69 protein-coding genes, 2 tRNA genes and 1 riboswitch (2 of these 72 cut by a window edge) are annotated in these 55,931 nt (G+C 29.1%); of the genes, 47 read left to right on the top strand and 24 right to left on the bottom strand.

Features of this window, described 5'->3' with window-relative positions; genetic code table 11:
- The 4 genes in view from plsY to ruvX are tightly spaced (at most 42 nt apart) and all read right to left on the bottom strand, a layout consistent with a single transcriptional unit that may run on beyond the window.
- A protein-coding gene (gene plsY / locus AC5SML_RS03650) for a glycerol-3-phosphate 1-O-acyltransferase PlsY (protein WP_006996845.1) crosses the window boundary here: on the bottom strand, positions 1-512 show its 5' portion. It extends 64 nt beyond the left edge of the window; only the first 512 of its 576 coding nucleotides appear in the window; it begins with the start codon at positions 510-512; its stop codon lies beyond the left edge, outside the window.
- Positions 513-514: 2 nt separating this feature from the next.
- Positions 515-1,801, bottom strand: a complete 1,287-nt coding sequence (gene pyrC, locus AC5SML_RS03645) for a dihydroorotase (RefSeq protein ID WP_006996846.1) — start codon at positions 1,799-1,801, stop codon at positions 515-517.
- Positions 1,802-2,743 carry an aspartate carbamoyltransferase catalytic subunit gene (locus AC5SML_RS03640; RefSeq protein WP_027306988.1) on the bottom strand — a complete coding sequence of 314 codons (942 nt, stop codon included), beginning with the start codon at positions 2,741-2,743 and terminating at the stop codon, positions 1,802-1,804. It lies immediately after the preceding gene.
- Positions 2,744-2,785: 42 nt separating this feature from the next.
- Positions 2,786-3,241, bottom strand: coding sequence for a Holliday junction resolvase RuvX (ruvX, locus tag AC5SML_RS03635; protein WP_006996848.1), 456 nt, complete (start codon positions 3,239-3,241; stop codon positions 2,786-2,788).
- Positions 3,242-3,292: 51 nt separating this feature from the next.
- On the opposite strand from ruvX, the gene gatC reads away from it, so the two are divergent.
- The 10 genes from gatC to AC5SML_RS03585 all read left to right on the top strand — a co-directional run bounded on the left by gatC (position 3,293) and on the right by AC5SML_RS03585 (position 11,479).
- Positions 3,293-3,580 carry an Asp-tRNA(Asn)/Glu-tRNA(Gln) amidotransferase subunit GatC gene (gene gatC / locus AC5SML_RS03630; protein WP_006996849.1) on the top strand — a complete coding sequence of 96 codons (288 nt, stop codon included), beginning with the start codon at positions 3,293-3,295 and terminating at the stop codon, positions 3,578-3,580.
- Entirely contained in the window at positions 3,580-5,037 is a 1,458-nt protein-coding gene (gene gatA, locus AC5SML_RS03625; protein WP_011282145.1) for an Asp-tRNA(Asn)/Glu-tRNA(Gln) amidotransferase subunit GatA, read from the top strand. The genes gatC and gatA overlap by 1 nt, the downstream gene beginning before the upstream one ends.
- Positions 5,038-6,516 carry an Asp-tRNA(Asn)/Glu-tRNA(Gln) amidotransferase subunit GatB gene (gene gatB / locus AC5SML_RS03620; protein WP_011282144.1) on the top strand — a complete coding sequence of 493 codons (1,479 nt, stop codon included), beginning with the start codon at positions 5,038-5,040 and terminating at the stop codon, positions 6,514-6,516.
- A gap of 36 nt (positions 6,517-6,552) precedes the next feature.
- On the top strand, positions 6,553-7,203 hold the full coding sequence (locus AC5SML_RS03615; protein WP_020169471.1) for an O-methyltransferase: 651 nt from the start codon (positions 6,553-6,555) through the stop codon (positions 7,201-7,203).
- Entirely contained in the window at positions 7,203-8,108 is a 906-nt protein-coding gene (trhO, locus tag AC5SML_RS03610) for an oxygen-dependent tRNA uridine(34) hydroxylase TrhO (protein WP_020169470.1), read from the top strand. The genes AC5SML_RS03615 and trhO overlap by 1 nt, the downstream gene beginning before the upstream one ends.
- Positions 8,109-8,117: 9 nt before the next feature.
- Positions 8,118-9,488: an MATE family efflux transporter gene (locus AC5SML_RS03605; RefSeq protein WP_494616865.1), complete on the top strand. Its 1,371-nt coding sequence runs from the start codon at positions 8,118-8,120 to the stop codon at positions 9,486-9,488.
- On the top strand, positions 9,451-9,936 hold the full coding sequence (locus AC5SML_RS03600) for a thermonuclease family protein (protein WP_494575788.1): 486 nt from the start codon (positions 9,451-9,453) through the stop codon (positions 9,934-9,936). The genes AC5SML_RS03605 and AC5SML_RS03600 overlap by 38 nt, the downstream gene beginning before the upstream one ends.
- A 146-nt stretch (positions 9,937-10,082) precedes the next feature.
- Positions 10,083-10,997: an endonuclease NucS domain-containing protein gene (locus tag AC5SML_RS03595; RefSeq protein WP_494616864.1), complete on the top strand. Its 915-nt coding sequence runs from the start codon at positions 10,083-10,085 to the stop codon at positions 10,995-10,997.
- Between the two features lie 31 nt (positions 10,998-11,028).
- Entirely contained in the window at positions 11,029-11,202 is a 174-nt protein-coding gene (locus tag AC5SML_RS03590; protein WP_494616863.1) for a hypothetical protein, read from the top strand.
- Positions 11,203-11,206: 4 nt separating this feature from the next.
- A complete protein-coding gene (locus tag AC5SML_RS03585) occupies positions 11,207-11,479 on the top strand; it encodes a hypothetical protein (RefSeq protein WP_494616861.1) in 273 nt (90 codons plus the stop codon).
- 112 nt (positions 11,480-11,591) lie between these two features.
- Here AC5SML_RS03585 and AC5SML_RS03580 read toward each other — a convergent pair whose 3' ends face one another.
- Genes AC5SML_RS03580 through AC5SML_RS03550 form a run of 7 tightly spaced genes read right to left on the bottom strand, consistent with a single transcriptional unit; the run spans position 11,592 to position 18,537 of the window.
- The gene (locus tag AC5SML_RS03580) at positions 11,592-11,855 is read right to left on the bottom strand and encodes a GNAT family N-acetyltransferase (protein WP_006996856.1); all 264 of its coding nucleotides are present in this window, start codon (positions 11,853-11,855) and stop codon (positions 11,592-11,594) included.
- Positions 11,855-12,595, bottom strand: a complete 741-nt coding sequence (locus tag AC5SML_RS03575) for an amino acid ABC transporter permease (protein WP_006996857.1) — start codon at positions 12,593-12,595, stop codon at positions 11,855-11,857. Before AC5SML_RS03575 ends, AC5SML_RS03580 begins: the two co-directional genes overlap by 1 nt.
- A gap of 40 nt (positions 12,596-12,635) precedes the next feature.
- On the bottom strand, positions 12,636-13,403 hold the full coding sequence (locus AC5SML_RS03570) for a transporter substrate-binding domain-containing protein (protein ID WP_018414158.1): 768 nt from the start codon (positions 13,401-13,403) through the stop codon (positions 12,636-12,638).
- 36 nt (positions 13,404-13,439) lie between these two features.
- Positions 13,440-14,003 (bottom strand): sarcosine oxidase subunit gamma, encoded by a 564-nt coding sequence (locus tag AC5SML_RS03565; RefSeq protein ID WP_006996859.1) that lies wholly within the window; start codon positions 14,001-14,003, stop codon positions 13,440-13,442.
- Positions 13,996-17,004: a sarcosine oxidase subunit alpha family protein gene (locus tag AC5SML_RS03560; RefSeq protein ID WP_494617638.1), complete on the bottom strand. Its 3,009-nt coding sequence runs from the start codon at positions 17,002-17,004 to the stop codon at positions 13,996-13,998. Before AC5SML_RS03560 ends, AC5SML_RS03565 begins: the two co-directional genes overlap by 8 nt.
- Positions 17,005-17,008: 4 nt before the next feature.
- Positions 17,009-17,284: a sarcosine oxidase subunit delta gene (locus tag AC5SML_RS03555; RefSeq protein ID WP_006996861.1), complete on the bottom strand. Its 276-nt coding sequence runs from the start codon at positions 17,282-17,284 to the stop codon at positions 17,009-17,011.
- Positions 17,284-18,537: a sarcosine oxidase subunit beta family protein gene (locus AC5SML_RS03550; protein WP_006996862.1), complete on the bottom strand. Its 1,254-nt coding sequence runs from the start codon at positions 18,535-18,537 to the stop codon at positions 17,284-17,286. The genes AC5SML_RS03555 and AC5SML_RS03550 overlap by 1 nt, the downstream gene beginning before the upstream one ends.
- A gap of 68 nt (positions 18,538-18,605) precedes the next feature.
- On the opposite strand from AC5SML_RS03550, the gene AC5SML_RS03545 reads away from it, so the two are divergent.
- Positions 18,606-18,697 (top strand) — tRNA-Ser (locus AC5SML_RS03545).
- Here AC5SML_RS03545 and AC5SML_RS03540 read toward each other — a convergent pair.
- Positions 18,698-20,911: a lytic transglycosylase domain-containing protein gene (locus AC5SML_RS03540; RefSeq protein ID WP_494617636.1), complete on the bottom strand. Its 2,214-nt coding sequence runs from the start codon at positions 20,909-20,911 to the stop codon at positions 18,698-18,700.
- A gap of 41 nt (positions 20,912-20,952) precedes the next feature.
- Here AC5SML_RS03540 and dapA point away from each other — a divergent pair, with 41 nt between their 5' ends.
- Genes dapA through recO form a run of 10 tightly spaced genes read left to right on the top strand, consistent with a single transcriptional unit; the run spans position 20,953 to position 28,281 of the window.
- Positions 20,953-21,834 carry a 4-hydroxy-tetrahydrodipicolinate synthase gene (gene dapA / locus AC5SML_RS03535; RefSeq protein ID WP_494617635.1) on the top strand — a complete coding sequence of 294 codons (882 nt, stop codon included), beginning with the start codon at positions 20,953-20,955 and terminating at the stop codon, positions 21,832-21,834.
- A complete protein-coding gene (gene smpB / locus AC5SML_RS03530; RefSeq protein WP_006996865.1) occupies positions 21,834-22,304 on the top strand; it encodes an SsrA-binding protein SmpB in 471 nt (156 codons plus the stop codon). Before dapA ends, smpB begins: the two co-directional genes overlap by 1 nt.
- Positions 22,270-22,791 (top strand): 2-amino-4-hydroxy-6-hydroxymethyldihydropteridine diphosphokinase, encoded by a 522-nt coding sequence (gene folK, locus AC5SML_RS03525; RefSeq protein WP_006996866.1) that lies wholly within the window; start codon positions 22,270-22,272, stop codon positions 22,789-22,791. The genes smpB and folK overlap by 35 nt, the downstream gene beginning before the upstream one ends.
- A 19-nt stretch (positions 22,792-22,810) precedes the next feature.
- Positions 22,811-24,556, top strand: coding sequence for a bifunctional (p)ppGpp synthetase/guanosine-3',5'-bis(diphosphate) 3'-pyrophosphohydrolase (locus AC5SML_RS03520; protein WP_020169460.1), 1,746 nt, complete (start codon positions 22,811-22,813; stop codon positions 24,554-24,556).
- Positions 24,513-25,100: an orotate phosphoribosyltransferase gene (gene pyrE, locus AC5SML_RS03515; RefSeq protein ID WP_018414157.1), complete on the top strand. Its 588-nt coding sequence runs from the start codon at positions 24,513-24,515 to the stop codon at positions 25,098-25,100. Before AC5SML_RS03520 ends, pyrE begins: the two co-directional genes overlap by 44 nt.
- A complete protein-coding gene (locus AC5SML_RS03510; protein ID WP_494575778.1) occupies positions 25,097-25,816 on the top strand; it encodes a pyridoxine 5'-phosphate synthase in 720 nt (239 codons plus the stop codon). The genes pyrE and AC5SML_RS03510 overlap by 4 nt, the downstream gene beginning before the upstream one ends.
- A gap of 2 nt (positions 25,817-25,818) precedes the next feature.
- Positions 25,819-26,205, top strand: a complete 387-nt coding sequence (gene acpS / locus AC5SML_RS03505; RefSeq protein ID WP_271626341.1) for a holo-ACP synthase — start codon at positions 25,819-25,821, stop codon at positions 26,203-26,205.
- Positions 26,202-26,936, top strand: coding sequence for a signal peptidase I (gene lepB, locus AC5SML_RS03500; protein ID WP_006996871.1), 735 nt, complete (start codon positions 26,202-26,204; stop codon positions 26,934-26,936). The genes acpS and lepB overlap by 4 nt, the downstream gene beginning before the upstream one ends.
- Complete coding sequence (gene rnc / locus AC5SML_RS03495) at positions 26,936-27,604, top strand: ribonuclease III (protein WP_006996872.1); 669 nt, start codon at positions 26,936-26,938, stop codon at positions 27,602-27,604. The genes lepB and rnc overlap by 1 nt, the downstream gene beginning before the upstream one ends.
- Entirely contained in the window at positions 27,601-28,281 is a 681-nt protein-coding gene (gene recO, locus AC5SML_RS03490) for a DNA repair protein RecO (RefSeq protein ID WP_494617634.1), read from the top strand. The genes rnc and recO overlap by 4 nt, the downstream gene beginning before the upstream one ends.
- Here the strand turns inward: recO and hemB are convergent, their stop codons facing one another.
- On the bottom strand, positions 28,282-29,271 hold the full coding sequence (gene hemB, locus AC5SML_RS03485) for a porphobilinogen synthase (protein ID WP_020169453.1): 990 nt from the start codon (positions 29,269-29,271) through the stop codon (positions 28,282-28,284).
- Positions 29,272-29,343: 72 nt separating this feature from the next.
- Between hemB and AC5SML_RS03480 the strand changes: the two genes are divergently transcribed.
- From AC5SML_RS03480 to AC5SML_RS03430, 11 genes are all read left to right on the top strand, one after another.
- A complete protein-coding gene (locus tag AC5SML_RS03480) occupies positions 29,344-29,985 on the top strand; it encodes an aspartyl/asparaginyl beta-hydroxylase domain-containing protein (protein WP_494617632.1) in 642 nt (213 codons plus the stop codon).
- Position 29,986: 1 nt separating this feature from the next.
- Positions 29,987-30,412 (top strand): ribose 5-phosphate isomerase B, encoded by a 426-nt coding sequence (rpiB, locus tag AC5SML_RS03475; protein WP_020169452.1) that lies wholly within the window; start codon positions 29,987-29,989, stop codon positions 30,410-30,412.
- A gap of 2 nt (positions 30,413-30,414) precedes the next feature.
- Positions 30,415-31,725: a serine hydroxymethyltransferase gene (glyA, locus tag AC5SML_RS03470; RefSeq protein WP_494617630.1), complete on the top strand. Its 1,311-nt coding sequence runs from the start codon at positions 30,415-30,417 to the stop codon at positions 31,723-31,725.
- Positions 31,725-32,183, top strand: a complete 459-nt coding sequence (gene nrdR, locus AC5SML_RS03465) for a transcriptional regulator NrdR (RefSeq protein ID WP_006996878.1) — start codon at positions 31,725-31,727, stop codon at positions 32,181-32,183. The genes glyA and nrdR overlap by 1 nt, the downstream gene beginning before the upstream one ends.
- Positions 32,164-33,264, top strand: a complete 1,101-nt coding sequence (ribD, locus tag AC5SML_RS03460; protein ID WP_271622893.1) for a bifunctional diaminohydroxyphosphoribosylaminopyrimidine deaminase/5-amino-6-(5-phosphoribosylamino)uracil reductase RibD — start codon at positions 32,164-32,166, stop codon at positions 33,262-33,264. Before nrdR ends, ribD begins: the two co-directional genes overlap by 20 nt.
- A 4-nt stretch (positions 33,265-33,268) precedes the next feature.
- Entirely contained in the window at positions 33,269-33,862 is a 594-nt protein-coding gene (locus AC5SML_RS03455; RefSeq protein WP_494617629.1) for a riboflavin synthase, read from the top strand.
- Positions 33,849-34,949: a 3,4-dihydroxy-2-butanone-4-phosphate synthase gene (ribB, locus tag AC5SML_RS03450; protein ID WP_006996881.1), complete on the top strand. Its 1,101-nt coding sequence runs from the start codon at positions 33,849-33,851 to the stop codon at positions 34,947-34,949. Before AC5SML_RS03455 ends, ribB begins: the two co-directional genes overlap by 14 nt.
- Entirely contained in the window at positions 34,949-35,335 is a 387-nt protein-coding gene (ribH, locus tag AC5SML_RS03445) for a 6,7-dimethyl-8-ribityllumazine synthase (RefSeq protein WP_006996882.1), read from the top strand. The genes ribB and ribH overlap by 1 nt, the downstream gene beginning before the upstream one ends.
- 2 nt (positions 35,336-35,337) lie before the next feature.
- Positions 35,338-35,742, top strand: coding sequence for a transcription antitermination factor NusB (locus AC5SML_RS03440; protein WP_011282132.1), 405 nt, complete (start codon positions 35,338-35,340; stop codon positions 35,740-35,742).
- A complete protein-coding gene (gene thiL / locus AC5SML_RS03435; RefSeq protein ID WP_278386584.1) occupies positions 35,735-36,694 on the top strand; it encodes a thiamine-phosphate kinase in 960 nt (319 codons plus the stop codon). The genes AC5SML_RS03440 and thiL overlap by 8 nt, the downstream gene beginning before the upstream one ends.
- Positions 36,695-36,780: 86 nt before the next feature.
- Entirely contained in the window at positions 36,781-38,886 is a 2,106-nt protein-coding gene (locus tag AC5SML_RS03430; protein ID WP_271564669.1) for a sodium-translocating pyrophosphatase, read from the top strand.
- Positions 38,887-38,893: 7 nt separating this feature from the next.
- Here the strand turns inward: AC5SML_RS03430 and bamE are convergent, their stop codons facing one another.
- A complete protein-coding gene (bamE, locus tag AC5SML_RS03425; protein ID WP_494617627.1) occupies positions 38,894-39,358 on the bottom strand; it encodes an outer membrane protein assembly factor BamE domain-containing protein in 465 nt (154 codons plus the stop codon).
- Here bamE and AC5SML_RS03420 point away from each other — a divergent pair.
- Genes AC5SML_RS03420 through AC5SML_RS03395 form a run of 6 tightly spaced genes read left to right on the top strand, consistent with a single transcriptional unit; the run spans position 39,357 to position 41,892 of the window.
- Positions 39,357-39,824 (top strand): ubiquinol-cytochrome C chaperone family protein, encoded by a 468-nt coding sequence (locus AC5SML_RS03420; RefSeq protein WP_006996887.1) that lies wholly within the window; start codon positions 39,357-39,359, stop codon positions 39,822-39,824. The genes bamE and AC5SML_RS03420 overlap by 2 nt on opposite strands.
- 7 nt (positions 39,825-39,831) lie before the next feature.
- Positions 39,832-40,014 carry a 50S ribosomal protein L32 gene (rpmF, locus tag AC5SML_RS03415; protein WP_011282128.1) on the top strand — a complete coding sequence of 61 codons (183 nt, stop codon included), beginning with the start codon at positions 39,832-39,834 and terminating at the stop codon, positions 40,012-40,014.
- Positions 40,015-40,028: 14 nt separating this feature from the next.
- The gene (plsX, locus tag AC5SML_RS03410; RefSeq protein WP_494617626.1) at positions 40,029-41,030 is read left to right on the top strand and encodes a phosphate acyltransferase PlsX; all 1,002 of its coding nucleotides are present in this window, start codon (positions 40,029-40,031) and stop codon (positions 41,028-41,030) included.
- Positions 41,030-41,332 (top strand): integration host factor subunit alpha, encoded by a 303-nt coding sequence (locus AC5SML_RS03405; RefSeq protein WP_494617625.1) that lies wholly within the window; start codon positions 41,030-41,032, stop codon positions 41,330-41,332. Before plsX ends, AC5SML_RS03405 begins: the two co-directional genes overlap by 1 nt.
- Positions 41,322-41,699: a MerR family transcriptional regulator gene (locus AC5SML_RS03400; protein WP_271563510.1), complete on the top strand. Its 378-nt coding sequence runs from the start codon at positions 41,322-41,324 to the stop codon at positions 41,697-41,699. Before AC5SML_RS03405 ends, AC5SML_RS03400 begins: the two co-directional genes overlap by 11 nt.
- A gap of 1 nt (position 41,700) precedes the next feature.
- A complete protein-coding gene (locus AC5SML_RS03395) occupies positions 41,701-41,892 on the top strand; it encodes a 50S ribosomal protein L33 (protein WP_006996892.1) in 192 nt (63 codons plus the stop codon).
- A gap of 2 nt (positions 41,893-41,894) precedes the next feature.
- Here the strand turns inward: AC5SML_RS03395 and AC5SML_RS03390 are convergent, their stop codons facing one another.
- Positions 41,895-42,185 (bottom strand): chorismate mutase, encoded by a 291-nt coding sequence (locus tag AC5SML_RS03390; RefSeq protein ID WP_006996893.1) that lies wholly within the window; start codon positions 42,183-42,185, stop codon positions 41,895-41,897.
- A gap of 42 nt (positions 42,186-42,227) precedes the next feature.
- Between AC5SML_RS03390 and AC5SML_RS03385 the strand changes: the two genes are divergently transcribed.
- A complete protein-coding gene (locus tag AC5SML_RS03385; RefSeq protein ID WP_011282124.1) occupies positions 42,228-43,238 on the top strand; it encodes a COX15/CtaA family protein in 1,011 nt (336 codons plus the stop codon).
- On the opposite strand, the gene AC5SML_RS03380 is transcribed toward AC5SML_RS03385, so the two are convergent.
- Entirely contained in the window at positions 43,231-44,559 is a 1,329-nt protein-coding gene (locus AC5SML_RS03380) for an O-acetylhomoserine aminocarboxypropyltransferase/cysteine synthase family protein (protein WP_006996895.1), read from the bottom strand. The two genes, AC5SML_RS03385 and AC5SML_RS03380, sit on opposite strands and share 8 nt — an antisense overlap.
- 4 nt (positions 44,560-44,563) lie before the next feature.
- A riboswitch (SAM riboswitch) is annotated at positions 44,564-44,632 on the bottom strand.
- Between the two features lie 139 nt (positions 44,633-44,771).
- On the opposite strand from AC5SML_RS03380, the gene rplM reads away from it, so the two are divergent.
- The 7 genes from rplM to AC5SML_RS03345 are packed head-to-tail and all read left to right on the top strand — an operon-like array spanning position 44,772 to position 50,023.
- Positions 44,772-45,233: a 50S ribosomal protein L13 gene (rplM, locus tag AC5SML_RS03375; RefSeq protein ID WP_006996896.1), complete on the top strand. Its 462-nt coding sequence runs from the start codon at positions 44,772-44,774 to the stop codon at positions 45,231-45,233.
- A gap of 1 nt (position 45,234) precedes the next feature.
- On the top strand, positions 45,235-45,684 hold the full coding sequence (gene rpsI / locus AC5SML_RS03370) for a 30S ribosomal protein S9 (protein WP_271626358.1): 450 nt from the start codon (positions 45,235-45,237) through the stop codon (positions 45,682-45,684).
- Positions 45,685-45,718: 34 nt separating this feature from the next.
- The gene (gene argC, locus AC5SML_RS03365; RefSeq protein ID WP_494617623.1) at positions 45,719-46,741 is read left to right on the top strand and encodes an N-acetyl-gamma-glutamyl-phosphate reductase; all 1,023 of its coding nucleotides are present in this window, start codon (positions 45,719-45,721) and stop codon (positions 46,739-46,741) included.
- On the top strand, positions 46,738-46,962 hold the full coding sequence (locus tag AC5SML_RS03360) for a hypothetical protein (protein ID WP_271741978.1): 225 nt from the start codon (positions 46,738-46,740) through the stop codon (positions 46,960-46,962). The genes argC and AC5SML_RS03360 overlap by 4 nt, the downstream gene beginning before the upstream one ends.
- Complete coding sequence (locus tag AC5SML_RS03355) at positions 46,963-48,255, top strand: homoserine dehydrogenase (RefSeq protein ID WP_494617622.1); 1,293 nt, start codon at positions 46,963-46,965, stop codon at positions 48,253-48,255. It abuts the gene before it with no gap.
- A complete protein-coding gene (locus AC5SML_RS03350) occupies positions 48,255-49,157 on the top strand; it encodes an AEC family transporter (RefSeq protein WP_020169438.1) in 903 nt (300 codons plus the stop codon). The genes AC5SML_RS03355 and AC5SML_RS03350 overlap by 1 nt, the downstream gene beginning before the upstream one ends.
- A 17-nt stretch (positions 49,158-49,174) precedes the next feature.
- Positions 49,175-50,023 (top strand): DMT family transporter, encoded by an 849-nt coding sequence (locus AC5SML_RS03345; protein ID WP_041185791.1) that lies wholly within the window; start codon positions 49,175-49,177, stop codon positions 50,021-50,023.
- 597 nt (positions 50,024-50,620) lie between these two features.
- Here the strand turns inward: AC5SML_RS03345 and AC5SML_RS03340 are convergent.
- Positions 50,621-50,899, bottom strand: coding sequence for a methylated-DNA--[protein]-cysteine S-methyltransferase (locus AC5SML_RS03340; RefSeq protein ID WP_006996903.1), 279 nt, complete (start codon positions 50,897-50,899; stop codon positions 50,621-50,623).
- On the bottom strand, positions 50,880-51,317 hold the full coding sequence (locus tag AC5SML_RS03335; protein WP_494617621.1) for a GNAT family N-acetyltransferase: 438 nt from the start codon (positions 51,315-51,317) through the stop codon (positions 50,880-50,882). The genes AC5SML_RS03340 and AC5SML_RS03335 overlap by 20 nt, the downstream gene beginning before the upstream one ends.
- Before the next feature lie 305 nt (positions 51,318-51,622).
- On the opposite strand from AC5SML_RS03335, the gene AC5SML_RS03330 reads away from it, so the two are divergent.
- Positions 51,623-52,579, top strand: a complete 957-nt coding sequence (locus AC5SML_RS03330) for a site-specific integrase (RefSeq protein WP_494617620.1) — start codon at positions 51,623-51,625, stop codon at positions 52,577-52,579.
- A 6-nt stretch (positions 52,580-52,585) separates the two neighbouring features.
- Here AC5SML_RS03330 and AC5SML_RS03325 read toward each other — a convergent pair whose 3' ends face one another.
- From AC5SML_RS03325 to recJ, 6 genes are all read right to left on the bottom strand, one after another.
- Positions 52,586-53,353 carry an FkbM family methyltransferase gene (locus tag AC5SML_RS03325; protein ID WP_494617619.1) on the bottom strand — a complete coding sequence of 256 codons (768 nt, stop codon included), beginning with the start codon at positions 53,351-53,353 and terminating at the stop codon, positions 52,586-52,588.
- Positions 53,354-53,359: 6 nt separating this feature from the next.
- Entirely contained in the window at positions 53,360-55,105 is a 1,746-nt protein-coding gene (locus AC5SML_RS03320; protein WP_494617617.1) for a glycosyltransferase, read from the bottom strand.
- Positions 55,106-55,197: 92 nt separating this feature from the next.
- Positions 55,198-55,479, bottom strand: a complete 282-nt coding sequence (locus AC5SML_RS03315; protein WP_494617616.1) for a hypothetical protein — start codon at positions 55,477-55,479, stop codon at positions 55,198-55,200.
- Entirely contained in the window at positions 55,457-55,699 is a 243-nt protein-coding gene (locus tag AC5SML_RS03310) for a GIY-YIG nuclease family protein (RefSeq protein WP_494617615.1), read from the bottom strand. The genes AC5SML_RS03315 and AC5SML_RS03310 overlap by 23 nt, the downstream gene beginning before the upstream one ends.
- A 31-nt stretch (positions 55,700-55,730) precedes the next feature.
- Positions 55,731-55,805: transfer RNA gene (locus tag AC5SML_RS03305), tRNA-Glu, on the bottom strand.
- Positions 55,806-55,854: 49 nt separating this feature from the next.
- Positions 55,855-55,931, bottom strand: partial view of a single-stranded-DNA-specific exonuclease RecJ gene (recJ, locus tag AC5SML_RS03300; protein ID WP_494617614.1) — the 3' end only. The gene runs 1,618 nt beyond the window's last position; 77 of the gene's 1,695 nt are visible here — the last part of the coding sequence; its start codon lies off the right edge, out of view; its stop codon occupies positions 55,855-55,857.

Genomic DNA, 55,931 nt, shown 5'->3' with positions numbered 1-55,931 from the left:
TAGAATATAAGCACAAACATTATTATGAAAAATATTGAATTATAATTTTCAAAAACTATTAAATACATTGGCACCATTAAACTACCAACTAGTGATGAAAGTGATGAGTATTTTGAAATAAGAAATGTAACAGCCCAACTAATAATAAATACCAAACCCAAAAAAATGTTTATCGAAAATAATATTCCAACATATGTTGCAACACCCTTACCCCCTTTAAACTTAAGCCATATTGGAAAAACATGACCTAAAAATGCACTTAATGATGCAATGAAGATGTAATCAGGATAATTAAATTTTACATATAAAACAGGCAATACAGCTTTTGTTATATCCAGTAGTAAAGTTGCGTAGCCTAATGTTTTATTGCCTGTTCTAAGAGCGTTTGTTGCCCCAATGTTTCCTGAGCCAATATCTCTAATATCTTTTTTTAAAAATATTTTTGTAAGTATAAAACCAAAAGGTATTGATCCTAATAAATATGAACTTAATGCAACAATTAAATATTCCATTATTATAACTTAAATAATTCTTCACCTTTTACAAATGTATTGGTGACTTTTCCTTGAAGTTTTTTGTCTTCAATAGAGGTATTTTTTGATTTGGAGACAAGCTTATCTTTTTTGACAACCCATGGCTTGTCAATATCAACAATGCAAAAATCTGCTTCATTGCCCACTGAAAGATTACCCTTATCAATTTTTAAAATTTTTGCAGGGTTTGATGTTAAAGCTTTAATGATAGTTTCTAATTTAACAGAGCCATTGTGATATAATTCTAGACTTAATGATAAAAGCGTTTCTATTCCAGAGGCCCCTGTAGATGCTTGTGCAAACGTTAATCTTTTTTGCTCTTCATCTTCTGGTTTGTGATCAGATACAATAACGTCTATCGTTTCATCTTTTAATCCTTGTACTAGAGCAATTCTATCTTCTTCAGTTCTTAATGGCGGTGATAATTTTAAAAAAGTTCTAAAATCTCCTATATCATTTTCATTTAATGAAAGATTATTTATGGAGACACCTGTTGTAAATTTAACTTTATTTTTTCTTTCCTCAATAATTTCTACTGATTTAGCAGCTGAAATCTGTGATATGTGATATCTGCATTTAATGTTTTCAAGTAACGTTAAATCTCTTTCAATAATTATTCTTTCAGCAACAGCAGGTATTCCAGATAATCCAAGTTTAGTTGCAATAATTCCAGAATTAATCATTCCATTTTTGGATAAATCATAATCTTCAGCGTGTTGCATGATCAGTGTGCCTAAGTCTTTAGCTGAATTCATTATGCGTGACATTAATCTAGTATTTTGAATTGTTTTAACTCCATCAGTAAATCCAATTATTCCTCTACTTTGAAGTAGACCAAATTCAGTCATGCTAGTTCCTTCAATATTTTTGGTAAGAGCAGCACTTGGAAAAACATTTATTTTAGATTTATCTCTTCCACGTCTTTTTAAAAAATCTACTATTGAAACGTTATCTATAATTGGGTCAGTATTAGGCATAGTAACAACTGAAGTAACACCTCCTGCAAGAGCTGCGTTACTTAGCGTTCTAAAATTTTCTTTATATTCATAACCAGGTTCACCTGCAAAGACACGCATATCAACTAGACCTGGGAATATATATTTGCCATTTAAATCTATTACTTTTTCTCTTGAAGGAATGTTATTAGTATTTACTTTTTTACCAACAGCTTCAATAAAGCCATCTTCTCCAATAATTAATCCACCTTTCTCATTGATAGAGTTATAAGGGTCAATTATATTTGCATTTATAAAGTATTGTTTTTTCATTTATTCACAAAATATTTTTAAACAAGCCATTCTTACTGCAACACCTAGTTCAACCTGTTCCTTAATTACGCTTCTGTTAATGTCATCTGCTAATTTAGTGTCAATTTCGATCCCTCTATTCATAGGGCCTGGATGCATAATTAAAGCATCATCTTTTGCATGAGCAAGTTTATCTGGAGTTAGTCCATAATATTCATAGTACTCTCTATTAGAAGACAAGAAAGAACTAGTCATCCTTTCATTTTGTAACCTTAACATCATTACAATATCACAATCTTTCAAACCTTTTTTCATATCTGTAAAAGTATTAACCCCAAACTTTTCTATTTCTTTTGGCATTAAATTTGATGGTGCAATAATGTTAACTTCTGCACCTAACATATTTAAAAGATAAATATTTGATCTTGCAACACGTGAATGAGTTATGTCACCACAAATCGCAACTCTTAAACCTTCAATTTTTTTTTTTCGATTTATAATTGTTAAAGCATCTAGTAAAGCTTGAGTAGGGTGTTCACGGCTTCCATCTCCAGCATTAAGTACTGCGCAATTTACTTTTTGAGATAAAAGATTACACGCACCTGAATCTTGGTGTCTAATTACAATTATATCAGGATGCATTGCATTTAAAGTCATTGCAGTATCTATGAGTGTTTCACCTTTCTTAATAGCTGAATTTGCCATATTCATTGACATAACATCTGCACCTAATCTTTTTCCAGCTAATTCAAATGAACTCTGTGTTCTAGTGGAAGGTTCAAAAAACAAATTAATTTGAGTTTTACCACTTAAGACATTTAATCTTTTGTTTTTACTTTGATTTAATTTGATGAAACTTTTAGCTTCTTCTAAAATAAGATTAACATCATTAATTGATAGATCTTGAATACCTAGGAGGTGTTTTTGAGAGATTTTAATAGCTTTATTTGTTTTGGTTGCCATTAAAATTAACTCTATAACTATTAACCATCACTATGGCAAGTATTAATTATTTAAAAAGTCTATTGCCCCTTGTAAAATAAAGGCTGCAGCATTTTGATCAATTGTTTTAACTCTTTTTGAAACGTTAACGTCTAATAAACTCGATAGATTAAATGCTCCAACTGTTGAAAGTCTCTCATCCCATAAAATTACTGGTAGGTCTATAGATTTTGATATATTTGATGCAACATCATTAACTGATTGAGCTGATCTACCTAGACTACCATCCATATTAACTGGGTTCCCGACAATTATTCCACCAATATTATTATCCTTAATTATTATCTTAAGTTCATCAATTAGTTCGTTTGTGTTGGTTTTGTTTATGGTTTTAAAGGGTGTGGCTATGGATTGTCTTTCATCACAAATTGAGACTCCAATTCTTTTAGACCCTAAATCTAAACCAATAAATCTCACTTTATTAGTGTGTTTTATTTTAAAATCTTCAATTGTGATCATATTGTATATTTTATACTTAAGTGATAGTTTGCCGACATATTTAATTACCACATGACAATTGATCTTAAAACAATAAAGCATATATCTAAATTATCAAGAATCTCAGTTGATGATGCAAAAGCTAATAAATTAGCTGGAGATCTCAACTCTATATTTGATTTCATTGAAAAATTAAATGAACTCAATACTGATAATATTGAGCCTTTAACTTCTGTTGCAGAGACCACATTAAAATTAAGAGCCGACGAGGTTAAAAGTGAAAATATAAGAGATCAAATATTAAAAAATTCACCAGAGGAAAATGAAGATTTTTTTGTAGTACCAAGGGTTGTTGAATAATGTCTGATATCACATCACTCACTTTAACTGAATTAGTTAAAAATATTAAAGATAAAAAGATTTCTTCTGAAGAAACTACCAAAGCTTTTATTGATAGAGGAGAAAAATCTAGAGATTTAAATACATACATAACAGAAGATTTTTCTAACGCACTTTTGAAAGCTAAAAGTTTTGATCAAAAACCAAATTTTGATTTAAAACTTCCAGGTGTTCCAATAGCAGTTAAAGATTTGTTTTGTACCAAAGATGTAAAAACTACAGCAGGTAGTAAAATTTTAAATAATTTTATTCCACCATACGAGTCTACCGTTACTCAAAATATTTGGAATGAAGGTGCGATATTACTTGGTAAGTTAAATTGTGATGAATTTGCAATGGGCTCATCTAATGAAACTAGTTTTTTTGGAAATGTACAAAGTCCAATAGACAAAGGTTTAGTACCAGGTGGCTCTTCAGGAGGCTCTGCATCAGCTCTAGCAGCTAATTTAACGCCTATTACAATTGGAACTGATACAGGTGGCTCTATTAGACAACCTGCTTCATTTACAGGTACTGTTGGATTAAAGCCTACTTATGGAAGTTGTTCACGATATGGAATTGTTGCTTTTGCATCTTCATTAGATCAAGCAGGACCAATGTCTAAAGATGTAAAAGATTGCGCATTGCTTCAAGAAATAATTAGTACTTATGATGAAAAAGACTCAACATCGATTGATTTTAAAAGAAATGAATACAGTAAAGAATTAACAAATAATATTAAAGGTAAGAAAATTGGAATTCCTAAAGAATATAGAGTTGATGGAATGCCAAAAGAAATAGAGGATTTATGGACGAAGGGCATTGAGTATGCAAAAGATTGTGGTGCTGAAATTGTAGAAATTTCATTACCTCATACAAACTATGCTCTACCTACTTATTATATAGTGGCCCCTGCGGAAGCTTCTTCAAACTTAGCAAGATATGATGGTGTTAAGTATGGTTTTAGATCTAAAGGTGAAAACCTTATTGATATGTATGAAAAGACAAGATCTGAAGGTTTTGGTAGCGAAGTTCAAAGAAGAATAATGATTGGAACTTATGTTTTATCCTCTGGTTATTATGATGCTTATTATCTAAAGGCTCAAAAAGTTAGAAAATTAATAAAAAACGATTTTGATGAAGCTTACAAAAAAGTTGATGCAATTTTAACTCCATCAACACCAAGTGCTGCTTTTAAAATTGGTGAAAAAACTAATGACCCCGTTTCAATGTATTTAAATGATATATTTACAGTTCCAGTGAATTTAGCTGGATTACCAGCAATTTCAATTCCAGCTGGAATAGATGTTAAAGGTTATCCATTGGGACTACAAATTATTGGTAAAGCTTTTGATGAACAAAATATTTTAAACATTGCTTATGCTATGGAAGAGAAAATCCAGTTTAAAAACAAAATTACTGACTGGTGGATTAAATAAATGACTAAAGATAATTCAGAATACTTAATCGAAAGACGAGACAATGTTTACGAAGTGGTAATTGGTCTTGAAGTTCATGCTCAGGTTACATCAAATTCAAAATTATTTTCATCTTCATCAACTACCTTTGGTGCTGAACCTAATACACAAGTAAGTTTAGTAGATGCAGCATTTCCAGGAATGCTTCCGGTTATTAATGAGTACTGTGTAAAACAAGCAATTAAAACGGGAATAGGCTTAAGAGCTCAAATTAATAAAAGATCAGTTTTCGATAGAAAAAATTATTTTTATGCAGATCTTCCACAAGGTTATCAGATCTCACAGTTTAAGTATCCAATAGTAGGAGAGGGAACAGTTATTCTTGATATGGCACATGGCCAAAAAGAAGTAGGGATTGAAAGATTACACCTAGAACAAGATGCTGGAAAAAGTATTCATGATATGGACCCACAAAATACATTGGTTGACTTAAATAGATCTGGTGTAGCTTTGATGGAAATTGTTAGCAAACCAGACATGAGAACTCCAGATGAAGTTAGTGCTTATATTAAAAAATTAAGATCTATTATGAGATACCTTGGTACGTGTGATGGAAATATGCAGGAAGGCTCTTTAAGAGCTGATGTCAATATTTCTGTTAGAATTAAAGGTTCTGATAAACTTGGAACTCGTTGTGAGATTAAAAATGTTAACTCAATTAAATTTATGCAAATGGCTATTGATTATGAAGCTAATAGACAAGTTGATTTAATTGAAGATGGTAAAACAATTGATCAAGAAACAAGATTATTTGATACTAAAAAAAATGAAACAAGATCTATGAGATCTAAAGAAGATGCTCATGATTATCGATATTTTCCAGATCCAGACCTATTACCATTAGAAGTAACAGATGAATTTATTGAAAAACTTAAAGCAGATATCCCAGAATTACCAGACGATAAGAAAAAAAGATTTATTGATGAGTTTAAAGTCTCTGCTTACGAAGCAACAATTTTAGTATCAGATATTGAAACAGCTAAATATTTTGAAGAGGTAGTTGCTAAAATGGGCAAAAACAAAGATATGAAGTTAGCAGTTAACTGGATTACAGGTGAATTATTTGCTGTTTTAAATAATAAAAATTTAGAAATATCTGAAAGCCCAGTAAGTGCCAAAAATTTAGCAAAGTTAATTAATCTAATTAAGAATGGAACAATTTCTGGAAAAATAGCTAAAACAATATTTGAATTGATGATTGATGGAGACATAGATCCTCAAATAATTGTTGAAGAAAAAGGTTTAAAACAGGAAAGTGACCCTAAAGCTTTAGAGGCGTTAATAGATAAAATAATTGATACTAATAGAGAAAAAGCTATTGAATATAAGAATGGTAAAGAAAAGCTATTTGGTTTCTTTGTAGGTCAAGCAATGAAAGTTTCAGGTGGTAAAGCTAATCCACAACTAATAAATGAAATATTAAAGAAAAAACTTCAATAGTCTTAAAATAGGTAGATAAAAAGGACTTAAAATACCATGGGTAAAGCAATTAGAATTACTGAAAAGCTTGAAAAATATATAAATAATTTTAGTTTAAAGTTAAATCCCATCCAGCAAGAAATAATCGAATACAATAATACACTTGGAGACGTTAAGAGAATGCAAGTAGCAACATCTCAATGTCATTTTCTTCATTTAATTATAAAAACTTCTAACATTAAAAATGTACTTGAAATTGGTACTTTTACTGGGTTAAGTGCACTTTCAATAGCTTTAGCATTACCAGATGATGGGAAACTTATAGCGCTAGATAAAGACAAAGAAACCAACAAGATTGCAGTAAGTTTTTTTAAAAAAGCTAATCTTACTAATAAAATTCAAACAATTGTTAAGCCTGCATTAGATAGTTTAGATGAATTAAAGAATAGTAAATTTGATATGGTTTTTATTGATGCCGATAAAATGAATTATAAAGAATATTATGAAAAATCACTGAAGTTATTAGATAAAGGAGGATTGATTATTGTAGACAATGTTTTATGGCATGGTGAGGTCGCTGATGAAGATAATTTAGATAAATTCACTGTAAATATTAGAGATTTTAATACTTATGTTGCAAACGATAAAAGAGTGGAGCAAATCATTGTCCCTTTAGGTGACGGTATGACTGTTTGTAGAGTGATATAATGTTTGATGTTTTTGGTTTTTACAAATTTAAAAAACTCACTTCTCTAAAAAAAAATAAGATTTTACTACAGGATTATTTGATTAAAAAAAATATTCGAGGAACAATAATTATAGCTAATGAAGGAGTAAATGCAACAATCTCAGGAAAAGCTAACGATCTAAAGTCAACTATCAACAAGATTAAAAAGATATTGAATTTTAAAAAGTTTGATAGTGAAAATATTTCAAAAAGTAAATTTCAACCATTTCATAAGCCAAAAGTAAAAATTAAAAAAGAAGTAGTTCCCATGGGTCTTTCTTTGTCATCAAAAAATAAGAAAAATAATCATATAGATCCTAAAAAATGGAATAAGTTAATTAATGATAAAGACACATTAGTTCTAGATTCTAGAAAACCATTTGAATATAATGTGGGCACCTTTAAAAGATCAGTTAATCCTGATGTTGCTAATTTTAGAGAATTTCCAAAATACCTAAATAAACTAAAAAAAACGAAACCAATTGCAATGTTTTGTACTGGTGGAATAAGATGTGAGAAAGCTTCGGTATTTTTAGAAAAAAAAGGTTTTAAAAATGTTTATCAGCTAAAAGGTGGAATTTTAAATTATTTAAAAAATATTAAAAAAAAAGAAAGTTTATGGAATGGGGAATGTTTTGTCTTTGATAACAGAATCAGTGTTAAACATGGATTAGTAACTGGTACATACTCAATGTGTAGTGGATGTAGAAAACCAGTTTCACCAAAAGATAAGAAGTCTAAAAAATATGAGGAGGGTGTTTCATGCGTAAATTGTCATGATAATTTAACTCAAACTCAAAAAGAGAGATTTCGAATGAGACAAAAGCAAATAAACCTTGCTAAAAAGAGTGGATCGAAGCATATATTTCAAAAAGAATTTAAATAGGAAAAATAATTGTCCAAAGCCATTAAATTAACTAAAGATCCAATTTGGGAGTTACTTAGAAAAGTAACCATCCCAGCAAGTGTTGGTTCATTATTTCAAACATTTTATAATTTAGTTGATACCTGGTTTGCGGGTAGAATTTCTGCAGAAGCTATAGGTGCTATTGCTAAGTCATTTCCCATATACTTTGTCATCATTGCTGTTGGTGTTGGTATTGGTGCTGCAACGAACTCATGTATTGGCAATTTATTAGGTGCTAAAAAAATTAATAAAGCTTCACTATTTATTGCCCAATCAGTAATTTTTTCATTGGTCACTTCTATTGTTGTTACTTCATTTGGATTAAACGCTTCTGATTTTCTCTTGAGCGTTATGGGCTCTGATGCTGCTGGTATCGCTTTAACTAGAGAGTATTTAGATATAATTTTTTATGGAACATTTATAGTTATGATCCAAATCTCTTTAAATGGAGCTTTAAATGCACAGGGAGATACTAAAAGTTATAGAAATGTTCTTATCTTTAGCTTCTTTTTAAATATTTTTTTAAACCCATTATTTATCTGGGGATACGGAATTGTTCCAGCTTATGGTATAGGTGGCCTTGCAATAGCAACTGTTATCGCTCAATCTATTGGTACTATTTATTTAGCCTATAAAATTAACTCATGTAAATTAAGAAAATATTTATCTATTAAATGCTTTATTCCTAAGTTTATTCTTCTTAAAGAATTGTTCACACAAGCAATGCCAATTATGATTAGTATGTTGTTTATTGGAGTAGGTATTTTTAACATATTATATTTTATTGGACAATTTGGTGATCTTGCAACAGCAGGTTATGGTGCAGCTTTAAGAGTTGAACAAGTCTTCTTACTTCCAGTAATTGGTTTAAATACAGCAGTACTTTCTATCGGTGGACAAAACTTTGGTGCTAAAAATTATAACCGTATTAGAGAGCTTTATACTAAGGCATTATTTTTTGGATCATCGTTTATGGCCGTAGCAGGTGTGGTTTTATTCTTCGGTGCAGAGTTTTTTGTATCTCAGTTTACAGATAATGTAGAAGCTATTTATCATGGTGCTATATATTTAAAAGTTGCTGCATTAATAGCTCCTATTTACCCAGTATTCTTTATTACAACAGCAGTCTTTCAGGCACTTAAAAAACCAATTTATAGTCTTTACTTAAGCGTTCTAAGGTTAACTGCATTTCCGTTCTTATCATTATGGTATGTAATTAATATTAGAGGAGGAGATTATGTGGATATTTTTTATACCATCATGGCAACCAATTGGTTTATGGGTATTGCAGTAATCATCTTTATTGGATATTTTTTAAATAATGTTTTTAAACAAAAAAAAAGCCATTTTTCTTATTAGTGTTTCCGCACTAATATTTATTTTAACTATTAACCAAGTCAAATCTCAAACAATTAAAATTGTAGATGGAGACACAATTCATCTTAATGGAGAAAAAATTAGATTTATAGGGATAGATACACCTGAATTAAAACAAACTTGCCTTAACAAAGGAGCTAAGGATCCTTGTGGAATTACAGCAAAACAAATCCTTATTGATAAAATTTCAAACAATAATGTTGAATGTATTAGTGAAGGAAAAGATCAATACAAAAGAACACTGGCCGAATGTTTTGTTAATAATGAAAGCTTATCAAGTTATTTAGTTAGAAGTGGCTATGCATTTGCCTATAGAAGGTATTCAAAAAAATTTGTATCTGATGAAGATTATGCAAGAATTAATAAAATAGGTATGTGGTCTATGGAATTTGATTATCCTTGGGATTACAGAAAATCTAAGAAAAATTAAAGCTAATAGGGTAGTTCTGTTACCCGGTGCCCCAGACCGTGCTTCTATAATCCTTATTTTGCAACAAAGTTGAAATGGCAAATAGCAGAAGTTTGAACGGTATTTCGACTCTAGTTCGACTCTTATTGTTGTGTTAGCTTAATGGTATGAATAATATTAAAGAGATACTAGACTCATTCATAAAGCAGTCCAAAACAGATAATCTTAAATGGTCAGCTTATCCCAAAGAATATTTAGACTTAAATATGAAGGTATCTTTTGGGCAGGGAGTGCCTGCTAGAGTTAGTTGGATATCTTTTTTGGCACCTGAAATGCAAACAAGCAATGGGTTTTATCCTGTTTATCTATTTTATAAAAAAGAAAATAAGTTAATTTTAGCTTATGGAATAAGCGAAACTTCAGAGTATCCGCAAACATGGCCAGATGAAGTTATTAGCAATCATAAAAAAATAAGCGAACATATTGATAATCCTGCAAGATATGGAGATTCTTTTTTGTTTAAATCTTATGTACCAAATATTAATTCTGATAACGTTGAATTTGCTAACGAAGATAATCAAAAAACTTCTATAGAAGTTATTGAAAAAGATTTGCAACAAATAATTAATTCATACAAAAAATTTGTATCAATGGAGATTAAAAATGAAGAGTCACCCATTAGTCAGGGTCTTTTCTATATGGAGAAACAATTAGAAGAATTTATAATAGCTAACTGGGAGAATACTGAATTTGGGAGAAAATACGATTTGATATATGAAGAAGGAGTTTTAAAGAGTCAACAATACCCAACTTCTATTGGTAGAATAGACATACTTGCTACAGACAAAAAAACTAAAAACTATGTTGTTATTGAGCTTAAAAAAAATCAAACGAGTGATGATACCATAGGTCAACTTTCAAGATATATGGGGTGGATTAAAGAACATAAAAAAGACGATGGAGTTAAAGGTATTATTGTTGCTGGCAAATTTGATGAAAAATTAAAATATGCAAAAACAATGGTACCAAATTCAGAAGCATTTTTATATGAGGTGGATTTTAAAATAAAAGAATATAAATGAAAAAACTTTTAGGGATTGTGGTTTTGGGTTGATGAAAACTTTTGTGAAAACTTTTAGAGGCAAAATGTCTTATACAAAAATAGACAAATATGTTGATTTAGTTCGTAGAACTTTAGATCCAGATGATTATTTTAATATAGAAATTCAATATGATGAAGGCTGGCAGTTTATAAAAATTGAAGTTTGGGATAGGGTGCTGCACTAGAGTTATGTTATTTATACAAATCTTTGTTAAACTATTATTATTATTTGGTTGGATTAATAATTTATATTTTGGTTATAGAGCTTTAAAATATGATTATAATTTTGATCAAATAATTAATGATATAAATAAATTTTATTTCAGTGGTGACTACCACGGAATTTGGTATGGCTTTGTAGATGTATTTTTAGGAATAATGATCATTCTAATTATGGGCTGGTCATTAATTGGTTTACTTTGGCTTATATGGATTTTTTTTAAAACTGATTTGCCTCAATAAAAATTTCGACTCTGGTTCGACTCTTGATGTTATCAAACGTTAATTATCATTATAAATAAAGAGAAGTAGATGTGTTGTGTAGGGGCGTTCTGTTAACAGGTGCTCCAAAATTCTAGTTAATCTCTTGTTTATTAATTTTAAAGAGCTTTTCACCTAAAGGACTGATTGGGTCTTGAGGTGTGGGTTTGATTTTAGTTTTTTCCTCAACGATACTTAATAGTTTTTTAGCAAGTCCTTGACGTCTAAACATGGGGTTAACAAAAATATACTCCACTTCGGCTGTCTCATTATACCGAACAAAACCAAGTGTAGTATTAATGTTTTTAAAAGTAATAACACCATCATTTAGTTCAACATCATAGTCTAAATTACTCATTAATTATTACCATCTTGTTTAAGTTTTTTTTCAAATTTTCTTACTATGAAAGAAACAATTAATATCAAAATTAAATATTCCAAGATTAAAAATGTATAAATTTCTAATGGTCTATAGGTTGACACAACTAATTCATTTGCTTTTCTTGTTAAGTCACCAATACCTATAATTGATACCAATGAAGACATTTTTAATACATATACAAACTGGTTGCCTAATGCAGGAAGGATATTTTTAATTGCTTGTGGAAGAATTACTAATCTTAACCTTTTATAAAAAGTTAAACCCAGTGATGAGCCTGCTTCCCATTGTGATTTTTTAATTGAGTTTATTCCTGCTCTAAAAATTTCTGCTTGAAAAGCACTTTCACTTATTGCCAGCGCAATTATTCCAGACACAAATGGACTGAAACTTAATCCAGTCATTATAGGTAAACCATAATAAATCCATAATATTAAAACAAGTAACGGTATTGCTCTTACAATTTCCACATATCCAATATTTATGTATGTTAAAAATTTATTCTTAGCTAAAGAAGGAATTGCAACGATAAACCCTAAAATTGCAGATATAATTATAGATACTACTGAAATATAAATAGTTGTAGTTAAACCACTTAATAAAAATTTTAGGTTTGTTAAACCTTCAACATTGTTAGGTGATAGAATAAACCAACCCAATTCCTGACCACTACAAGAGGTAAGGGGTAAAATTAAAAGTAAAAAAAGTAAATTTTTCACTCTTAAAGTTATAATGAATTAGAGATTAATATCTAATTTTTTATAAGCTTTTTAAATTATATTTAGCGAGTAGTTTATTAAAGAAACCAGAGGATTTTTTACTTTTGATCCACTCATTTACATAATCATTCCAAACTTGATCATTTTTACTAACCATCATTGCTAAAAAGGCAGGATTTTTTTCTCCATCAGGAACAATTGCTAATTGAGGGTACTTGACAACTAATTTATTAGCCTCTGTTGAACTTGTAATGTTTCCATCAGCTCTACCAGCTAATACTTCTTGAAAGTCTCTTGCAGGTGACTCAACTGATTGTAATTTAGACAAAGGAAAGAACTCTTTAGCTTTTTCCTCTTGAGAAGTCCCAAGTGTTGTAGCAATCGTTACATCTTTATTGTTTAAAGATTTCCATGTTGAATATTTTTTTAAATTCTTTTTAAGTACCAATGGAACAGTTCCATACTTGTAATAAGAATCTGTAAATCCAGCAACTTCTGCTCTTTTTGGAGTTTTAGTGACACTTGTGGAAATATCATATCTTCCTGCGGTAATTCCTGAAACAATTGTTTTCCATTCAGTTGGTACAAAGGTAATTTTCACACCCATATCTTTTGCTAATTCTTGCATGACATCAATATCAAATCCCTTATATTTATTTGTAGCAGGATCTTTCATGGTCATTGGATCCCAGTCGCCTGTTGTTCCAACTTTTAACTCACCAGAGGATAAAATCTGATCAAGTTTTGATTCTGCGTTAAGAGAGAAGGGTAAAAGTGCTAATAGCACCACAAGAAGTATTTTTTTCATAAACTTTTTATAACAATAATTTTAATAAATATAAGCTTATAACCTTGACGCACTATCACTCAACCAAGAGTGTAAATGCTCAGAAAAAGACCTTCTAACAAATAAATTTACCTCATTAATCTCTTTATGATGAATAATTACATCAATATGAGATAATATTGTTTGAACAACTGGTCCTTTTTTTGTTTTAAAATCATTAAAATTGAAAGGGGAACCTGTAGCAAATAAATCAAAAACCTTACCACCTTTGATATTTAACATTACAAATTGGTCGCTAACATCAGTTACAGCGCCCAATTTAACTTTAGATATATTTTTAATTAATTCATCTTCAACTTGATAAGTGTTACTTTCCTCACTCACAGTTTCATTTGATATTAACATCCATTCATCGGGACTTAACCAAAATGCAGTTAATTTCTCTGCTGATGTAGACGTATTAGCCTCAGTGGGTAAAACCATATTAAGATTTTTACCTACTGCAGTAATAAAATCTTTTGTTTTACCTCTTATGATTAATTTCATAATAGGTTTGATTTCTTTAATTTCTAAATCAGAATATGTTATATCCCCTTTAATAGAAGTTTTATAATTAAGCATTTAACCTCAAATTTTCTTTGTCAAAAAAAACAGGATCAACAATCGTCACATTAATATTTTTATTTTCCATTGGGATAAATAATTTTTGACCTAGCATATTTTTTCCACCTCTAACTACTGCTAGGGCAATTGATTTATTTAAATTAGGGCTATAGTAACTTGAAGTTACATGACCTAGCATTTCAACTGGTTTTAAACTAGTGTCAGCAACTATTTGAGCTCCTTCTTCTAAAACTTCACTTGGATTATCTGTCAGTAAACCTACTAATTGTTTTCTATCTTCTTTCATGGTGTCAGATCTATAAAGAGATCTTTTACCAATAAAGTCATATTTCTTTTTACTAACAATCCAATCCATCTGTAAATCTATAGGTGTCATCGTTGCATCCGTATCTTGGCCAACAATAATAAATCCTTTTTCTGCTCTTAATAAGTGCATTGTCTCAGTGCCATAAGGAGTGATGTTAAATTCTTTACCTGCTTCCATGCATTTTTTCCATAAGTCTTCACCATAGTTAGCTTGGATATTAATTTCATAACTATGTTCACCAGTAAAACTAATACGCATAATTCTACATTTAATATCGCCAATTTTTGTATTTTTGAATGACATGTGTGGAAAGCTTTCATCTGAAAGATCAAGATCAGGTATTAATTTATTAAGAATTTTTTTACTATTAGGCCCACAGATGCTAGCTGTTGCATAATGATCCGTTACAGATGACAAATACACATCTAGTTCAGGCCATTCAGTTTGTAGGTAATCTTCTAGTTTTCCTAATACGTTTGCAGCACCACCTGTTGTTGTGGTCATAATATAATGGTTTTCATCAAGTCTAGTTGTGACCCCATCATCGTAAACCATACCATCTTCATTAAGCATTAAACCATAACGACATTTTCCAATGGCAAGTTTTGACCAAGCATTTGTATAAACTCTGTTTAAAAATTCTGAAGCATCCGTTCCTTGAATATCAATTTTACCAAGAGTTGAAGCATCTAATATACCAGCACTATTTCTTGCAGCTTTACTTTCCCTTTGAACGGCCTCATGCATTGTTTCATTATTTTTTGGATAGTACCAAGCTCTTTTCCACTGACCAACATTTTCAAATTCAGCTTTATTTTCTATGTGCCAGTCATTCATTGGCGTTCTTCTAAATGCATCAAAATATTCACCAACATTTCGTCCAACAATTGTTCCAAATGTTAATGGAGTGTAAGGAGGTCTAAACGTTGTAGTTCCGAGCTCACCCATCTTAACACCAGCAGTTTCTGCAATAATACCAAGGGCATGCATATTACCAAGCTTTCCTTGATCGGTACCCATTCCAGTTGTTGTATATCTTTTTACATGTTCAATCGATCTAAAGCCTTCTCTTAGAGCAAGTTTAATATCTTTTGCGGTTGCATCATTTTGATAATCTACAAAAGGTTTTGTTTTTCCTAAAACTTTATCGGATGGAAGTAGCCAAATATTTCTAATCTCATTATCTTTGGGACAATTTATTTCTAAATTGTCAAATTCAGTTTCATTTATATTTAAAAATTCTTTTAAAGATTTTGTAGAATTTTTTATAACATCATCTAAATCAAAATCACCATTACAAGAACCAATGCTAATTTGAGCTGATGAATATATATCAGGAATAAATACTTGATCTTTTTCTCTAAATTTTAATTTACCTCCTGATTGAGTAAACAAATGAACGGCTGGCGTCCATCCACCTGCAATTGCTAGGCAATCACAATCAAGTTCTATTTTTTCTGGATTTGCAAAAGATTGACCATCTTCTGACAATTCCATTATTGTAATTTTATTAATTCTTTTATAACCCTCAGTATTTACAACTGTGTGTGATCTATAAACTTTAATCCCTAAATCGTCAGCTTCTTTAGTAAATGCAGTTTTAGATTGCTTTCTAATATCTATGATTGCTTCAACTTTAATACCTTTTTTTTGTAATGAAATTGCACTTTCATAAGCTGTGTCATTATTAGTAAGAAATATATTTTTTTGACCAGTTGCAACACCATAATAATCTGCATACTTTTTAACTGCAGATGAAAGCATAATACCAGGTCTATCGTTATTATTAAATACCAGAGGTCGCTCTAAAGAACCAGTAGCAACAATAACCTTTTTAGCTCTAATTTTTAATAATCTTTGTCTTACTTTTTTATTTTTTTCATTTTTAGGAAGGTGATCAGTTAAATTTTCTCTAGCTAATAAATAGTTATATCCATGATAAGCAGCAACACTAGTTCTTGTTTTAATTTCTAGGTTTTCAATATTTCTTAATTCATTAATTTCATTTTCTAACCAAACAGAAGAATTTTGATCGTTTATTTTTATATGATCTGAATTTTGGAAAATTGTAGATCCTCCGATTTCATTTTTTTCATCAAGTAATAATGTTTTAAGATTATTTTTTGCTGCAGTTTTTGCAGCTATAATTCCACTAATGCCAGCTCCGATAACCAAAACATCACAGTGAATGTATTTATGATCATATATGTCAGGATCAGGCACTGTTGGAGATTTTCCTAGTCCTGCTGAATGTCTTATAACATATTCATACTTTTCCCAAAAATTAGCAGGCCACATAAATGTTTTATAATAAAAACCAGCAGGCAGAAGTGGGGATAAGAAATTATTTATACCTCCAATATCAAAGTTAACACTAGGCCAACAATTTTGACTGTTTGCCTCAAGCCCATGATAGATTTCTAGTTCGGTTGCTCTAACATTGGGTTCTGTTAGTGCTGTGTTGTTATTAACCTGTACAATTGCATTAGGCTCTTCAGATCCTGAAGTCATTATTCCTCGTGGCCTATGATATTTAAAACTTCTTCCTACTAAATGAATACCATTAGCTAGCAAAGCTGAGGCAAGGGTATCACCTTTGTATCCAAAATAAGATTTTCCATTGAATTTAAAAGAAACTCTGGAAGTTTCATCAATATATTTACTAGTTGTAACTCTTAAATTTTTTAGCATTAAATTATTTTATAGGAGGTTTTTCACCCATTTTATAAACAGCTTTAATTTGGTCATTTGAAGTATCCCTCACCATGTTAAACCACTTTCTACATCCGTGAGCATGGTTCCATCTTTCAAATTGAATTCCTTTAATGTTTTTTCTCATAAATAAGTATTCTGCCCATTCATCATCACTTAATTCTGTGGGTTGTTTAGGTCTTTCAATGTGAGCTTCACCACCAGCTTTAAATTCACTTTGTTCTCGTTCACCACAAAAAGGACAAGTAATTAAAAACATTAATGAGCTACCGCCGCTGCACCATGTTCATCAACAAGGTCTCCACTGATAAACCTATTTAAATTAAATGCAGCATTTAGTTTGTGTGGTTCATCATTTGCGATTGTGTGAGCAAATAAATCACCTGATCCAGGTGTTGCTTTAAATCCACCAGTTCCCCAGCCACAATTAAAGTACAAACCTTTTATCGTCGTTTTACTAATAATAGGACTAGCATCTGGGCAGATATCTACAATTCCACCCCATTGTCGAAGCATTCTCATTCTACTAAAAATTGGATAAAGTTCTAAGATTGCATTTAATGTTCCCTCAACAATATCGTGACTACCTTTTTGTGAATAAGAAACATAATCATCAGTGCCTGCACCTATTACTAGCTCACCTTTGTCAGACTGACTAACATATGCATGTACAGCGTTAGACATCACTACTGTATCAATAATAGGTTTAACTGGTTCTGAAACTAGAGCTTGAAGAGGTTTACTTTCTAAAGGTAATCTTAAACCTGCCATGTTTGCTAGCACACTTGAATGACCAGCAGCAACTACTCCAACTTTTTTAGTTTTTATAAAACCTTTGGTTGTTTCAATACCTTCTACTTCATCACCATTTCTTTTAATTCCTTTAACTTCACAATTTTGAATTATATCTACACCCATTTCATCTGCACCTCTAGCATACCCCCAAGCAACAGCATCATGCCTTGCGGTACCAGCTCTTCTTTGTAAAGTTCCACCCAGTACAGGATATCGAATATCTTGTGAGGTATTAATAATAGGGCAAAATTTTTTGACTTCTTCTGTGCTTAAGTAAACTGCGTCTATGCCATTTAATCTATTAGCATGTGTTCGTCTTTTTAAATCTCTAACATCCTGTAAGTTATGTGCAAGATTCATCACACCTCTTTGACTAAACATTACATTGTAATTTATTTCTTGAGATAAACCTTCCCACAATTTTAAAGCATGATCATAAAGACCAGCACTAGCATCCCATAAATAATTAGATCTTATAATCGTAGTATTTCTTCCTGTATTACCACCACCAATCCAGCCTTTTTCTACTACCGCAATATTTGTCATATTATGTTTTTTTGCTAAATAGTAAGCAGTTGCCAAACCATGACCACCACCACCAATAATAACTGCATCATATTCTTTTTTTACAGTGGGATCTTTCCAGGCTTTTTGCCAATTTTCATGATAGGAAAAAGCATTTTTGACTAATGAGAATATTGAATACTTATTTTTCATAATATTATTCAAGAATTACTTTATAAATATTGAATATTCAATACAATCGGTTATATCAATGTCGCAGTGGAAGAGTGGGTGAGAGGCTGAAACCAGTCGTTTGCTAAATGACCGTGCGGGGAAACTTGTACCGAGGGTTCGAATCCCTCCTCTTCCGCCATTAAAATAAAGGCTGATTTTTAAAAAAGTCTTTCATTTTAATAGGCTTTTTTTCCAAGATATATCTGTAAACATTGTAGTTTTCCATAACACGTTGAACATAGTTACGAGTTTCTTTAAATGGAATTAATTCAACCCAGTCTACAAAATCAATTTGTTTTTTTTGAGGATCTTTGTTTATTTTTTTCCAGTGTTTAACTCTTTTAGGACCGGCATTATATGCTGCGGTAGCAAAAGGGTAGGCACCATCATATTGTAAAATTAAACCAGCTATATAATGAGAGCCTAGATTAATATTATATTCAGGATCAGAAGTTAACCTTGATTTTGAATATGGAAGTTTTGCTTGTTTAGCAACTAGCTTAGCCGTATAGGGCATTATTTGCATTAAACCTTGTGCACCAACATGACTGTTTGCTCTCATGTCAAATTCACTTTCTTGTCTTATAAGAGAAAGTATAAAAGCTGTTTCAGGTATTTTTCTGCCATTAACATACTGGGGGACACTTATAATTGGATAATTAAAAGTATTATGAAATCTTTTTTCATATGAGGCTAACTTTGATACTTGGATCGCAAAATCGTATCTTGATATATTTGTAGCAAGCTCAGCTGCTAAAATCTCACTTCCACTTGCAATATTGTCATTAGCCAAATGTCTCAGTATATTTTTGGTATATTTATCTTTATTTAATTCATTTAAAAGATGTGTAATTTTTACAAGCTCTTTATTGTAAAAATATTTTCGATAGTCATCTTCAACATCAGCTTGTTCTTCAAGTTCAAAATTTTGACTAGGGTTGATTTTTAAAAAGGCTAATTGACCATAGTAAGTTGTTAGATATTTTGTTGCTTCACGATACCAATCTTCTGATTGTCGTTTATCACCAATTTTTTCATAAGATCTACCAAGCCAATAAGCGCCTCTTGCCAAACTTATAGGGTAGCTAACGTTTTGATAAAAGTTATTGAAATGGTCAACTGCTAAAATAGGGTCATTTAAAAAACTTAATGCAATCCAACCACTCAACCATTCAGCCTCAGCAAACTCTGATCCTTTATCTAGTGAGTGTTGGCTAGCAACTTTATAAGCTGTCTCATATTTATTTTTATAAATAAGAGCTCGTGTCATGATTGCTCTCTCAACCCACCATTTATCTGGTCTCACTAGATAATCTTTATTATTTTTAATTGAAAACAATATTTCAAGTGAACTATCAATTCTGCCTCTTTTTCTTCTCCATTTAAGTCGATCATGATTGAGACCAGCATCATTTTTGAATTTTTGTGGAACATTTTTTATTGCCTGGTCAACACCATAAGATTTACTCATCAAAATTTGTCTAGCTGTATAAAGTAGTTGATAATCTTTAGGTAAATAAGGAAGCATTCTTTTTAAATCCCAATATTTATTTTCCCATGCTAAATAATCAGCTCTATTTATATAATCTTTTGAGTCTAAATATTTTCTATATTTTTTACTTAAAGATTTCATGCTAGCTCTAGAAAGTTCTGCTGTAATCCAGCCTCTCTTAATTAAAGCAATTCCTTTTTCATTATCTCCAGTTTGTATAAAGCTTTCACCTAATACCAGCATACCATAGCCACTTAAGGGCTCATCAACTCCAAACCAATTAATAATTTTTTTAGGAGAAATTTTATCCGTTGAAAGTTTTTGTTCTGCTAAATATTTTATTCTACTTATTCTTGGGTAGTGTTTATTGTTTTGTATAAAAGTCATGTAGTCATAAAACGTAGCTTGGTTTCCTGTTGTTAATAAATGTCTCCATTGTATAAAATTATATATGGATTTATCTTTAGCATTTTTTGAATTTTTCAATGCAGTTGTCCATTGACTTTTTTCCATTGCCTGGATAGATTTTTTTGCAATATCATAGTCTTTTTGGCTGTAGTATTTTGATCTTTTTTGAACTACAGATTTTTCACTTTTAACTATTAATGGCTTACTTTTAGGAATGAGAAAATTAATTTTTTTTTTATTTTTTTTGACTGTTACGATTTTGACTTCTTCTTTTTTTTGTGATGGTTTAGGTTTAGGTTTAAGGATCCCTTGAGATATCTTTTGCTTCTTAACTTCTTCATCTAAAATAGGTTTTTTTAAAGGAATTATTGATATTTCAGCAGCAAATATATTCCCTATAATTACCAAACTTAATAATAGTGATTTTATAAAAAAAATTATCTTTCTGGGCATAAATTTACTAAATGAATCTTTAAACTATGTTATAAGTATTTATGTTCAAAGGATCAAATGTTGCTTTAATAACCCCGTTTAAGAATAATGAGCTAGATGTTGAGGCTTATATTAAGCTAATTCATTTTCAAATATCAAACGGTACAAACGGCTTGGTTCCTGCTGGGACAACAGGTGAGTCGCCAACATTAAGCCATGATGAACATCAAAAAGTAATAGATTTATGTGTTAAAGAAAGCAATAGAAAAAATATAGTTATTGCTGGCACTGGCTCTAATTCGACTAAAGAAGCAATTTCTTTAACAACTCATGCAGAAAAAGCGGGAGCAGATGCGGCTCTAATAGTAACTCCATATTACAACAAACCAACTCAAGAGGGTTTATATCAACATTATAAAGCAATAAACGATAAATGTGGGATACCAATTATAATTTATAATATTCCTGGAAGATCTGTAATTGATATGTCTGTTGATACAATGGCTAGATTATTTGAATTGAAAAATATTGTTGGTGTTAAAGATGCAACTGGTGATCTAGATAGAGTTAATCAACAAAAAGATAAAATGGGAACTGATTTTGTTCAACTAACAGGTAATGATGATAACGCTTTAGAATTTAATAACAGAGGTGGGGTAGGCTCTATAAGTGTAACTGCTAACATTGCTCCTAAGTTATGTTCTGATTTTCAAAAAGCCTCAAAAATAGAAAATAATGAAAGCAAGCTTGAAGCAATCAGATTAGATAAAATTTTACAACCCATTCACAGCTCAATGTTTATAGAAAGCAATCCAAGCCCTGTTAAATATGCCGCAAAACTTCTGGGTCTTTGTGATGATGAGGTTAGATTACCTTTAGTTAAAGTTACAGACCCAACTAAGGATATTGTTAAAGAAGCTTTAGTATCAGCAAATCTACTCTAATGAACAAGAAAGCCAATCCTGGTTTAAAAATTATTTGCTTAAATAGAAAAGCAAGTTTTAATTTTTTTTTTGAAGACTTAATTGAAGCTGGGATAGTTCTTAAAGGGTCTGAGATTAAATCAATTAGAGATGGAAAAGTTAATATTGCAGACTCTTATGCTGTAGAGAAAGACGGTGAAATAGTTTTAATTAACTCTCATATCGCTGCATTTAAGCAAGCCAGTTATTCAAATCACAATCCAACAGATGAACGAAAATTATTATTAAACAAAAAGGAAATTAACAAATTAATTGGTAAAATGCAGAGGGATGGCTTTACACTTGTTCCAACAAAGATGTATTTTAAAAAAGGAAAAGCTAAAATAGAAATAGCAGTCGCAAAAGGTAAAAAACAATTTGATAAAAGAGCTACTAAAAAAAATAGAGACTGGAATCGTGAAAAAGCAAGACATATTAGAAAATCAAGTTAAACAATCATATTTAGCAATAGGATCAAATTTAGGTAATAAAATTACCAACATTCATATAGCCTTGTCTGAACTTAAGAAAAATAAAATTAAGATAAAAAAAGTTTCATCTCACTATTTATCAAAATCTTGGCCAAATCCTTTAATGCCAAGTTTCATAAATATTGTAATAGAAATCGAGACAATCTTAACACCTTTAGAATTATTAAAAATTTGTAACAATATTGAATTAAAATTAGGCAGGGTTAGACTAAAAAAAAATGCTCCACGAACATGTGATATTGATATAATTGATTATGATAAAAAAATTTTGAATATAAATAGTGACAAGTTAATAATACCTCATCCAGAGATGACTAAGAGAAATTTTGTATTGCTACCATTATTTGAGATAAATAGAAGTTGGAAACATCCAGAATCTAAGATTAATATAGTAAATTTAATTAATTCTTTATCAATTAAAGATTTAAGATCTATTAAACAAATATAAATTGGTGTTATAGTTAAAAATGATTAATTCAGAAGAGTTAATAAATAAAGTTAAAACTTATAATAAATTTTTAAATCCAGAAAAATTAAGTAAAGCATATAATTATGCTGTTAAAGCTCACGAAAATCAAAAACGTGATTCAGGTGATCCTTATTCAAATCACCCTATAGCTGTTGCTTCAATACTTAGTGAGCTAGAGTTAGACAGTGCTACTATTGTCACAGGGCTTTTACATGATACGATTGAGGATACTCACGCAACTTATGAAAATATTAAAGATGAATTTGGTGAAGAGATTGCCAATCTTGTAGATGGTGTAACCAAAATTTCTGTTTTTGAAAACCAAGCAACATCATCATCTAAAGCAGAAAATTTTAGAAAATTAATCTTAGCTACATCAAAAGACATAAGAGTATTACTTGTAAAGCTGGCAGATCGTTTACATAATATGAGAACTATTGATGCTATATCTAAAGTTGAAAAAAAAGAACGTATAGCGAGAGAGACAATGGAAATTTATGCTCCTTTAGCAGATAGAATGGGCATGCATAGAATTAGAGATGAACTTGAAGACTTATCATTTAAAGTTTTGAATAATGAAGCACGTGAACTTATTAAAAAAAGATTAGACGAAATTAAAGAAGACAAAGTAAATAGTTTTAATTCTATTTCTTTACAATTAAGTGAGCTTTTAAACGAACATAAGATTAATGCTGAAATTTTTGGAAGAGAAAAAACTCCATTTTCTATATGGAGAAAAGTTCAAAAAAAAAGAACATCATTAGAGCAAATTACAGACATAATTGGATTTAGAGTTATTCTTAATAGTGGAGAAGATTGCTATAAAGCATTAGGAATTTTTCATCAACACTGGAATTGTATACCAGGAAAATTTAAAGATTATATATCATCACCAAAAATAAACAATTATCAGTCATTGCACACAGCTGTGATAGGTCCAAATAGAAGACCTATTGAAATTCAAATAAGAACAATGCCAATGCATGAATTTGCCGAAAGAGGTATTGCATCCCATTGGAAATATAAATCATCTGAAAAATTTGATTCATTAACATGGAAAGAATATGACTGGTTAGCTGACCTTGTGGAAATTATTGGTAAAAATGAAAACCCTGAACATTTTTTTGAGTATACAAAACTACAAATGTTTCAAGAAAATGTTTTTTGCTTTACACCAAAAGGCTTAGTTATCAAATTACCAAAAGATGCAACACCAATAGATTTTGCATATGCTGTTCATACAAAAGTTGGCGATCATGCAATATCTTGTAAAATTAACGGTAATGACAGTGAATTACAAAACATACTTTATAACGGTGACGTAGTTGAAATCATAACCTCTAAAAATAAATCACCATCATTGCATTGGATACCAATTACAAAAACTGGAAAAGCAAGAGCTGCTATTAGAAGATACTGGCATTCTAAAGGTGAACAAAAAGAGGAAAGAATAAAAAAATACAATACAACACTTTGGATTTCTCTCCCAGATAAACCTGGTAAACTTGGTGAAATAACTACATCATTAGGTTCTCATAAACTGAATATATCTAGTGTAGAGATGAAAGAAAAAACTAAAGATTATATTAACTTCAGATTTAACCTTATTATTAGAGACTTGAAAAACTTTACAAATTTTATCAGTGAGCTAAAACAAAAAGATATTAAATTTAAAATCATTAGACATGAGGAAAAAAGAAATGCTTTCACACAAAAAATCTTTAAATATTTTAAAAAAAACTAATGCTCTTTTAGAAGGTCATTTTGTTCTTTCATCAGGTTTGCATTCACCTAAATATATTCAATGTGCCAAACTTTTAAGTTTTCCACATTTGGCAAAAGATATTTGTAATTCATTAGCAAAAAAAATTAAAAAAAAATTTAAATCTATAGATTTGATTTTAGCTCCGGCAATGGGTGGAGTTATTATTGGTTATGAAATTGGTAAAATTTTAAAAAAAGAAACAATTTTTTGTGAAAGAGTTAATGGTAAATTTGCTTTAAGACGAGGTTTTCATATAAAAAAAGGATCAAAAGTTTTAATAATCGAAGATGTTATAACAACTGGTAAATCGAGTTTAGAGTGTGTTAAATTGATAACAAAACCTGGTGCAAAACTTATTGGTTTTGCTTCAATTATTGACAGATCAACCAAGAATTCACTAAAAATAAAAAAAAATATTATCTCACATATGAAGATAGATGTTCCAACATTTAAGAGTAATAAATTACCTGAAAGTCTTAAAAATACTCCAATTACAGTTCCTGGAAGTAGATTTATTAAATGAAAAGACTAGGAGTTAATATTGATCATGTTGCAACAGTAAGAAATGCAAGAGGATCTTTTCATCCCGACCCATTTACTATTGCCAAACATGTTATTAAATGTGGAGCAAACTCAGTTACCATTCATTTAAGAGAAGACAGAAGACACATAAAAGATTCTGATGTTGTTAAAATTTGCAAAAGTAGAAAAATAATTACTAATTTAGAAATTTCACTTAACAAAGAAATAATCAATATAGCATTAAAGAATAGACCTAATTTCATTTGTATAGTTCCTGAAAAAAGAAAAGAGGTGACAACAGAAGGTGGATTAAATTTAATTAAAAATAAGAAAAAAATCACATCTATAATATCATTATTTAATAAGAAGAATATTAGAACAAGTCTATTTATTGACCCAAACTTAAAAGATATAAAAATTGCAAAAGAATTAAATGCTACTTGTGTTGAGCTACATACAGGAAAAATTTCAAATTTAATAAAAGAAAACAAAAGTTATAAAAATGAATATTTAAAAATTAAAAAATGTTCAGAACTGGGAGTTAAACTTGGTATTGAGGTTCATGCAGGTCATGGTCTTGACTACAAAACTACCTCTATACTAAGTAAAATTAAAGAAATTACAGAATTTAATATTGGTCATTTTATAATTGGTGAGTCACTTACTCATGGTTTAAAAAAAACTATTAAAATATTTAAAAAAATAACCAATAAATAAATATGAAAATTCTTGGTATTGGTGTTGATATAGTAGAAAATATTAGAGTACATAAATCTTTAAAAAATGTTAATTTTATTAAAAGAGTTTTTTCTAGCTCAGAAATATTGTTAGCCAAAAAAATAACTAATAAAAAATCTTATTATTCTAAAAGATTTGCTGCTAAAGAAGCATTTTCTAAAGCAATTGGAACTGGTTTTAGAGAGAATTTGAATTTCAAGGATATAACTGTAATTAACGATAAGTTAGGTAAACCCTCATTTGTGGTCACAGACAAAATAAAAAAAATTGTTAAAAAGCAATTTAAAATATCATCCTTTAATTTCTTTCTGTCAATTTCAGATGAAAAAAAATATTCTGTAGCCTACGTGATTTTACAAAAAAAATGATATCAAAAAAAATTATAATCGATAATATTAAAACAATTTTTTATGCTTTAGTTATAGCTATTGTTATTAGATCTCTTTTTATTCAGCCTTTTTATATTCCTTCATCATCAATGGAACCAACGTTATTAATTGGTGATAGATTGTTTGTTACGAAATATTCTTATGGTTATAGCAAGCATTCTTTTCCTTTTAGTCCACCAATAATAAATGGAAGACTATTTTATAATAAACCTAAGGTTGGAGATATTATTGTTTTTAAAACACCAGCTGATAACAGAACTGATTATATTAAAAGATTAATTGGTCTCCCAGGTGACAATGTTCAATTTATTAACGGCGATTTATTCGTAAATAATAATCAAATATTAAAATCTAGAATTTCTCAAAAGGATAAAATTTATTGTGGAAATCAAACAATAGATGTTAATACATTTGAAGAAAAGCTTCCAAACGGCAAAACACATAATAGTGTATATTTAAAAAGTTATAGTTTTCAAAGTTCAGATAACTTTATAGTTCCACCTCAACACTACTTTTTTTTAGGAGATAATAGAGACTGTTCTAAAGATAGTAGATATTTGACTAGTGTTGGATATGTACATGAAGATAATTTAGTCGGTAAAGCTCAATTTATTTTTTTTTCATCCGATTTTAGAATTGGAAATATTTTTTCTTTTTGGAAATGGCATAAGACAATTAGACTCGACAGGTTTTTTAAGAAAATTATTTAATGAAAACTAACCCCATAAAATTAGAAAAAAAATTAAAGTTAAAGTTTTCTGATCAAAAAATTTTTATTAAGAGTTTAACCCATAAAAGTTTTGACTCAATAAACAACAATGAAAAGATTGAATTCTTAGGGGATAGAGTTTTAGGTCTTATTATTGCAAAAAAATTACTAGAACTTTATCCTGATGAAAAAGAAGGGGTGTTAGATAAAAAATTTGCTTCATTGGTAAATAAAAAAAAATGTTTAGAAATTGCAAAAAAAATAGAACTAGAGAAATATATTTTAGTTTTAAACCCCAAGAATAAAAAAATTGAAATTGAAGATAAAATTGTAGCGGATTGTTTAGAGGCCTTAATCGGAGCGATCTATCTTGATAAAGGTTTAAATTTTACTGAAAGATTTATTCTTAATTTATGGAGCGAACATATTACAGCAAGTGTTATAACTCAAATTGATGCCAAGACAAAACTACAAGAATACTCACTTAAAATTTTCAAAGTTTTGCCTATTTATAAACTAATCTCAAATACAGGGCCCCGACATAAACCTCTTTTTAAAGTTGCCGTTAAATTAAAAAATACTAAATTTTTTACAGCAGAAGGAACTTCTAAAAAAGATGCAGAGCAGAATGCTGCTTCTTTATGTTTACAGGATATTTTTAAAAAATGAATTGGGACGATAGCGCTTATTTAGTTTCTAAAAATAGATATAGTGAAAATTCAATAATCGCTGAGGTCTTTACAGAAAACCATGGAAAAATCTCAGGGATAATTTTTGGTGGAACTTCAAAGAAAATCAAAAACTACTTGCAAATTGGTAATAAGATTTATGTAAACTATAATTCTAAAAGTGTTACTAGAATTGGTTATTTCAAAATAGAGATTTTAAAAGCCTTAACACCGCTCTATTTCGATCAAAATCAGAAACTATCATGCATTACATCGGCAATGCACCTTATAAAACTTCTTACTGCTGAAGCACAATCTAATAAAGAAATTTTTAAATTAATTGATAAATTTTTTGAAATATTAAACTCTGAAAATTGGATTCAAAAATATATTTTCTGGGAGTTAGAACTTTTAAAATTATTGGGATATGATTTGGAATTAAAAACTATGGCTGAAAAAGAAATTGTTGATAGTGAAGTCAATTATTACGTTAAATCCTCAACTGAAAAAAAAAGTATTCCAAATTTTTTAATAGATGAAAATAATATGGATGTTAATTTAAAAAATTTACTTAAAGGTCTCAAGCTTGTTAGTGATTACCTTGAAAAAAGTATTCTAAAACCAAATAATTTAAATCTTCCTACTTCTAGAAATCATTTTATTAATCTTTTAAAATAGTTATTTTATTAAATCTTCAATTCTATCTGCGTAATAGCTTACTATAGCGTTTGCTCCGGCTCTTTTAAAAGCAATCAAGCTCTCTAACACTGAGTTTTTATCTATTAGACCTTTTTTGATACTATTACTTAATAGTGAGTATTCACCTGATACTTGGTAAGCAAGAACAGGAATTTTAAAATTATCTTTAACTGTTTTAATTATATCAAGATAGGGCATACCGGGTTTAACCATAACCATATCAGCTCCTTCTTTAATATCTAGCGCCACTTCTCTTATTGCCTCATTGCTATTTCTAAAGTCCATTTGATAATTTTTCTTATCACCCTTTAACAAACCTTTAGAACCAACCGCATCTCTGAATGGACCATAAAAACTTGAAGCATATTTTACTGCATAAGAAAGTAGTTGAACCATTTCATGACCTTCCTTATCTAAAGCTTTTCTTATTTTACCTATTCTTCCATCCATCATGTCTGAGGGAGCCAGAATATCACAGCCAATTTCTGCTTGTAACAATGATTGATTTATTAATACTTCAATAGTTTCATCATTTAACACGTAGCCTGATTTTATTAAACCATCATGACCATGTGAGGTATAAGGATCTAAAGCTACATCGCACATAATACCAATTTCATTTTTATATCTTTTTTTAATATATCGAATGGCCTTACAAACAAGATTGTCTTCATTCAATGCCTCAGTTCCAATTTCATTTTTTTTTGTTTTATTTGTATAAGGGAACAATGCAACCATAGGTATTTTGCTTTTGATTGCTCTATCAACAATAATTCCAAGTTTATCTATTGTGTATCTATAAACATCAGGCATTGTTTTAATGGATTGTTTAATATTTTTTCCATCAATCAAAAATATAGGTAATATAAAATCGCTAGATGACAGGCTATTTTCTTGAACTAATCTTCTAGACCAATCATTTTTACGACTACGTCTAAGTCTTAAATTTGGGTAATTTCCTGTAATCATGTTTAAATCTGCTTTTAAAATGCGACAAATGTATTATACAAATATATATTAAAAAAGGTAGAAAACAACTGCATGAGCTTAGACAACAAAAACATAATTGACTTAGATCTAAAAAAAGATCAAAAAGTTTTAGATTTTAGTGATTTTCAAAAACAAGATGTTAAATTTGATATTAATAAACTCCAAGAGGCTTATAACCAAATTGTTCAAACAAGAAAATTTGATGATGGCGGTGGTATTGCTCACTTTGGGGCTATTTGTTTAACACAAATTCCTGGAGATCCAGATTCTATTAAAGGAAGCAAGGCTAGAGGCTCTTACTGGACAAAACCAGACAAATCAGGAAAAGAAGTTACTAGAGATGTTTCAATAGATGAGGCTGCATACTCTGAATTTATACCAGACTATGAAAACACTTATTTCAAGGAAGTATTTAATGCACTTTCTTCAAAATACAAATTAGGTAGAGTTAGAATTTTACTTAAGGAGCCAAGATCAACATTGAGTTGGCATAGAGATCCAGAGCCAAGGTTACATATACCTATAATTACAAACCCTGGTTGCTTAATGGTTATTGATAATGTTGCAAAACATATGCCTGCTGATGGCTCAGTGTGGGTAACTAATAATGTAAAATACCATAATGCCTTTAATGGTGGTGAAGAAAACAGAGTTCACTTGGTAGCCTGTGTTTTAGATTATAAGTTTAATTAAATTGAAAAAAATATTTTTATCTTCTGATCATGCTGGTTATAAATTAAAAGAATTAATTAAACTTCATTTAGATAAAAAGAAAATTAACTATACAGACTTAGGTCCATTCAATAGTGAAAGTGTTGACTATCCAGACTATGCTCATAAAGTTGCTAAAAAGGTTAAAACAAACAATAATCATGCCGGCATACTCGTATGTGGCTCTGGGATGGGAATGAATATTGCTGCAAATAGACATAAAAATATACGTGCTGCTCAGTGTTTTAATTTGAAATCGACTAAATTATCAAGATTGCATAACGATGCAAATATCATTACATTAGGATCAAGACTACTTACTAAAAAAACTGCTTTAAATTGTGTTAGCGTTTTTTTAAATACAAAGTTTGAAGGTGGAAGACACGCAAAAAGAATTAAAAAGATTTAATTATGTCTAGTGAAAAAAACTATTTAAATGAGAATTATAAAAGCTTTTTTGAAGACAGCTTATCTGTAACTGATCCAGAATTACATAAAGCCATAAGTGATGAGCTAAAAAGACAACAACAACATATAGAATTAATTGCTTCTGAAAATATAGTTTCTCAAGCTGTTTTAGAGGCTCAAGGCTCTGTTTTAACAAATAAATATGCAGAAGGATATCCTGGAAAAAGATACTATAATGGATGTGAGCATGTTGATGTTGCTGAAAATTTAGCCATAGAGAGATTAAAGAAAATTTTTGATTGTAAATTTGCAAATGCCCAACCACATTCTGGGGCTCAAGCAAATGGTGCTGTATTTTTGGCACTTTTAAATCCTGGTGATACGTTTATGGGAATGAGTTTAAATTCTGGTGGACATATTACTCATGGGTTGAAAATATCAATGTCAGGTAAATGGTTTAATCCCATAGGGTATGACGTTGATAAAGAGTCCGAACTTATTGATTATGATAATGTTGAAAAACTTGCATTAGAACATAAACCAAAACTCATAATTTGTGGTGGTAGCGCTTACTCTAGAGTAATCGACTTTAAAAGATTTAGAGAGATTGCTGATAAAGTAGGGGCATATTTGATGGTGGATATGGCTCATTTTTCAGGTTTAGTTGCTGGTAAAGGTTATCCTAACCCATGTGAACACGCACACGTAGTTACCTCAACAACTCATAAAGTTTTCAGAAGTGCTAGAGGTGGAATTATTTTAACTAATCATGAAGACCTAGCAAAAAAATTTAACACTGCAGTATTCCCTGGTTATCAGGGTGGACCGTTGATGCATGTCATTGCTGGAAAGGCTGCTGGGTTTTTGGAAGCTTTAAGACCAGATTTTAAAGATTATATCAAATCAGTTTTGGCAAATGCCAAAATTTTATCTGAGACACTTAAGAATAATGGTTTTAAGATTTATTCTGGTGGAACGGATACTCATTTAATGTTAGTTGATCTAAGACCTTTCAATGTTAAGGGTAATGCCGCTGCTGAAAGCCTTTCAAATGCTAATATTACCTGTAACAAAAATGGAATACCTTTTGATTCCGAAAAGCCAATGATTACTTCTGGGATAAGACTTGGAACTCAAGCTGCAACAACTAGAGGCTTTGGTTTAAAAGAATTTGAGAAAGTAGGAGAATTAATTACCAAAGTTGTAAAAGGTTTGTCTGAAAACCCTGAGGATAACAGTAAAATTGAAGAAGAGGTTAGAAAGGAAGTTATAGATCTTACATCTAACTTTCCAATCTATAAAAATTTAAAATAATGATTTGTTCAATTTGTAAAAAAGGTGAAACATCAGTAGTAGATTCTAGACCTACAGAAGATGGAACAGCCATAAGAAGAAGAAGACTTTGTGTGTGTGGAGCTAGATTCACAACTTTCGAAAGAGTACAATTTAGAGAAATAATGGTAGTCAAAAAGAATGGAAGAAAATCATCATTTGATAGAGATAAACTTTCTAAATCAATTTATATAGCATTAAAGAAAAGACCTATTGATACCGAAACAGCAGAAAAATTTATTAGTCGAACTTCAAGAGCTTTAGAAGAACTTGGTCAAAGTGAAATTTCATCAAATACAATTGGCACAATGGTTATGGAAGGTTTGAAAGATCTTGATCCTGTTGCATACGTTAGATTTGCATCTGTTTATAGAAATTTTAGAGAAGAAAAAGACTTTGTGCAATTCGTGGACAAATTAGATGTCTACAAAAAAAGATAAATTTTCAATTAAAGATAAAATTTTTATGGAGCTTGCTTTGAATTTGGCAAAAGCTCGTCATGGACTTACTGGAATTAATCCTTCTGTAGGCTGTGTGATTGTCAAAAATAATAAAATACTTTCAATTGGTCAAACAGGTTTTAAAGGTACACCTCATGCAGAATTTAATGCCATTAAAAATTCACATGAAAATATAGAAGGCTCAAAAATGTATGTCACCCTTGAACCATGTAGTCATTATGGAAAAACTCCTCCATGCACAAATATTATAATTAAAAATAAAATTAAAGAAGTTGTCTATGGAGTTGAAGATATTGATAAAAAAGTTAAAGGTAAAACTTTAAAAATTCTTAAGTCAAAAAATATTTTAGTAAAAAAAGATTTACTCAAAAAACAAATTAATAAATTTTACGCACCTTATTTTTTTAATAGAAAAAAAAACCTTCCTTATGTTACTGGTAAAATTGCAATTTCTAAAAATAATTTGATATATAGCAAAGATACTAAAAGAATTTCAGATATTCATACTGATAAATTTACACATTTTCTTAGATATAAAAATGACTCGTTAATGATTTCTTCCAAAACTTTAAATAAAGATGACCCAAAACTCAATTGCAGACTAGAAGGTTTGAGTAAATTTTCTCCTAAAAGAATAATTTTAGATAGAAACTTAGAAATTAAAAAGAATTCATATATTTTTAAAACAGCAAATAAAGACAATACTATAATTTTTTATCATAACGCCAAAGCTGAGGTGAAATTAATGTTAAAAAAAAAAGGTATAACTTTAATCAAAAGTAAATTAAATAAAAATAGCTTTGATATTAAATCAATTTTAATGAAACTCTATGTCCTTGGCTGTAGGAATTTATTAGTTGAAGGGGGAAATGATCTTTCTAAACACATTATTAAAAAAAAATTATTTAATGAATTTTATTTATACAAATGTAGTAAAAGTTTATCAAAGTTAGTTAATCATAAAGAGTTTGGTTTTCTTAAAGAACTAAAGAAAAATTATAAAAATAAATTGAAAATTAATAAAAAATTAGGCAAAGATGTAATTACACTTTACAAATAATATTATGTTTAACGGAATAATTTTTAATCAAGGTTTAATTACTAAATTTGAAAAAAGATCAAAAGGTATTAATATTTTTGTAAAAGCTGATTTAAAATTAACACGTAAAGATTTGGGCGTATCAGTTGCTTGTGATGGTGTTTGCTTAACATTAATCGACATTAAAAATCAGATAATGGAATTTTATCTTTCTGATGAAACTATACAAAGATCAAAATTTAAATTCCTAAAAATAAATGATAAAATCAATCTTGAACTTCCTTTAAAATTTGGCCAAAAAATATCAGGACATATTTGCCAAGGCCACATCGATGCGGTAGGCAAAATACAAAGTATTAAAAAAATTGATAAATCATATTTATTTGATTTTGAAATTGTTAAAAAAGAACGAGCAAATTTAATTGATAAAGCCTCCATATGTATAAATGGAATTTCTTTAACAATTTCCAAAGTAACCAAAAAAGGTTTTCAAGTTTGGGTTATTCCACACACTTTTAAGCTAACCAATTTATCTTTATTAAAAAAAAGCAGTCTAGTTAATATAGAGATAGATATCTTATCTAAATACGTTAGAAATTATTTTAATGAAAAAAAATAATTATGCATCCATTGAAAGTATAATAAATATCGCAAAGAAAGGTGGTATGTTCATCTTAGTTGATGATGAGAAAAGAGAAAACGAAGGAGACTTAATAATATCAACCACTGACTCAAGCGCTAAAAATATAAATTTTATGGCAAAATATGGTCGTGGATTAATTTGTTTGGCGCTAGATAGTGTACAAGCAAAGCGATTAAATTTATCTTTGATGTCACCAATCAATCAATCAAGGAATAAAACTGCATTTACAATTTCTATTGAAGCAAAAAAAGGAATAACAACAGGTATCTCAGCAAAAGATAGAGCAAAGACAATTAAAATTGCTTCAAAAAAAAATGCAAATAAGAAAGACATAGTTTCACCTGGACATGTTTTTCCAATTATTGCGAAAGACGGCGGCGTTTTAGTAAGAGCTGGTCACACAGAAGCCTCTGTTGATATTTCAAAACTTGCTAAAAAAAATAACTCTGCAGTTATTTGTGAAATAATGAATGAAGATGGGACAATGGCCAAAGGCCAAGATTTATTTGATTTTGCAAACAAACATAATTTAAAGATAGGTAAAATTGAAGATCTTATTGCTTATCGTTTAAAAAAAGAAAAATTAATTAAACTTAAAAAACAATCAGATATTAAAGTAAAAAATCAAAAATATAAAATTCGAATTTATGAAAACCTTTTAGATGGATCTGAGCATTTTGCTTTGATTAAAGGAAATATTAAAAAAGGGATAATACCAAGAGTTAGAGTAATTTCTTCTAACGTAGTTCAAAATTATTTAATCAATCAACAATTACCAAATTCATTTGATAAAACTTTAAATTATTTTAAGAAATTTAATAACTGTGTTTTAGTTTTTATAAAAGATACAAATTTAAAATCTGTTACACAAACACTTAAGGATTATAAAAACAAAAATTTCTATAAAAAAGGAAATGATAAGCTTATAAGAAATTATGGTATTGGTGCTCAAATAATTAAAGATTTAAAGATTAAAAATATGATATTAATTACTAAGTCTCTTAAAAAAGTTATTGGTTTGGAAGGTTATGATATAAAGATTACTAAACAGGAAATTATTTAATGAAAAGAAAATATCTAATAGTTATTGCTGATTATTATAAAGATATATCAAAGGGTTTACTAAGTAGTGCAAAGAGCATATTACCTAAATCTAGTTTAATAAAAATTATTAATGTTCCTGGTGTTTTTGAAATACCAGTTACGATTTCAAAGAATATTAAGAAATACGATGCTTTTTTAGCTCTTGGTTGTGTTATTAAAGGCCAAACACCTCATTTTGATTTTATTTCTCATTCTTCAACTGATGCAATAATGAAACTTTCTGTAGATAGCAAAAAACCCATTGGTAATGGAATTATTACCTGTCTTAATATGCGTCAAGCTATAGCTAGGAAGAAAAAGGGTAGAGAAGCAGCTCAAGCTGTAATATCTGTTCTTTCTCAATAACAATGAGAACTCCATATAATCCCAATCAAAGTCCGAGGGTAATTATTATCCAAAAATTATATGGAAATTTTTTTAATGATGACACAGACTTAACTTTTCCCAAACATAGATTTAAAAAATTCATTAAGGATGTTGTTTTAGGTACTATTGAAAGAGATGAAGTTATTAAAGAAGAGGTTAAAAAATATCTAAGTGAGGACTTAGAGTTAACTAATTTAGACCAGGTTTTTCAAGTGATAGTAAAATCTGCTATATTTGAGTTTTTATACAAACCTAAAGTTTCTTCTAAAATAATTATTAAAGAATATCTTGATGCATCAAACTTTTTTTTAGAAGATGGTCAAACTAAATATTTAAATGCAATATTAGACAAAATAGCTAAAAAAATAAGAACCACTAATGCATGAATTTGAATTAATAAAAAATTATTTTCAAAAACTTTCTAAAAAATCACCAAGTGCCTTAAATTTGAATGATGATGTTTTTTTTGATAAAAAAAATAAATTAGCAGTATCTGTTGATACTTATACAGAAGGCAATCATTTCATAGACTTTAAAAGACCTGATCTTGTCATTAAAAAAATAATTAGATCATCAATTTCAGATTTAATATGCAAAGGTATTAAACCAAAATATTATTTTATTTCTGGTTCTGGTAATAAAAAAAGTTTTTCTAAATTAAATTTATCAAAAATCAGCAAATCACTTAATCAAGAACAAAATAAATATAAAATATTTTTAAGTGGTGGAGATACAGTTTTTTCTAACAAGTTAAGTTTTACAATTACTTCAATAGGTTTTGCCGATAATATTATCTATAGAAACAAAGCTAAACTTTATGATGATGTATATGTCTCTGGAAATATAGGAGACAGCTATTTAGGGCTATTAGTTTTAAAAAATAAAATTAAGCTTAATTCAAGATTAAAAAAATATTTTACTAATCAATATTTTATGCCAAATATTCAATTAAAATTAATTGATCAAATTAAAAAGTTTGCCAATACCTCAATTGATATATCTGATGGACTTATAGCGGACCTTGATAAAATGATTAATAATCAGAAATTATCTTATAAAATTTTTTTAAAAGATATTCCAATTTCAAGTAACCTAAAGAAGATACTTGCTCTTAAAAAACTATCTAAGATTAATTACATTTCTAATGGTGATGATTATCAGGTCTTATTTACAGCTTCTAAAAATAAGATGAGAATCATAAGAAAAATAGCTACTAATTGTAGAGTTAAGCTAACTAAAATTGGCACAATTCAAAGCCATGTTAAAAAATCATCCATTGTAGATGATGAAAATCGGCAAATTACCCTTAAAAATAAAGGTTATTTTCATAAGTTTTAAAAAGTTAAATATTGCCTTTTATTGCTTTTTTTGTATTGTCCGGACTTTAAAGAATAAAATTTAACAACCAAACAACCAAAGGCAAAATGAACTCACTAATAGAAACAATATTATTATTTACCATAGCAGCTGGATCTCTTTCAATCGTTTATGGTTTTTTTACAGGAATGAATATCCTTAACTCAAGTGCAGGAAATGCCAAGATGCAAGAAATAGCATCAGCAATTCAAATTGGTGCTAAGGCTTATTTAGCAAGACAATATAAAACAATTGCCGTGGTTGGAGTTGTTGTTTTAGTTATTATTTTCTTTGTGTTCAGTCCATTAGTTGGTTTAGGTTATTTAATTGGTGCTACATTATCAGGTATAGCCGGTTATGTTGGAATGTTAGTTTCTGTTCAAGCTAACGTTAGAACTGCTGAAGCATCAAGAAAAGGTTTAGCAAGCGGTCTTGCTGTTGCATTTAAATCAGGTGCTGTAACTGGAATGTTAGTTGCTGGATTAGCTTTACTTGCAATCGCAGTTTATTACTATTTTTTATTAAAAGCAGGTATTGATGACAGAGAAGTTATTAATGCATTAGTTGCATTAGGTTTTGGTGCTTCTTTAATATCAATTTTTGCAAGATTAGGTGGTGGAATTTTTACAAAAGGTGCTGATGTTGGTGCTGACTTAGTTGGTAAAGTTGAAGCGGGTATTCCAGAAGACGATCCTAGAAATCCAGCTGTAATTGCTGACAATGTTGGAGATAACGTTGGTGATTGTGCTGGTATGGCAGCAGATTTATTTGAAACTTATGCTGTAACAATTGTTGCAACAATGGTTCTTTCTTCGATATTTTTCTATGGTGATATAAATATGATGATCTATCCTCTAACTATTGGTGGGGCTTGTATTTTAACATCAATCTTAGGAACTTTCTTTGTTAAACTTGGAAAAAGTAAAAATGTTATGAACGCTTTATATAAAGGATTTGTAGTTTCTGCTGTTTCTTCATTAATAATTTTATACCCTGTTACTGATTATGTAATCGGATTTGCAAGCGAATATACTGTTAATGGTAAAAGTTTTACTGGTATGAGTTTGTATTACTGTGGAATAATTGGTTTAGTTATTACTGGACTATTAATTTGGATTACTGAATACTACACTGGTACTGAATACAGACCAGTAAGAAGTATTGCTAAATCTTCTACAACTGGTCATGGAACAAACGTTATCCAAGGCTTAGCTGTTTCTATGGAAGCCACTGCTGTACCAGCTTTAATTATTGTTGCCGGTATATTAGCAACAAATTCAATCGCTGGTCTTTATGGTATCGCTATTTCAGTAACTACAATGCTTGCATTAGCAGGTATGGTTGTTGCTCTTGATGCTTATGGTCCTGTAACAGATAATGCTGGCGGTATTGCTGAAATGGCTAAATTACCAAATAGTGTTAGAAAAACTACTGATGCATTAGATGCAGTAGGTAATACGACTAAAGCTGTTACTAAAGGTTATGCTATAGGTTCAGCAGGTCTAGGTGCTCTAGTATTATTTGCAGCTTATGTTGAGGATATCAAACACTTTTCAGGTGTAGCAGGTTCAAAGCTTGAAGGAATTGTCGTAACTTTTGATTTATCGAATCCTTACGTTGTAGTTGGGTTATTAATTGGTGGAATGCTTCCATATTTATTTGGATCAATGGGTATGCAAGCCGTTGGAAGAGCAGGTGGTGCAGTGGTTGTCGAAGTAAGAAGACAATTTAAAAAATATCCAGGTATCATGAAGGGTAAACAAAAACCTGATTATGCTAAATTAGTAGATTTATTAACTTTAGCTGCTATTAGAGAAATGATTATACCTTCATTATTGCCAGTTCTTTCTCCTATTGTTCTATACTTTGTAATACTAGCTATAGGTGGTCAAGTTGCTGCTCTAGCTGCAGTAGGTGCAATGTTGTTAGGTGTAATTATTACAGGTTTATTTGTAGCTGTTTCAATGACTGCGGGTGGTGGTGCTTGGGATAATGCAAAAAAGTATATTGAAGATGGAAATCACGGTGGAAAAGGTTCTGAAGCACACAAAGCTGCTGTAACTGGCGACACTGTTGGAGACCCGTACAAAGATACTGCTGGTCCTGCTGTAAACCCAATGATTAAGATTACTAATATTGTAGCTTTATTATTGTTAGCTGTAATTGCTGGCTAAGAAAAGGTTAATTTCTTTTTCTTTTACCTAAGGGGTCGTTAATTTTCTGTCTCATACTGGATAGAAAGTCGTATACAAATGTGTTTTTCTTGTATTGATTTTCAGTGGTTTGTTCTGCAAATTTCAATTCTTGCATATTAGTGAGATCCAGAAACTCTTTCGTTTCTAGAAGACCCATACTGTTGATTTCTAATAATAGAACATTGTTTACAATAATTCTTTCACTGCCAAATTTTGTAAGAGATGAATTATCTGTTTTTCTTTCAATATAAATCCATAAATCATTGTCAAAAGTACTTTTAGTTGATGGTGAACCTAATAATCTTAAAATATCGTTTTTATTTGACTGATTAACAGTAAGTTTTTCTTGTTTTTTATTTAAAAAATGAACACCGTGGTGTTTTTCAACTTTTTTTAAAGTACAAGCTGAAATAAATAATGATATTATAATAAATACAAATAATTTTCTCATGGATAAAAACTATATAAATATTTACAACAATTTAGTTCAATTAACTAGAAATAAAGATTTGTATAAAGATTTTAAAAACCAAGACACTTTTTCTGATAGATTAATATTCTTTTTACTTCATTTTGCTTTCTTTTTGAAAGTTTATAAGGAAAATAATGATAAAAAAATACTACAAGAGATTTATGATTTTACCTTCAGACAAGTTGAATTAAGCATCAGGGAAATTGGTTATGGTGATCAATCAATTAATAAAAAAATGAAAGATTACCTAAACTTATTCTATGGAATGATCGACAAAATTCATAGTTGGGATGAATTAGATATAGAATCTAGAAACTCTATTTTGGTAAATTTTTTAGATAATTCATCTAATATTGAGTATTTGGTTAATTATTTTGAAAATTATAGGTTAAATTTAAAAAATAATACTTTAAATTCTTATATAAAAGGTGTAGTTAAGCACTAATTTTATTATGGCTGTACCTAAACGAAAACAATCACCGTCAAGAACTGGAATGAGAAGAGCTCAGAATATGAAGTTCAAATCTACTAATATTGTTGAGGACAAGAAATCTGGAGAATACAGATTACCTCATCACTTAGATCTAAAAACAGGCATGTATAGAGGTAGACAAGTTTTAGATCCTAAGGAATAAAAGTCCAAAATTAAATGAGCAAAATAATAAAAATTGCAGTTGATGCAATGGGTGGAGATAATTCACCAAAAAAAATTATTGATGGAATTAATCATCATTATAAAAGTAACACTAATACTTTTTATCAAATTTTTGGTGATAAGGAAAAAATCCAAAATTATATCAATCAATTACCCACATCTTCATTTGAAATAATTCACACCAAAGATTTGGTTAAAGGAACTGATAGTCCTTTAGAAGGAGCTAAAAGAGGAAAAAATACTAGTATGTGGTTAGCCATTCAAAGTGTTAAAGAAAAAAAATCTGACATAGTTATTTCTGCCGGTAACACTGGAGCATTACTTGTTATTTCAAAACTTAATCTAAAGATGATTGAAAACATTGATAAACCAGCTCTTTCTGCTTTATGGCCAAATAAAAAGAATATGAGTGTAGTGTTAGATTTAGGAGCTAATATCGAATGTAGTCCAAAAAATTTAATTGATTTTTCTATAATGGGATCTTCGTTATTTAAATCGTTATATCCTGATGATACCGCTAAAGTTGCTTTATTAAATATAGGGTCTGAAGAAATTAAAGGTAATGAGATTATCAAAGAAACTTACCAACAATTAAATCAAAGAAATAACACTGACTTTGAGTTTAAGGGTTATATAGAAGGTAATCAGTTAATGAATGGCGATGTAAATGTTATCGTTGCAGATGGGTTTACTGGGAATATTGCTTTGAAGACAGCCGAAGGTACTGCAAATTTTATTACAAGTGAATTAAAGAAAGCCATGACAGGTAATATTTTTGGTAAAATTTCATCTTTACTAAATATTTCAAATTTAAAAAAATTTAAAGAAAGATTAGATCCCAGACTTTATAATGGTGCAATTTTCATAGGTTTAGATTCTCCAGTTATCAAAAGTCATGGTGGAACAGATTATATAGGTTTTTCAAACTCATTAAGTGTTTGCACTAGAATTGTCACTGGAAATTTAATAGAAAAGATAAGAAACAACATAAGTTAATGCAAAGAACCAACTTAACAAAAAAAGATCTTATAAATTCAATTTATATGCAAATTGGTTTTTCAAAAAATGTATCTGAAAATTTAATTGATGATTTTCTAATTACAATAGTAGACAATTTAAAAATAGAAAAAAAATTAAAGCTCTCTAAATTTGGTACTTTTTCTATAAGGGCAAAAAAAAGTAGAATTGGACGAAATCCTAAAACAAAAGAACAAACAACCATATCTAATAGAGATGTTGTTTTATTTAAAGCTTCTAAGGAATTTAAAGATTTGGTAAATTCTAAGAATGATTCATAAAAATAGTGATGCTTATAAGTCAATAGGTGAGGTTGCTAAAATTCTTGGTCTTGTAAATAAAAAAAAAGGAACCTTGAATACTCATACTATTCGATTTTGGGAGAAGGAATTTAAGCAAATTAAGCCAAAAATTTTAAATGGTAATAGAAGATATTATAATAATGATACTATTGAGGTTTTAAAAAAAGTTAAATATCTACTCAAAGATCAAGGAATGACAATTATTGGTGTTAAAAAAGTTCTTAATTCTGATAAATCATTAAAACTTGACGAATTACCAAATAATTCTATAAATGCTGATTATAATTTAAAAAATAAACTTAAAAAGATTTCCGATTTAATAAAAAAAATAAAAAGTTTAAAATAAAATGGCAAAAAAAACGCACGTTAAAGTTAGATTAGTACCAGAGGCTAAACCTGATAGTCCTTTTTTTTATTATGTTAAAAAACCTGCGGGTGGTGAAAAAGCTAAAGTTAAATTGTCTGCAAAGAAATATAACCCTTCTACAAGAAAACATGAAATGTTTGTGGAAAAAAAATTACCTCCACACAGTAAATAGTACTATTTTTTTCTAAAATTTCTTTTTTCGTAATCAATAAAAGACCAAATCATATTTTTCCAAATTCTATTAGTGATTTTTGGGTCAATATTAGTTTGTATTGATTTTTTTTTAATTTTTTTAAGTATAAAATTGATCCTTTTTTGATCAATTATTTCTTTTTTATGGATTTTTACTTTTAGCACTTCATTGACTAATGAAGATCTTTTTTTGATTAATTTAAGTAAATCATTATCAAGTTTATCAAGCTTAATTCTAATCTGATTTAGTTTTTTTTTATTTGTAGGCGACATTTATTCAATTGGTTATTAAGATAATTATTATAAGTATAATTTATGTTTGTAAATAGCGACAACTATATAAAATATTTAAAATTGTGGTTAATAACTTTATTTTCATTAATTGTTCTTATGGTAGCTGTCGGTGGTCTTACTAGACTAACAGACTCTGGTTTATCAATCACAGCTTGGGAGCTTTTTACTGGAATACTCCCACCTATGAATATTAATGAGTGGAATTTTTATTTCACAGAATACAAAAAAATTCCTGAATATAAAAATATTAACTACGGCATGTCCTTAGATGAATTTAAAGTAATTTTTTATTGGGAGTATGCTCATAGATTGTTAGCAAGATTTGTAGGTTTGTTTACTTTAGTGCCTTTGCTTTTCTTTACTCTCTATTTTAAAAAAACTCTGCATTATTCTAATAAATATTATTGGATTTTTTTTCTTGTGTGTCTTCAAGGATTCATCGGTTGGTATATGGTATCTAGTGGATTAATTGAAAATAATGACGTTAGTCACTTTAGACTTAGCATTCATTTATCTTTGGCCTTATTTATTTTATGTTTAATTTTTTGGTATATTTTAGATATTCATAAAATTAAGAAATTTGAAAATAAAATTCCAAATTTATTTTTATTATTCATACTTAAATTGATAGTTTTACAGATTGTTTTGGGTGCTTTTTTATCAGGTTTAGATGGTGGTCTTATCTATAATTCATGGCCTGATATGAATGGTAGTTTTTTTCCAAATGATGTTAGTTATGGTGATTTAATTACTACTCAATTATTTAACAACCCATCAATTATTCAATTTTTGCATAGATCAACTGCATATTTGCTTTTATTTTTTATAATCATTTTAAATTTTATCTATTTTAAAAAACAATATGATTTTAAATATGTATTATTTTTTGATGTTGCTATCTTGTTTCAAATTTTTTTAGGAATTATAACTTTGATTTCTGGTGTAGAGATTACATACGCTTCACTACACCAGCTAGGTTCAATATTAGTTTTGAGTTCTTATTTTTTGATATTATATAAAAACTCTAACTAACTGCTTTCAAATTCCCTTTAGAAGATTTATTTAAAGCTTGGTCTAAATCCTCAATAATGTCATCTATATGCTCAATACCAATACATAATCTTACGTATCCAGGAGTTACACCTGAGGCTAACAATTCTTTTTCTGTTAACTGACTATGAGTTGTTGTTGCAGGATGAATTGCTAAACTTCTTGCATCTCCAATATTTGCAACATGATAAAACATTTTTAAAGACTCGATAAATCTCTTACCTGCTTCAATACCACCTTTGAGCTCAATACCAACTAAACCACCATTTCCTTCATTAAGGTATTTTTTAGCACGATCAGCAATTTTACCTTCATGTTCTGTTGGATAGATTACTCTTGTTACTTCTTTATTTTTCTTTAAATAGTCAACAACTTTTGATGCATTTGAGCAGTGTTGTTTCATTCTAAGAGCAACAGTTTCAAGCCCTTGAATAATTCCAAATGCATTGTCAGGTGATAGGGCAGAACCAAGATCTCTTAGTAATGTAACCCGCGCTCTTACTGCAAAAGAAACATTAGCCCCAGTTAATTCTGGAACCACTTTTCCCCATATAGCTCCACCGTAACTTGCGTCAGGTTCGTTAAATAAAGGTTGTCTTTTGGGATCAGCTGTCCAATCAAAATTACCTCCATCAACTAAAGCTCCACCTACAACTGTACCGTGACCACCTATATATTTTGTTAATGAATAAACTACTACAGCAGCACCATGTTCTAAAGGTTTGCAAATTACAGGGGCAGCTGTGTTGTCCATTATTAATGGTATATTGTATTTTTTACCAATATCAGAAACTTCTTTAATTGGAAAAACTCTCAAATAAGGATTTGGTAAAGTCTCACCATAAAAAGCTCTAGTTTTATCATCAACAGCTTTTTCAAAGTTTTTTGGGTCAGAAGGGTCTGCATATCTAACTTCAATACCAAGTTTACTTAATGTATGCGTGAATAACGAAATAGTACCTCCATATAAATCCGTAGAGCTGACTATATTATCTCCAGCTTGTGCAACGTTTAAAATTGCAAAAGTTGATGCGGTTTGTCCAGATGCTACTGTTAAACAGGCTAATCCTCCTTCTAATGAAGCAACTCTTTTTTCAAGAGCATCATTTGTTGGATTCATTATTCTTGTATAAATATTTCCAAATTCCTTAAGAGCAAACAAATTCGCAGCATGTTCAGTACTATCAAATTGATACGATGTTGTTCTATAAATTGGAACTGCTACTGCTTTGGTTGTTGGATCACTTCTATAATCACCACCATGTATAGCTATAGTCTCAGGGTTTTGTCTTTTTGTACTCATCTTAATACTCCTTTTTTAGTACTTTTGCTTTATGCAAGGCGTACAATACAGTTCAAATGCGCCTACCGATAATGTGGGTAAAAAATCCTTTTTAGCAATAACTAGCCTGCAATAGGAACAAATCGGCTATATAAAAATATCATTTAAGCAAGATATTGCAAGGGAAATATAAAATTGACATTATATCTAATAATAGTATTAATCCTCGCACAATGACAAAATTTCTAAAAAGTGGTGATTTAAACAGTAACTGGTTTGAGATAGATGCTAAAAATGCTGTAGTTGGCAGATTGGCTTCTATTATTGCTATGATTGTTAGAGGAAAAAATAAAACAACTTTTACACCTCACATGGATGATGGTGATTTTGTTGTTGTTAAAAATGTTGAACAAGCAAAGTTCACAGGAAAAAAATTTAAAGATAAAAAATATTATAGACATACTGGTCACCCAGGTGGAATTAAAGAAATTACTCCTGAAAAGTTATTAGAAAAAAATAAACCTGGTGAAACATTAAAATTAGCTATTAAAAGAATGTTACCTGGGGGAGTTCTAGGAAGAAAACAGTTAACTAAAGTAAAAATTTATGCTGGTGAAGAACACCCTCATGCAGCACAAAACCCAAAACTTTTAGACCTAGGTAAATTAAACAGTAAAAATTTAATAAGAAATTAATATGGAAACAGCAGCTACACCAAATAAAATTTCTACAAAAAAACCTAAAATTAAATTAGATTTTAAAGATAGTAAATACGCAACTGGTAGAAGAAAAAAATCTATTGCAAAAATTTGGGTGAAAAAAGGTACAGGCAAAATTTACGTTAATGGCAGAACTATGGATGAGTATTTCACAAGTGGAAGTCACAAAATGCAAATCACAAGACCATTTGAGATTATAAACCAAGCAACTGATTACGATGTAAGATGTAGCGTAGCAGGTGGTGGTCACACAGGTCAAGCTGGTGCAATGGTTCATGGTATTGCTAAAGCATTAATCTTATTTGATTCAGAGAATAGAGCAGTACTTAAGACAGAAAAACTTAATACAAGAGACTCTAGATCAGTTGAAAGAAAAAAACCTGGTCGTAGAAAAGCAAGAAGAAGCTTCCAATTCTCGAAAAGATAATTCTTTTTTAACTCTAAACTGCTATAATAAAAAAATGCCTAAGCTTAATGTTTTAGTTGCTGGATCTACAGGTTATATTGGTGTTCAATTAATTAAATTATTAGTTAAACACAGCAATGTTAACATTAAATATCTTTGTGGTAATACGTCTGTTGGAAAAAATATCTCTAGTTATGAAAAATCATTAAGTTCAAAAAAATTACCTAAAATTATTAGATACAATAAAGAACTTTTAAAAAACATAGACCTTGTTTTTACAGCTCTACCTAATGGTGAAGCACAAGATATTTCAAATGATTTATTAAAACACAATATATTAATTGATTTAGCTGCAGACTTTAGACTTAATAAAGCATCAAATTATCTAAAATGGTACAAACAAAAACACAGATCTGTCAAAAATATTAAAAAATCAATTTATTCATTACCAGAAATCAATGGTGACAAATTAAAGAAATTTAATATTATTGGATGTCCAGGTTGCTACCCAACATCAATACTTTTACCACTTATTCCATTAGTTAAGAAAAATTTAATAAAAACAGATAATGTTATTATAGATTCAAAATCTGGTTACTCTGGTGCTGGAAGAGGTGTGCATAAAAAATATAAGGAAAAAAATCTTTATGAATCCTTAAGCGCTTATGGTGTGGGTTTCCATAGACATAACTCTGAAATTCAACAAGAAATCGAAAACTATACTAAAAAGAAATTTTCTTTTACATTCACACCCCATTTAACACCAATGTTTAGAGGGATACTTAGTACTATTTACTTAGACCTTAACAAAGGTGTAGGTATTAAAAATTTAGAAAACACTTTAAAGAGTCAATATTCAAAAAACAGATTCGTTAAAATTTTAAAAACAAATTCATTGTTAAGTACAAATGATGTAATTAACACAAATAATTGCTCTATAGTAATTTGTAAAACTAAGTATAAAAATAGAGTTATTATTTTATCTGTTATTGATAATTTGATTAAAGGTGGGGCAGGTCAAGCAATACAAAATATGAATATCAAATATGGTTTTAATGAAACAAAAGGATTAATTTGAAATACTTATTTTTATCCCTAATTGTATTTTTAACTTCGTGCTCATTAAACAAAGAATCTACTTATTGGAATGAAGATCCTATTAAAAAGTCTAATGATGACAAAAAACTTTCTCAGATATTAAAAAAAACTGGTGATTACAAATCTATGACTTTTGATGAATTTAACCTCTTTCTTAAAGATTATTCAAAAAATGCAGAATATCCAGATATTAACCAATAGATGAAAAATATAATCAACATTGCTGTAGTTGGTCTAGGACAAGTTGGTATTTATTTGTTAAATGAACTTAATACTAAAAAAAAAGATATTGAACTTAAGACAGGTAAAAAGATTAACGTTGTAGCTGTTTCGGCAAGAAGCATTTCTAAAAAAAGAAGATTTAAAGTTAATAAAAAAATTTTTTTTAAAAACCCATTAGAAATTTTTGATAAGACCAAAGTAGATATTTTATTTGAAGCTATAGGTATGTCAGATGGGATTTCAAAAAAAGTTGTGGAAACTGCTTTAAAAAATAAAATACATGTAATCACTCCTAATAAAGCACTTATCTCTAAACATGGTGATTATTTGGGAAAATTAGCAGAGGAAAATAATGTTAATTTAGAATTTGAAGCATCTGTTGCTGGTGGTATTCCAATATTAAGAACCATTAAAGAGGGTCTTGCAACTAACAAAATTTCTAAAGTTTATGGAATTTTAAATGGTACTTCTAACTATATTCTTTCAGAAATGGAAAATTCTAATGATAGTTTTTTAAATGTATTAAAAAAAGCTCAAAAATTGGGATACGCTGAACCAGGTAACCCTAAATTAGATTTAAATGGTTTTGATGCATTTGCTAAAGTAAGAATTTTGTCTGCTCTAGCTTTTAATACTAAAATTTCAAAACATAAATGCTTAATGGAAGGTATTGAAAAAATTGAATTAAAAGACATAGAAATTTCCAATCAATTAAATTTACGAATCAAACTCCTTGGCATTTCAGAACTAATTAATGGCCAACTTTTTGAAACTGTACACCCATGCTTAGTTAGTAAAAGTTCTTATATTGGTAACGTTGGTGGTGTTATGAATGCTGTTATTCTCGAAGGAAAACCTGTGGGTGAAAGTATATTGCAAGGGGAGGGAGCTGGCCCTGGACCTACTTCTTCATCTTTATTATCAGATTTACTTTCAATTTTAAGAGGTAATATTAAGAAGCCATTTGGCATTCCTGGCAATAAGCGTAAATTAATTAAGTGTTACAACGTTGATAATTATGTGAATTCACTATATTTGAGATTTGAAGTTAAAGACAAACCAGGTGTTTTATCAACAATCACAAACCGACTAGCTAAGTATAAAATTTCAGTAAAAAGATTAATCCAAACTCCTGACAAAAAAAATAATAAAGCTACTATTGTTATTATTACCCATAAAACTAATGAACTTAATTCCAAGAACTGTCTTTCTGTTTTTAATAAAGACAAAAATATTCTTAGATACCCAACATTGATTAGAATTTATAATTAATGGAAATATATCTAAAACTGTTTGAGGTTTTATTTCCTGTCTTTTTTGTAGTTGGTATTGGTTATTATCTTGGCAAAAATAATCCAAAATTAGACACTTCTTTTATTACTACCTTTGCAGCAAATATTGGTACTCCAGCAATGATAATATATTCTTTAACATCAACTGGAATGTCTTTTGACATTTTTAAAAATTATTTTTGGTACTATTTGATAGCAATTTTTATTTTTACAATAGTAGGTATAGTTTTTTTATTTTTTTTAAATACTAAAGATATTATTCGTGAGTTACCCCCTTTTGTTATGCCTAATACTGGTAATATGGGTTTACCAATATGTTTATTCGCTTACGGCACTCAAGGTTTGGGTATCGCTGCTGCAATTTCAGCCTTAATAGTGCTATGCCATTTTACTCTTGGAGTATTTCTTGCTGATAGAAAATTTGATTTAAGTGTAATTCTTAAAAACCCACCTTTTTATGCAATTATAATTTCAGTAATCTTTCTATACTTTAGAATAGAACTTCCTCTCTTCGTTGAAAATACAACTTTTCTGCTAATGTATGCTACGATTTTTTTAATATTAATGTCTTTAGGAATTGCTCTTACTCGTTTTAAGATTTTTTCATTCAAAAAAGCATTTATATCATCAATAGGAAGGGTAATACTTGGCCCAATAATTGGTTTTTCAATAATAAAATATTTTAACCTTTCAGGTTTTGCTGCTGGTGTTCTATTAATTCAATGCTCAATGCCCAGCGCTGTTTTAAATTATCTTGTGGCATCAATTTATTCGCCAAAAAAGATTGTAGATAGTGTTGCTAGTACCATTGTTGTTTCAACAGTCATGTCTTTTTTTACTATTCCTGTAGTCGTATTCTTTGCTTTAAAATACTTTAATTAAACTGTATCAATTGGCTTATGAAAGCCATCATATTTAACCTTTTAGCCTGGGTAATGCTTCCAATCATGGATGGTTTTGCAAAATATTTAAGTGCCGATATGCCCGTTTTACAGATCACGTGGGCTAGATATTTTTTTACGGTCGCATTCACTCTTCCAATAATGTTCTTGTTTTATAATAAGCAGCTTGTATGGACTGATAAACCTAAGTTACAAATAATAAGAGGGTTAATACTACTTTCTGCTAATATTTGTTTTTTCTACGCAATTTCTGTTATCTCTTTAGCTAAAGCTCTGACACTTGCTTTTGTAGCACCTTTAATTGTTACTGCATTTTCTCCTATATTTTTGGGTGAGAAGGTGGGTATAAGAAGGTGGACTGCTGTTATTATAGGATTTATAGGCTCTCTAGTGGTTATAAGACCAGGTTTTGTGGAGATTAACTTGGCCAGTCTAGCTGCATTAGGAACAGGTGTAATGTATGGGTTCTATTTAATAATTACACGTAAATTGAGCACTTCAGATAACCCTTTATTAACTTTATTACTAACCGGATTAGTTGGGTTAATCGCTGTTTCAGGGTTAATGCCATTCGTTTGGGTTAATCCAACTCCTTCTCAATGGTCTATGATGGCCTCAATAGGCGTATTTGCCTGCATTGGGCACTTATTTCTTATATTATCACTTAAATACGCTGATGCCTCTAAATTGGCTCCATTTAGCTATTTTGAAATCATTACTAATATAATTATTGGGTATTACTTCTTTAGTGACTTTCCTGATAATTGGACATTCTTAGGCTTATCCATTATTATTATGAGTGGAGTTTATATCTCAAGAAGAGAATCTTATATTAAATCCTATTAACTAGGTATTACTTGTTTACTAATATCTAATATTATACATTAATACTATATTATATACTACTGTAATTATTGGTTTAATTATAATATTATAAATTTCTAAAAATTACAGATAAAATATAATAATATTTAAAAATAGTTAAATTATAGTTACTAAAATAGCTTAAAAATAAAATAAAAGTAGCATAAATCTATTTTTCTAACGTTGAAAAAGCTAGAATTGGGTAATTTTAATTTTTAGTAAATTAAATATAGTTTTTAAGCTAGCTAAAATGGTTATTTACTATTGATATTAAATACTTATTTCAATTGATAGGGTATTTTTGTTAAAATTAGAGTTTTTATAGAGTATAATAGGGTGTTAAAAAAGCTAGTAAAATGGTCTTTTTTACTCTCTCTATAATCGTTGTTATTGTTGACAAGTAGAGCAATGCAGTATGAGAATATACTGTTTAAACGCTCATAGGATGGTCTATTTTAGCTAAAAGTCCATTTGCAGTACAACTGAAGGATGCATTAGAGTAATTAGACAAAAATATGGCTAAATAGCTAAAAAGTATTTAATACCAATGGTTTTTAATGTTTTTTTAGGTTAAAAGTACTATTTTATGAAGACTTTTTCTGATCTCAATAAACGACGTTTTTGTTGAATTCCACCCTTTCCAGAGTATCCTCCGAGACTTCCATCTGATCTGATCACTCGATGACAGGGTATTTTAGGTGGATAGGGGTTTTTACCTACTGCATTAGCAACAGCTCTGAATGCCTTAGGTTTTCCAATGGCTTTAGCAACTTCCAAGTAGGTTTTAACTTTACCTTTGGGTATTTTCTTTAGGTAATTCCAAACTTTTAGCTGAAACTTAGTTCCCTTTAAGTTCATAGAGTTCAAACCCAGTGTTATTAGCTATTTTATCGTATAATTTCTTTGCATTTTCATTGGAAGAGTGGGTGATCCAACGAATTCCATCCCAATTATTGGTTTTAGATAATGATTTTAGGTGACTAATAAGTTTTTGAGCTATTTTTTGACCTCTAAATTCTGGCTCTACAAACAAATCATCTAAAAAACCAATATATTGGCCCTTAATTGGTCTTGGCATTTTTCTGTAATGGGCAATTCCAACGATTTTACCATCTAATTCATAGCAAATAGCATTAACATCATGACTTTTATCATGAATCCATCCCCATAAAATGTCTAAAATCCCTGTATTCATTGGTACTTTGTAAAAATTAGCATAACTATTGTATAATTTAGCCCAATTTTCCTTATCTTTTTTCACTAATTTTCTAATCATTTGCTTTAAATAACAATTTTAAATTATTGATATATATACTAATTGTTTAAATTTCTAAAACTTGCAGCCCTTTTACATTTATCAATTTTTTTTTATAGCTTGTAATGTTCTTCGCATACTTTTAATTTAGCTCTTAATTCATAAGTAGTTTCCATAATTGTTTCTATAGAGACAATGATCTAACCTAAAAGTATGGATAAGATAACAAGATATTCTTTTTTCATTATCTTAAATTATAGCTATTGACATAAGAAATCACTTAATATATTACTAACGATAATTAATGGTTATCAATAGTAATAAGTATGAATGATATAATTACAGATATAAAGGCCTTACAAGAAGAAACTTTATTAAACCTTCAGAACTCTAAAGCTATTAATACGGTAAGAGCTTATAAATCAGACTTCAATGATTTTGGAATTTTTTGTGCTCGGAATGGATTTAAGTCTCTTCCATCAAACCCTAAAATAGTTTCTTTGTATTTAACTCATTTATCAACTAAAGAAGCCAAAATGAGCACTTTAAAGCGTAGGTTAGTATCAATAGGTGTCATCCATAAGTTAAAAGGGCATTATTTAGATACAAAACATCCTTCAATTATTGAAAATATTATGGGTATTAAAAGAAGGAAAGGTAGCATTCAAAAAGCTAAAAAACCTATATTAATCAATAGTTTAAAATTAATAATTGATGCTATAGATCAGGAAAATAAGCAAGAAATTAAAAAATTTAGAGATAGATCTATAATATTAATTGGGTTTTCAGGTGGATTTAGGAGAAATGAGATAGTCTCGCTAGATTATGATGATCTAGATTTCGTTCCAGAAGGCTTAAAAATTAATATTAAGAGATCTAAAACAGATCAATTTGGTGAAGGTTTCACAAAAGCACTACCCTACTTTGATAGCTCTCAATATTGCCCAGTGATATCGTTAAAAAACTGGTTAAATATATCAAAAATAACCTCAGGTCCTATATTCAGAAGATTTTTGAAGGGGTCAAAGTTATCAGAAAATAGATTAACAGATCAAACTGTAGCTATACTTATTAAAGAGTATTTAAATTTAGCTGGAATAAACAGTAAAAATTATTCAGGTCATAGCTTAAGATCAGGCTTTGCAACATCTGCAGCTGAGTCAGGAGTGGAAGAAAGAAATATAATGGCAATGACAGGTCATAAGTCTACAGAAATGGTAAGAAGATATATTAAAGAAGCAAATTTATTTAAGAATAATGCATTAAATAAAATAAAATTATAATTTAATTTATATTTCTATTTTGTTTAAATCAAAATTAGAAAAAAAATAATCGGTTTTATTAAATCTATTATCTGAAATTAAATTGTAATTAATACTTTTAAAAAATGAAAATACTTTATCAATATTCTTATCTTTGATTTCTATTTGACAAAAAACATTGTTTTTAGTTAATAAGTTTACAGCACCATTTAAAACTTTATCTTCAAAACCTTCAGTATCAATTTTAATAACAATATTTTTTTTTTCTAAATAATGAAGGTTATCTAACAAATTCATCTTACATTTTTCTTTTATAACAGCATTTTTTTCACCAATTTCATAGTTTGGAGAGTAATCCTCAGTAGCACCTAACTCAACAATAGATTCTTCATCTCCAATAGCAAGACGAAATGTTTGAATGTTTTCAATATTATTAATCTTTATAGAATTGTTAAGTCTTTGAATATTTCTATCTATTGGGTCGTATGAAAAAATTTTTAAATTTTCAAATTTATTAGATAGTCTTAAAGAATAAATTCCCCAACAAGATCCAATATCAAAAAAATAATTAATTTTTTTATTCTTAATTATATTGCAAATTGGTTGAAAAAGTTCATTTTCGTACGTTTTATGAAAGAAAAAACGACGATCGATCAAATGTCTTAAATCAAGATCGTAGTTAATTCCATCTATAGAAATTTTTTTATTATATTTGTTAAATAAAAAAATATATTTTTTATATAATGATGGAATTAATCTTTTAAAAATAGGCAATTTAATTAATTGTGAAAACATAAAAATTTAGAACAATTTTGTATTAAGCCCTAATGAAACATCAACGAATAATTTACTAATTTTAGTTTCGTTAAAAAGTTTAAAATATTTTTTCTTGCCATTCTCAGCAATTTTTTTTCTCAGTTTATCATTACCTGAGTAAAATTTAATTTTATCAGATAAATCGTTTATATTATCGTAAAAAATAATTTCATTATTATTAAAAAAATCACTCAATTGAACTTTTCTATCAACAAAAGTTAGTAATCCGTTACCAACAATAGAAGCGATTCTATTACTGGAATAGTATTTAGTTGGCCTTCCACGACTTAAATTTAAAGCCATTTTTGAATTAATAAGAGACTTATTAAACTCATCAGCCCAAATGGGTTCCTTATTGGCAAAACCATAGAAATCATATTTTATGTTGGGTATTTTTTTTACTAATCTATCTAAAAATTTAATTCTCTCATCTTCAGTCCCCTTTTTAAGAATGGCTCTATTCACACCATGGCTCATTGCATAAAAAAGATCTTTTTTTGGATTCATATTAAAAACATCAAAGTGTTCAATATTTTTATCTACTGGAACAAAGAAAAAATGAAAATTATCAGTTTTGATTTCTTTTTTAATAACAGATGGATCTGTTGTTACAAAATTATGATCAACAAAAGAAGCATATTTACTTATGTTTGAAATATTTTTTTTTGAATAATCAAGACCGGGCATAACAGGATCCTCATTCCATTGTGAGATAATTAGATTTTTATTTAAGTTTCTTATTTCAAGAATAGTATCTAAGTCAATATTATTACTATGACCAAAAAATAAAAGATCTGGCTTATAATTTTTACATGTTTCAATTAAATAATTTTGAAAATTAACCCTACTATTTTGTAATAAATTAATTGTTTTATTATTTTTTATAAAATCGCGATCACTAAGTTCCACAACATCATGACCATTTCTAATAAAACCATTTGTAAATTTTTTACCTAAAGAAATATTAAATAATCTATGGTTAAGCTTTTGTCCTTGATTGTAAAGATTTAAAATTTTTATGTTATTTTTTAAATGATTAATTGCGTATTGAGGAAAAATACTTTCACGTATTGTGTCAATCATTTTTGTATTAGATGTAATTATGTGTTTAACATTTTTTCTACTATTCATTTGTATCTGTTTTCTTTTTCTATTATTAAGAATTAATTTTTTGATTTCTTTATACAGATTATTCTCATCTAGTTTTTTAAGTATAATAGCCTGGTCAGTAGTTTCTATTAAACCACCTTTGTTAGAAATGATTGTAGCACAACCATTAGATGACGCTTCTATAGCAGTTCTACCAAATGGTTCATCCCATCTAGATGGGACAACGGCGATTTCAGATTTACTTAATATATCTATAGTTTTTTTATGACTCAAAAAACCTAATTCTTTATGTTGATTATGATCTATATAAATAGATCTACGCTCTTCATCACCAACAGATAAAGATTTCCAATCTGGAAACTCATCAAGAATTTTTTGTATAGATTTTTGAAAAATATCATAACCTTTAGAGTGATTAAGCCTTCCAACAAATGTAATATATTTATCTTTCTTTTGAGCTTTATTTTTATTCACACTTGGATAAATGATTTCTGTCTTAGCCCCAAGCTTAAGATCTAAATCTAAAAAAAATCTATCACTCACCCACTTACTTACAAAAATTATTTTTTCAACATTTTTTAAGATAAACAACCTATCTTCAACAGTTTTAGATCCATTCATGGATAATGGATCATTGTGAAAATAAAAGATGAATCTATTTTGAATTCGTTTTACTAAATAAGATAAAATTAAGGGCCTATTATGAATTTCAATTAAATCAATTTTTTTTTTTTAAATTGTTCGATTAGATTTTTGGCATATTCTCTTGTAGTACTTTGAAATTTTGATTTTAAAGTTTTAAGATCTATGTTTATATAATTTTTTGTTAAATAATTTTTGGATTTAGTATTGCCATAAATAAAATTACTATTTTTAAATTTAGACTTTTTAAAAAATTCCGAAACCCAAAGCGATGCTGCAGAAGCTTTTTCAAAAGAATAGTTTTCTTTGTAGGGTAAAACGGTAGCAATATTAATTTTTTTTTTCAAATTCATTTAATAATTTAGTTCTTTCTTTTCTATCTTTTTTAAGCGTATATTCAAATGAAAGAGCTCTATTTTTTGAATAAAATCTTTTTTTATAAACAAGTTCCCATTTATAACCTTTTGTTGATTTAGCACCTTTATTATTATTATGCCTGTTCAGTCTTTTGTTAAAATTATTTGTATACCCAACGTATGATTTATTTAAGAAGCCTTTTACAGTTTTAATCAAATAAACATAATAAACCATAAATTGATATTTTTGGCGGTCCCTGGGGGAATCGAACCCCCCTTTGCAGGATGAAAACCAGCTGTCCTAACCGATAGACGAAGGGACCATGTTGAGATCTTTTATTTTAAAAGTCAATATTTATCAAGTCAATTAAGCTATAGGATAAGGTCTCTAATAGTTAATTGAAGTTTTTTTTTATTATTCCAGATATTTTCATTGATCTGACCTATTA

Source organism: Candidatus Pelagibacter sp. PS_17, from assembly GCF_059417945.1.
This window is presented reverse-complemented; position numbering and strand designations above follow the sequence as displayed.

Excerpts from the sequence above, each read along its gene's own strand:
- AC5SML_RS03345 (WP_041185791.1), top strand. The coding sequence starts at position 49,175 with ATGAAAGCCATCATATTTAACCTTTTAGCCTGGGTAATGCTTCCAATC.
- pyrC (WP_006996846.1), bottom strand. The coding sequence starts at position 1,801 with ATGAAAAAACAATACTTTATAAATGCAAATATAATTGACCCTTATAAC.
- rnc (WP_006996872.1), top strand. The coding sequence starts at position 26,936 with ATGAAAACTAACCCCATAAAATTAGAAAAAAAATTAAAGTTAAAGTTT.
- AC5SML_RS03325 (WP_494617619.1), bottom strand. The coding sequence starts at position 53,353 with ATGTTTTCACAATTAATTAAATTGCCTATTTTTAAAAGATTAATTCCA.
- smpB (WP_006996865.1), top strand. The coding sequence starts at position 21,834 with ATGAACAAGAAAGCCAATCCTGGTTTAAAAATTATTTGCTTAAATAGA.
- gatA (WP_011282145.1), top strand. The coding sequence starts at position 3,580 with ATGTCTGATATCACATCACTCACTTTAACTGAATTAGTTAAAAATATT.
- AC5SML_RS03480 (WP_494617632.1), top strand. The coding sequence starts at position 29,344 with ATGAGCTTAGACAACAAAAACATAATTGACTTAGATCTAAAAAAAGAT.
- AC5SML_RS03405 (WP_494617625.1), top strand. The coding sequence starts at position 41,030 with ATGCAAAGAACCAACTTAACAAAAAAAGATCTTATAAATTCAATTTAT.
- AC5SML_RS03570 (WP_018414158.1), bottom strand. The coding sequence starts at position 13,403 with ATGAAAAAAATACTTCTTGTGGTGCTATTAGCACTTTTACCCTTCTCT.
- AC5SML_RS03385 (WP_011282124.1), top strand. The coding sequence starts at position 42,228 with ATGTTTGTAAATAGCGACAACTATATAAAATATTTAAAATTGTGGTTA.
- recO (WP_494617634.1), top strand. The coding sequence starts at position 27,601 with ATGAATTGGGACGATAGCGCTTATTTAGTTTCTAAAAATAGATATAGT.
- AC5SML_RS03550 (WP_006996862.1), bottom strand. The coding sequence starts at position 18,537 with ATGAAAAATAAGTATTCAATATTCTCATTAGTCAAAAATGCTTTTTCC.
- pyrE (WP_018414157.1), top strand. The coding sequence starts at position 24,513 with ATGCTTTCACACAAAAAATCTTTAAATATTTTAAAAAAAACTAATGCT.
- ribD (WP_271622893.1), top strand. The coding sequence starts at position 32,164 with ATGTCTACAAAAAAAGATAAATTTTCAATTAAAGATAAAATTTTTATG.
- gatC (WP_006996849.1), top strand. The coding sequence starts at position 3,293 with ATGACAATTGATCTTAAAACAATAAAGCATATATCTAAATTATCAAGA.
- lepB (WP_006996871.1), top strand. The coding sequence starts at position 26,202 with ATGATATCAAAAAAAATTATAATCGATAATATTAAAACAATTTTTTAT.
- rpmF (WP_011282128.1), top strand. The coding sequence starts at position 39,832 with ATGGCTGTACCTAAACGAAAACAATCACCGTCAAGAACTGGAATGAGA.
- AC5SML_RS03380 (WP_006996895.1), bottom strand. The coding sequence starts at position 44,559 with ATGAGTACAAAAAGACAAAACCCTGAGACTATAGCTATACATGGTGGT.
- AC5SML_RS03320 (WP_494617617.1), bottom strand. The coding sequence starts at position 55,105 with ATGAATGGATCTAAAACTGTTGAAGATAGGTTGTTTATCTTAAAAAAT.
- AC5SML_RS03585 (WP_494616861.1), top strand. The coding sequence starts at position 11,207 with ATGTTATTTATACAAATCTTTGTTAAACTATTATTATTATTTGGTTGG.
- acpS (WP_271626341.1), top strand. The coding sequence starts at position 25,819 with ATGAAAATTCTTGGTATTGGTGTTGATATAGTAGAAAATATTAGAGTA.
- AC5SML_RS03590 (WP_494616863.1), top strand. The coding sequence starts at position 11,029 with ATGAAAACTTTTGTGAAAACTTTTAGAGGCAAAATGTCTTATACAAAA.
- ruvX (WP_006996848.1), bottom strand. The coding sequence starts at position 3,241 with ATGATCACAATTGAAGATTTTAAAATAAAACACACTAATAAAGTGAGA.
- AC5SML_RS03640 (WP_027306988.1), bottom strand. The coding sequence starts at position 2,743 with ATGGCAACCAAAACAAATAAAGCTATTAAAATCTCTCAAAAACACCTC.
- hemB (WP_020169453.1), bottom strand. The coding sequence starts at position 29,271 with ATGATTACAGGAAATTACCCAAATTTAAGACTTAGACGTAGTCGTAAA.
- AC5SML_RS03560 (WP_494617638.1), bottom strand. The coding sequence starts at position 17,004 with ATGCTAAAAAATTTAAGAGTTACAACTAGTAAATATATTGATGAAACT.
- AC5SML_RS03615 (WP_020169471.1), top strand. The coding sequence starts at position 6,553 with ATGGGTAAAGCAATTAGAATTACTGAAAAGCTTGAAAAATATATAAAT.
- AC5SML_RS03315 (WP_494617616.1), bottom strand. The coding sequence starts at position 55,479 with ATGAATTTGAAAAAAAAAATTAATATTGCTACCGTTTTACCCTACAAA.
- AC5SML_RS03595 (WP_494616864.1), top strand. The coding sequence starts at position 10,083 with ATGAATAATATTAAAGAGATACTAGACTCATTCATAAAGCAGTCCAAA.
- dapA (WP_494617635.1), top strand. The coding sequence starts at position 20,953 with ATGTTCAAAGGATCAAATGTTGCTTTAATAACCCCGTTTAAGAATAAT.
- AC5SML_RS03420 (WP_006996887.1), top strand. The coding sequence starts at position 39,357 with ATGGATAAAAACTATATAAATATTTACAACAATTTAGTTCAATTAACT.
- AC5SML_RS03400 (WP_271563510.1), top strand. The coding sequence starts at position 41,322 with ATGATTCATAAAAATAGTGATGCTTATAAGTCAATAGGTGAGGTTGCT.
- AC5SML_RS03565 (WP_006996859.1), bottom strand. The coding sequence starts at position 14,003 with ATGCTTAATTATAAAACTTCTATTAAAGGGGATATAACATATTCTGAT.
- AC5SML_RS03355 (WP_494617622.1), top strand. The coding sequence starts at position 46,963 with ATGAAAAATATAATCAACATTGCTGTAGTTGGTCTAGGACAAGTTGGT.
- AC5SML_RS03580 (WP_006996856.1), bottom strand. The coding sequence starts at position 11,855 with ATGAGTAATTTAGACTATGATGTTGAACTAAATGATGGTGTTATTACT.
- rpsI (WP_271626358.1), top strand. The coding sequence starts at position 45,235 with ATGGAAACAGCAGCTACACCAAATAAAATTTCTACAAAAAAACCTAAA.
- AC5SML_RS03600 (WP_494575788.1), top strand. The coding sequence starts at position 9,451 with ATGTTTTTAAACAAAAAAAAAGCCATTTTTCTTATTAGTGTTTCCGCA.
- AC5SML_RS03555 (WP_006996861.1), bottom strand. The coding sequence starts at position 17,284 with ATGTTTTTAATTACTTGTCCTTTTTGTGGTGAACGAGAACAAAGTGAA.
- nrdR (WP_006996878.1), top strand. The coding sequence starts at position 31,725 with ATGATTTGTTCAATTTGTAAAAAAGGTGAAACATCAGTAGTAGATTCT.
- gatB (WP_011282144.1), top strand. The coding sequence starts at position 5,038 with ATGACTAAAGATAATTCAGAATACTTAATCGAAAGACGAGACAATGTT.
- AC5SML_RS03520 (WP_020169460.1), top strand. The coding sequence starts at position 22,811 with ATGATTAATTCAGAAGAGTTAATAAATAAAGTTAAAACTTATAATAAA.
- thiL (WP_278386584.1), top strand. The coding sequence starts at position 35,735 with ATGCATGAATTTGAATTAATAAAAAATTATTTTCAAAAACTTTCTAAA.
- AC5SML_RS03510 (WP_494575778.1), top strand. The coding sequence starts at position 25,097 with ATGAAAAGACTAGGAGTTAATATTGATCATGTTGCAACAGTAAGAAAT.
- bamE (WP_494617627.1), bottom strand. The coding sequence starts at position 39,358 with ATGAGAAAATTATTTGTATTTATTATAATATCATTATTTATTTCAGCT.
- AC5SML_RS03390 (WP_006996893.1), bottom strand. The coding sequence starts at position 42,185 with ATGTCGCCTACAAATAAAAAAAAACTAAATCAGATTAGAATTAAGCTT.
- trhO (WP_020169470.1), top strand. The coding sequence starts at position 7,203 with ATGTTTGATGTTTTTGGTTTTTACAAATTTAAAAAACTCACTTCTCTA.
- glyA (WP_494617630.1), top strand. The coding sequence starts at position 30,415 with ATGTCTAGTGAAAAAAACTATTTAAATGAGAATTATAAAAGCTTTTTT.
- plsX (WP_494617626.1), top strand. The coding sequence starts at position 40,029 with ATGAGCAAAATAATAAAAATTGCAGTTGATGCAATGGGTGGAGATAAT.
- ribB (WP_006996881.1), top strand. The coding sequence starts at position 33,849 with ATGAAAAAAAATAATTATGCATCCATTGAAAGTATAATAAATATCGCA.
- AC5SML_RS03330 (WP_494617620.1), top strand. The coding sequence starts at position 51,623 with ATGAATGATATAATTACAGATATAAAGGCCTTACAAGAAGAAACTTTA.
- rplM (WP_006996896.1), top strand. The coding sequence starts at position 44,772 with ATGACAAAATTTCTAAAAAGTGGTGATTTAAACAGTAACTGGTTTGAG.
- ribH (WP_006996882.1), top strand. The coding sequence starts at position 34,949 with ATGAAAAGAAAATATCTAATAGTTATTGCTGATTATTATAAAGATATA.
- AC5SML_RS03455 (WP_494617629.1), top strand. The coding sequence starts at position 33,269 with ATGTTTAACGGAATAATTTTTAATCAAGGTTTAATTACTAAATTTGAA.
- AC5SML_RS03340 (WP_006996903.1), bottom strand. The coding sequence starts at position 50,899 with ATGAACTTAAAGGGAACTAAGTTTCAGCTAAAAGTTTGGAATTACCTA.
- AC5SML_RS03335 (WP_494617621.1), bottom strand. The coding sequence starts at position 51,317 with ATGATTAGAAAATTAGTGAAAAAAGATAAGGAAAATTGGGCTAAATTA.
- AC5SML_RS03395 (WP_006996892.1), top strand. The coding sequence starts at position 41,701 with ATGGCAAAAAAAACGCACGTTAAAGTTAGATTAGTACCAGAGGCTAAA.
- AC5SML_RS03430 (WP_271564669.1), top strand. The coding sequence starts at position 36,781 with ATGAACTCACTAATAGAAACAATATTATTATTTACCATAGCAGCTGGA.
- AC5SML_RS03540 (WP_494617636.1), bottom strand. The coding sequence starts at position 20,911 with ATGCCCAGAAAGATAATTTTTTTTATAAAATCACTATTATTAAGTTTG.
- AC5SML_RS03350 (WP_020169438.1), top strand. The coding sequence starts at position 48,255 with ATGGAAATATATCTAAAACTGTTTGAGGTTTTATTTCCTGTCTTTTTT.
- AC5SML_RS03440 (WP_011282132.1), top strand. The coding sequence starts at position 35,338 with ATGAGAACTCCATATAATCCCAATCAAAGTCCGAGGGTAATTATTATC.
- argC (WP_494617623.1), top strand. The coding sequence starts at position 45,719 with ATGCCTAAGCTTAATGTTTTAGTTGCTGGATCTACAGGTTATATTGGT.